56 protein-coding genes and 1 tRNA gene (1 of these 57 running past the window's edge) are annotated in these 57671 nt (G+C 68.2%); 13 read left to right on the top strand and 44 right to left on the bottom strand.

The window, feature by feature from the left end; genetic code table 11:
- From K3888_RS13500 to K3888_RS13490, 3 genes are all read right to left on the bottom strand, one after another.
- A protein-coding gene (locus K3888_RS13500; protein WP_230930800.1) for a YhgE/Pip domain-containing protein crosses the window boundary here: on the bottom strand, positions 1-237 show its 5' end (the start). It extends 2340 nt beyond the left edge of the window; 237 of the gene's 2577 nt are visible here — the first part of the coding sequence; it begins with the start codon at positions 235-237; its stop codon lies off the left edge, out of view.
- A gap of 278 nt (positions 238-515) precedes the next feature.
- Positions 516-1517 (bottom strand): DUF2804 domain-containing protein, encoded by a 1002-nt coding sequence (locus K3888_RS13495; RefSeq protein ID WP_230930799.1) that lies wholly within the window; start codon positions 1515-1517, stop codon positions 516-518.
- Positions 1518-1552: 35 nt separating this feature from the next.
- Positions 1553-2791, bottom strand: coding sequence for a L,D-transpeptidase (locus K3888_RS13490; protein ID WP_230930798.1), 1239 nt, complete (start codon positions 2789-2791; stop codon positions 1553-1555).
- A 213-nt stretch (positions 2792-3004) separates the two neighbouring features.
- On the opposite strand from K3888_RS13490, the gene K3888_RS13485 reads away from it, so the two are divergent.
- Positions 3005-3077: transfer RNA gene (locus tag K3888_RS13485), tRNA-Lys, on the top strand.
- 177 nt (positions 3078-3254) lie between these two features.
- Positions 3255-5195 (top strand): FUSC family protein, encoded by a 1941-nt coding sequence (locus K3888_RS13480; protein WP_230930797.1) that lies wholly within the window; start codon positions 3255-3257, stop codon positions 5193-5195.
- A gap of 6 nt (positions 5196-5201) precedes the next feature.
- On the opposite strand, the gene K3888_RS17905 is transcribed toward K3888_RS13480, so the two are convergent.
- The gene (locus tag K3888_RS17905; RefSeq protein ID WP_230930796.1) at positions 5202-5474 is read right to left on the bottom strand and encodes a DUF3618 domain-containing protein; all 273 of its coding nucleotides are present in this window, start codon (positions 5472-5474) and stop codon (positions 5202-5204) included.
- A 150-nt stretch (positions 5475-5624) separates the two neighbouring features.
- Between K3888_RS17905 and K3888_RS13470 the strand changes: the two genes are divergently transcribed.
- Together K3888_RS13470 and K3888_RS13465 are read left to right on the top strand one after the other, a co-directional pair.
- Positions 5625-6131 carry a peroxiredoxin gene (locus K3888_RS13470; RefSeq protein ID WP_230930795.1) on the top strand — a complete coding sequence of 169 codons (507 nt, stop codon included), beginning with the start codon at positions 5625-5627 and terminating at the stop codon, positions 6129-6131.
- An 8-nt stretch (positions 6132-6139) separates the two neighbouring features.
- Complete coding sequence (locus K3888_RS13465) at positions 6140-6868, top strand: TetR/AcrR family transcriptional regulator (RefSeq protein ID WP_230930794.1); 729 nt, start codon at positions 6140-6142, stop codon at positions 6866-6868.
- Between the two features lie 139 nt (positions 6869-7007).
- On the opposite strand, the gene K3888_RS13460 is transcribed toward K3888_RS13465, so the two are convergent.
- The 4 genes from K3888_RS13460 to K3888_RS13445 all read right to left on the bottom strand — a co-directional run bounded on the left by K3888_RS13460 (position 7008) and on the right by K3888_RS13445 (position 18273).
- Complete coding sequence (locus K3888_RS13460; RefSeq protein WP_230930793.1) at positions 7008-7199, bottom strand: hypothetical protein; 192 nt, start codon at positions 7197-7199, stop codon at positions 7008-7010.
- 286 nt (positions 7200-7485) lie between these two features.
- Complete coding sequence (acpS, locus tag K3888_RS13455) at positions 7486-7950, bottom strand: holo-ACP synthase AcpS (RefSeq protein ID WP_230930792.1); 465 nt, start codon at positions 7948-7950, stop codon at positions 7486-7488.
- Positions 7951-8024: 74 nt separating this feature from the next.
- Positions 8025-17483: a type I polyketide synthase gene (locus K3888_RS13450; RefSeq protein WP_230930791.1), complete on the bottom strand. Its 9459-nt coding sequence runs from the start codon at positions 17481-17483 to the stop codon at positions 8025-8027.
- Between the two features lie 316 nt (positions 17484-17799).
- Complete coding sequence (locus K3888_RS13445; protein ID WP_230930790.1) at positions 17800-18273, bottom strand: hypothetical protein; 474 nt, start codon at positions 18271-18273, stop codon at positions 17800-17802.
- Between the two features lie 197 nt (positions 18274-18470).
- Between K3888_RS13445 and K3888_RS13440 the strand changes: the two genes are divergently transcribed.
- From K3888_RS13440 to K3888_RS13410, 7 genes are all read left to right on the top strand, one after another.
- Positions 18471-20138 (top strand): sodium-dependent transporter, encoded by a 1668-nt coding sequence (locus tag K3888_RS13440; RefSeq protein WP_230930789.1) that lies wholly within the window; start codon positions 18471-18473, stop codon positions 20136-20138.
- Between the two features lie 3 nt (positions 20139-20141).
- A complete protein-coding gene (locus K3888_RS13435; RefSeq protein ID WP_230930788.1) occupies positions 20142-20279 on the top strand; it encodes a methionine/alanine import family NSS transporter small subunit in 138 nt (45 codons plus the stop codon).
- 144 nt (positions 20280-20423) lie between these two features.
- Positions 20424-20813 carry a hypothetical protein gene (locus tag K3888_RS13430; protein ID WP_230930787.1) on the top strand — a complete coding sequence of 130 codons (390 nt, stop codon included), beginning with the start codon at positions 20424-20426 and terminating at the stop codon, positions 20811-20813.
- A gap of 644 nt (positions 20814-21457) precedes the next feature.
- Positions 21458-21817, top strand: coding sequence for a hypothetical protein (locus K3888_RS13425; RefSeq protein WP_230930786.1), 360 nt, complete (start codon positions 21458-21460; stop codon positions 21815-21817).
- A 136-nt stretch (positions 21818-21953) separates the two neighbouring features.
- Positions 21954-22076, top strand: coding sequence for a hypothetical protein (locus K3888_RS17720; protein ID WP_269075181.1), 123 nt, complete (start codon positions 21954-21956; stop codon positions 22074-22076).
- 73 nt (positions 22077-22149) lie between these two features.
- On the top strand, positions 22150-22293 hold the full coding sequence (locus K3888_RS13420; protein ID WP_230930785.1) for a hypothetical protein: 144 nt from the start codon (positions 22150-22152) through the stop codon (positions 22291-22293).
- Positions 22294-22604: 311 nt separating this feature from the next.
- The gene (locus K3888_RS13410; RefSeq protein WP_230930783.1) at positions 22605-22973 is read left to right on the top strand and encodes a hypothetical protein; all 369 of its coding nucleotides are present in this window, start codon (positions 22605-22607) and stop codon (positions 22971-22973) included.
- A gap of 128 nt (positions 22974-23101) precedes the next feature.
- Here the strand turns inward: K3888_RS13410 and K3888_RS13405 are convergent, their stop codons facing one another.
- The 16 genes from K3888_RS13405 to K3888_RS13335 all read right to left on the bottom strand — a co-directional run bounded on the left by K3888_RS13405 (position 23102) and on the right by K3888_RS13335 (position 40339).
- A complete protein-coding gene (locus tag K3888_RS13405) occupies positions 23102-23659 on the bottom strand; it encodes a hypothetical protein (protein WP_230930782.1) in 558 nt (185 codons plus the stop codon).
- Complete coding sequence (locus K3888_RS13400; RefSeq protein WP_230930781.1) at positions 23656-24174, bottom strand: ImmA/IrrE family metallo-endopeptidase; 519 nt, start codon at positions 24172-24174, stop codon at positions 23656-23658. Before K3888_RS13400 ends, K3888_RS13405 begins: the two co-directional genes overlap by 4 nt.
- Positions 24175-24313: 139 nt before the next feature.
- Positions 24314-24718 (bottom strand): putative phage holin, encoded by a 405-nt coding sequence (locus tag K3888_RS13395; RefSeq protein ID WP_230930780.1) that lies wholly within the window; start codon positions 24716-24718, stop codon positions 24314-24316.
- The gene (locus K3888_RS18025; protein WP_443652049.1) at positions 24711-24932 is read right to left on the bottom strand and encodes a DUF7620 family protein; all 222 of its coding nucleotides are present in this window, start codon (positions 24930-24932) and stop codon (positions 24711-24713) included. Before K3888_RS18025 ends, K3888_RS13395 begins: the two co-directional genes overlap by 8 nt.
- Positions 24929-25225, bottom strand: coding sequence for a hypothetical protein (locus tag K3888_RS13390; protein WP_230930779.1), 297 nt, complete (start codon positions 25223-25225; stop codon positions 24929-24931). Before K3888_RS13390 ends, K3888_RS18025 begins: the two co-directional genes overlap by 4 nt.
- Positions 25226-25258: 33 nt before the next feature.
- Positions 25259-25657, bottom strand: a complete 399-nt coding sequence (locus K3888_RS13385; RefSeq protein ID WP_230930778.1) for a hypothetical protein — start codon at positions 25655-25657, stop codon at positions 25259-25261.
- A gap of 5 nt (positions 25658-25662) precedes the next feature.
- Positions 25663-27084, bottom strand: a complete 1422-nt coding sequence (locus K3888_RS13380) for a peptidoglycan DD-metalloendopeptidase family protein (protein WP_230930777.1) — start codon at positions 27082-27084, stop codon at positions 25663-25665.
- Positions 27085-27086: 2 nt separating this feature from the next.
- Positions 27087-27890: a hypothetical protein gene (locus K3888_RS13375; RefSeq protein WP_230930776.1), complete on the bottom strand. Its 804-nt coding sequence runs from the start codon at positions 27888-27890 to the stop codon at positions 27087-27089.
- A gap of 569 nt (positions 27891-28459) precedes the next feature.
- A complete protein-coding gene (locus tag K3888_RS13370; protein ID WP_230930775.1) occupies positions 28460-28816 on the bottom strand; it encodes a hypothetical protein in 357 nt (118 codons plus the stop codon).
- A 3-nt stretch (positions 28817-28819) separates the two neighbouring features.
- The gene (locus K3888_RS17900; protein ID WP_230930774.1) at positions 28820-30445 is read right to left on the bottom strand and encodes a phage tail fiber repeat family protein; all 1626 of its coding nucleotides are present in this window, start codon (positions 30443-30445) and stop codon (positions 28820-28822) included.
- Positions 30446-30592: 147 nt separating this feature from the next.
- Entirely contained in the window at positions 30593-31354 is a 762-nt protein-coding gene (locus tag K3888_RS13360; RefSeq protein ID WP_230930773.1) for a hypothetical protein, read from the bottom strand.
- A 47-nt stretch (positions 31355-31401) separates the two neighbouring features.
- Complete coding sequence (locus K3888_RS13355; protein ID WP_230930772.1) at positions 31402-31902, bottom strand: phage gene 29 protein family protein; 501 nt, start codon at positions 31900-31902, stop codon at positions 31402-31404.
- A gap of 12 nt (positions 31903-31914) precedes the next feature.
- Complete coding sequence (locus K3888_RS13350) at positions 31915-33558, bottom strand: Gp37-like protein (protein WP_230930771.1); 1644 nt, start codon at positions 33556-33558, stop codon at positions 31915-31917.
- On the bottom strand, positions 33555-34511 hold the full coding sequence (locus tag K3888_RS13345) for a hypothetical protein (RefSeq protein ID WP_230930770.1): 957 nt from the start codon (positions 34509-34511) through the stop codon (positions 33555-33557). The genes K3888_RS13350 and K3888_RS13345 overlap by 4 nt, the downstream gene beginning before the upstream one ends.
- The gene (locus K3888_RS13340) at positions 34508-39907 is read right to left on the bottom strand and encodes a tape measure protein (protein ID WP_230930769.1); all 5400 of its coding nucleotides are present in this window, start codon (positions 39905-39907) and stop codon (positions 34508-34510) included. Before K3888_RS13340 ends, K3888_RS13345 begins: the two co-directional genes overlap by 4 nt.
- A 33-nt stretch (positions 39908-39940) precedes the next feature.
- The gene (locus K3888_RS13335; RefSeq protein ID WP_230930768.1) at positions 39941-40339 is read right to left on the bottom strand and encodes a hypothetical protein; all 399 of its coding nucleotides are present in this window, start codon (positions 40337-40339) and stop codon (positions 39941-39943) included.
- 44 nt (positions 40340-40383) lie between these two features.
- Here K3888_RS13335 and K3888_RS13330 point away from each other — a divergent pair, with 44 nt between their 5' ends.
- Entirely contained in the window at positions 40384-40755 is a 372-nt protein-coding gene (locus K3888_RS13330) for a hypothetical protein (RefSeq protein ID WP_230930767.1), read from the top strand.
- Here K3888_RS13330 and K3888_RS13325 read toward each other — a convergent pair.
- The 13 genes from K3888_RS13325 to K3888_RS13265 all read right to left on the bottom strand — a co-directional run bounded on the left by K3888_RS13325 (position 40752) and on the right by K3888_RS13265 (position 52137).
- Entirely contained in the window at positions 40752-41231 is a 480-nt protein-coding gene (locus K3888_RS13325) for a DUF7240 domain-containing protein (RefSeq protein WP_230930766.1), read from the bottom strand. The genes K3888_RS13330 and K3888_RS13325 overlap by 4 nt on opposite strands.
- A gap of 38 nt (positions 41232-41269) precedes the next feature.
- Positions 41270-41719 carry a hypothetical protein gene (locus tag K3888_RS13320; RefSeq protein ID WP_230930765.1) on the bottom strand — a complete coding sequence of 150 codons (450 nt, stop codon included), beginning with the start codon at positions 41717-41719 and terminating at the stop codon, positions 41270-41272.
- A gap of 34 nt (positions 41720-41753) precedes the next feature.
- Entirely contained in the window at positions 41754-42188 is a 435-nt protein-coding gene (locus K3888_RS13315) for a hypothetical protein (protein WP_230930764.1), read from the bottom strand.
- A complete protein-coding gene (locus K3888_RS13310; RefSeq protein ID WP_230930763.1) occupies positions 42185-42475 on the bottom strand; it encodes a hypothetical protein in 291 nt (96 codons plus the stop codon). Before K3888_RS13310 ends, K3888_RS13315 begins: the two co-directional genes overlap by 4 nt.
- Before the next feature lie 10 nt (positions 42476-42485).
- Positions 42486-42998, bottom strand: coding sequence for a hypothetical protein (locus K3888_RS13305; protein ID WP_230930762.1), 513 nt, complete (start codon positions 42996-42998; stop codon positions 42486-42488).
- Positions 42998-43735 (bottom strand): hypothetical protein, encoded by a 738-nt coding sequence (locus tag K3888_RS13300; protein ID WP_230930761.1) that lies wholly within the window; start codon positions 43733-43735, stop codon positions 42998-43000. The genes K3888_RS13305 and K3888_RS13300 overlap by 1 nt, the downstream gene beginning before the upstream one ends.
- Before the next feature lie 217 nt (positions 43736-43952).
- On the bottom strand, positions 43953-44699 hold the full coding sequence (locus K3888_RS13295; protein ID WP_230930760.1) for a hypothetical protein: 747 nt from the start codon (positions 44697-44699) through the stop codon (positions 43953-43955).
- 90 nt (positions 44700-44789) lie between these two features.
- Complete coding sequence (locus tag K3888_RS13290) at positions 44790-45050, bottom strand: hypothetical protein (RefSeq protein ID WP_230930759.1); 261 nt, start codon at positions 45048-45050, stop codon at positions 44790-44792.
- Positions 45051-45061: 11 nt separating this feature from the next.
- Complete coding sequence (locus K3888_RS13285) at positions 45062-45859, bottom strand: hypothetical protein (protein WP_230930758.1); 798 nt, start codon at positions 45857-45859, stop codon at positions 45062-45064.
- Between the two features lie 80 nt (positions 45860-45939).
- Positions 45940-47670, bottom strand: a complete 1731-nt coding sequence (locus K3888_RS13280; protein ID WP_230930757.1) for a major capsid protein — start codon at positions 47668-47670, stop codon at positions 45940-45942.
- A 236-nt stretch (positions 47671-47906) separates the two neighbouring features.
- On the bottom strand, positions 47907-50288 hold the full coding sequence (locus tag K3888_RS13275; RefSeq protein WP_230930756.1) for a phage head morphogenesis protein: 2382 nt from the start codon (positions 50286-50288) through the stop codon (positions 47907-47909).
- Positions 50281-51816, bottom strand: coding sequence for a phage portal protein (locus K3888_RS13270; protein WP_230930755.1), 1536 nt, complete (start codon positions 51814-51816; stop codon positions 50281-50283). The genes K3888_RS13275 and K3888_RS13270 overlap by 8 nt, the downstream gene beginning before the upstream one ends.
- Before the next feature lie 3 nt (positions 51817-51819).
- Entirely contained in the window at positions 51820-52137 is a 318-nt protein-coding gene (locus K3888_RS13265) for a DUF1360 domain-containing protein (RefSeq protein ID WP_230930754.1), read from the bottom strand.
- 55 nt (positions 52138-52192) lie between these two features.
- On the opposite strand from K3888_RS13265, the gene K3888_RS13260 reads away from it, so the two are divergent.
- Positions 52193-52552, top strand: coding sequence for a hypothetical protein (locus K3888_RS13260; protein ID WP_230930753.1), 360 nt, complete (start codon positions 52193-52195; stop codon positions 52550-52552).
- Here K3888_RS13260 and K3888_RS13255 read toward each other — a convergent pair.
- The 7 genes from K3888_RS13255 to K3888_RS13225 all read right to left on the bottom strand — a co-directional run bounded on the left by K3888_RS13255 (position 52547) and on the right by K3888_RS13225 (position 57292).
- Positions 52547-54277 (bottom strand): terminase large subunit domain-containing protein, encoded by a 1731-nt coding sequence (locus tag K3888_RS13255; RefSeq protein ID WP_230930752.1) that lies wholly within the window; start codon positions 54275-54277, stop codon positions 52547-52549. The two genes, K3888_RS13260 and K3888_RS13255, sit on opposite strands and share 6 nt — an antisense overlap.
- Before the next feature lie 189 nt (positions 54278-54466).
- A complete protein-coding gene (locus K3888_RS13250) occupies positions 54467-54940 on the bottom strand; it encodes a 3'-5' exoribonuclease domain-containing protein (RefSeq protein WP_230930751.1) in 474 nt (157 codons plus the stop codon).
- Entirely contained in the window at positions 54937-55338 is a 402-nt protein-coding gene (locus K3888_RS13245) for a RusA family crossover junction endodeoxyribonuclease (protein WP_230930750.1), read from the bottom strand. Before K3888_RS13245 ends, K3888_RS13250 begins: the two co-directional genes overlap by 4 nt.
- Positions 55339-55345: 7 nt before the next feature.
- Positions 55346-55804 (bottom strand): single-stranded DNA-binding protein, encoded by a 459-nt coding sequence (locus K3888_RS13240; protein WP_230930749.1) that lies wholly within the window; start codon positions 55802-55804, stop codon positions 55346-55348.
- A 36-nt stretch (positions 55805-55840) separates the two neighbouring features.
- Positions 55841-56356, bottom strand: coding sequence for a helix-turn-helix domain-containing protein (locus K3888_RS13235; protein WP_230930748.1), 516 nt, complete (start codon positions 56354-56356; stop codon positions 55841-55843).
- Positions 56353-56844, bottom strand: coding sequence for a hypothetical protein (locus K3888_RS13230; RefSeq protein WP_230930747.1), 492 nt, complete (start codon positions 56842-56844; stop codon positions 56353-56355). Before K3888_RS13230 ends, K3888_RS13235 begins: the two co-directional genes overlap by 4 nt.
- Before the next feature lie 121 nt (positions 56845-56965).
- Positions 56966-57292 (bottom strand): hypothetical protein, encoded by a 327-nt coding sequence (locus tag K3888_RS13225; RefSeq protein WP_230930746.1) that lies wholly within the window; start codon positions 57290-57292, stop codon positions 56966-56968.
- Positions 57293-57671: the final 379 nt, after the last annotated feature.

Genomic DNA, 57671 nt, shown 5'->3' with positions numbered 1-57671 from the left:
GACCACCTGCTCGCCGACGTTCACCTCACCGGTGAGCTCTGTGCTCGCCCCCTCGTCCTGATTGACGATGGCGACCTTGATGTGATCAGCATTTCCATAGGGATCCCAGAACGCCACGATGTTGACCCAGGCGTACAGGGAGGGCAACACGAGCAGCCCGATGATGATGGCCCACGACTTCGGTGCCCGGCGGATCCTCGTGAGGTCACGACCCAGCACCCTGAAGGCGTTGCGCATACACATTCTCCCGCTTTGCTCGAGGGGCACCCACGCGGATCGCACCGTGGATAGACGGCCAGGCGACATGCCGATCCCCGGGACCGGAAAGCGATCCGCGCGGGCCTCGCCTCGCCCACAGGGATGAAACCTTGCTTAGCCTACTCGGTCGTTACGAGAACGTTTCCGCAATGGCGCGTCAACCCCCTGAAATCTCCGCGGCGGGACGTGGTGGGGCACGGTGTGGCGGCAGCGGGATGCCGTGGGCGATACGTCGACCCCGTGTACGGAGCGAGCGCTTACCACCTGTTGCGAGACTCCTCCGCCCAGCCCACGAGCCCGTTCAACGAAACAGTCGCGCCATCGTCCAGCACCGCGCTGCCGTTCCAGGTCCCGAAAGCCTGCCGCGTCTTGACCGCCAGGACGCCCAGCTCGGTGATGTCGCGGCGGAGATGGAACGGCGTCAGCGAAGCATCCAGGCGCTCACCCCGCACCCGCCAACGCGACGTAGGCGTATCCGCCTCGTACGTCCATTCGAGGTCGTCACCGAGCTTGTGCATCCGGCCGTCCACAAGGATCCCGTTCTCGGTCGACCCGGTACCGTCGGTCCACTTCCCGCCGACCTGGATCGCGCGGACCGAGTCGCCCACCACGCCGCTGCCCGCACCCCAGTTCCACACATTCGAGTACGGCCAGCGACCACGCCCCCGGTCGAGGACCGCCCAGCCCTCCCCCAGATCGTGGCGTCGGCCGTCGATCGTCACAGTGCCGCCGACCGGGTTGGCCAGATCCTTGAGCGTGTACTGGAAGCGCTTCTCGCCCCAGGGCACCACCACGCCGAGGCTGTCGTGGGGTGGACGACAGACCGCCAGATCCACCTCCATACCCTTCGCCCGCACGCGGATCGTGGTGGTGGCGCCGGCGGCGTTGTCGTCGTCATCGATCGTGATGGTCACTCGCGTCGACCCGAGACCCGCCGCGAAATGGAGGGTGCCGTCGCCCGGCTGGTCGCCGAAGGCCGGGGCCCCGAACGGCTGGATGCCACTGCGGACCGTCTCCACGCCTGTGCTGCGGTCCAGGACGTACACGGCGCAGTTCGCGAGGTAGTCCAACCCGGCGACGGTCAGTCCCACGACGAAGCGGTCGGTGACGATGCCCCAGTACTCCCACCGTTTTGTGCGGCCCCACCCGGAGATCGCGGTCCGGAACACCGGAGAACGGGACCAGCCCACGGCCGCCGGGTTGAGACGGCGGCCGTGGGCCAGGTCCGTGATGCTGGTGATCTCGCGCTCGACGGTCATGCGAGCACTCTCGCACGCCGGCTGACGTCCGTCCGTCAGGCGACACCCTGGTCTGCGTTGCCAGCCTTCCAGGTCTCCCACGGGACGTTCCAGTCGCCCAGGCCATCCCAACCGGGAAGCGTGCCACCGACGGTCCCGGACACCTCGAAGATGTCACCACGCTTGGCGTTGTCGTAGAACCACTTCGCATCGGCGGTGGTGACATTGAGGCAGCCGTGACTGGTGTTCTGGGAGCCCTGCGCCCATACCGACCACGGCGCGGCATGGATGAAGATGCCGCTGTAGGACATCCGCGTCGCGTACTGCACCGGGGTGCGGTAACCGTCCGCCGAATCGACGGACACGCCATAGGTCGAGGAGTCCATGATCATCGACGCGTGCTTCTCGCCGATCACATACGTGCCGTTGGGGGTCGGCGTCCCGGCCTTGCCCATCGAGGTGGGCATGGTCTTGATGACCTCGCCGTTACGCTCGATCACGATCTGCTTGGTCGAATCGTCGACCTTGGAGATCACGGCGTCCCCGATCTCGAAGGTCGCCTGGTTGTTCTGCTGGCCATACATGCCGCCGCCGAGGTCCTCGCCATAGATGTCGACATCCACCTCGACCTCGGTGCCGGGCGCCCAGTAGTTCTGCGGACGCCACCGCACCTCCTGGTTGGACACCCAGTAGAACGCGCCCTCCACCTCGGGGGTGGTGGTGATGTGGATGTTGTCCTGCGCGGCCTGCCGGTCACTGATCGGCTCGTCGAACATCACCGCGACCGGCTGACCGATCCCCACGACCGAGCCCTCGCCCACCGTGAGGTACGCCGCCGTCATGATGCTCGGCGTCAGCGTGCTGAACGTGACGTTGTTCCGGGTGACCAGACCTTCCTCGTCCAACGCGGTGGACTCGACCGTGTACTGCCGCCCGTACCCCAGGTCCTCCGTGGACCGCCATTCGGTCAGCTCGGCGTTGAACTCGCCCTGGACCTGGACGCCCTCCGGATTGCGGACGACGACCGAATCCAGCCGACCGTTCTCGGCCGTCAGGACGAGTGGCTCGGCCGGGTTGGCGTCGCGCGCGCCGTCCGCGACCGAGAGGTCGATCACCGCAGCCGGCCCCGCGGGGGCCTCGGCGGCCTGCTCTCCTCCTGGGCCCGACCCACCGTCCCCGATGGTGCAGCCGGTGAGCACGAGCGCCCCGGTGAACACAGCGGCCAGCGCGAGACGAGCCCGGGACCGGTTTCCGGTCGATCGTCGACCCGTCCGATCCGATGTGCGCAGGTTCACTGATGGCCCCTTCCGAATATCGCCTCCCCTCGACCGCGGCCACGGTCGAGCAGATGTCCTCCGCCATTATGCCTGGGAGAATGCTTGTATTCCATATCGAAACGGTAAAGGGTGGCCTGTCAACTACCTGTAGGACCCTCGCACTGAGCAGGCGATTTCGTGATTCGACGGACGCCCTGTTACTGTTTCTCTCGCACCAAGCAAGCAAGGCGAGCGCCATTAGCTCAATTGGCAGAGCAGCTGACTCTTAATCAGCGGGTTCGGGGTTCGAGTCCCTGATGGCGCACAATCAAGACCCCCGGTCTGCAGGAATGCGGGCCGGGGGTCTTCTCGTTCGGTCGGGACAGCTCGTCCGCGCTGTCCCCTCCGCGAGTGCCGGCGGCGGCAATCACCGGTGTCGGCGATCCGGCCCCCTCGCTGGCCTGCCCTCATAAGGTGGAGCAAACATCCAGAAGGGCCCCTCGTGACCGCTCCCACCATCCCCGCGAATCGCGCTCCCGCGGACTGGATCCGCGCCGTCCTCCGCGTCGCGCCAACGCAGTTCCCGGTCGGACACAGTCTCCGTGCCGGACTGTCCGTGGGGTTGCCGTTCGTGGTTGGCGCGTTACTCGGCCAGACGCTCAACGGAATGTGGGTGGGACTGGCCACGCTTCTCCTCGCGGCGGGCGAGCGCGAGGGCAGCTACCGGCTCAACTTCTCGATCATCGCGGTCTCCACACCCATCGCGGCCTGCGGTTATCTCTTGGGATTCGCACAGAACCTCCCCCTACCCGCACTCGTCCTGATCGCCGCTGTCGTCGCCTTCGCCGCCGGGGCGATCGCCGGCCTCGGGCCCGCGTTCTCGGTTGCCGGCATGCAGTTTCTCCTCGTCGCCGCCATCGCCCTCGGTGTCCCCCACGTGGACTGGTGGACAGCGATGGGGCTGTACTTCGTCGGAGGTGGGTTCTACGCGCTACTGCTGGCGATCGAGATGCTCATCGTCCCGCGTCGTCCACAGCGGATCGTCCTGGTCTCGTTACTCGGCGCACTCTCCGACCTCGCGGCCGCTCGCGCGGCAGACCTGGCCGACGGCGGCGCCCGCACCGTCGCGGCGCGCCGACAGGCGACGTCGGCGTATCAGAACGCGGTCGGCCGGGCCTCGGAGCTCGCCGCCCGGCCGTCGTGGTCTACGCGGGTGTGGGTGATGGACGGTGAGGTACTGTCCGCCGCCGACCGCGTCCAGGCCTTCCTCGTGGCAGCTTCCGATGCGGTAGCGGTAGCGGCTGCCCGAGCCCGGTTGGCCGCCCTGGCCTCCGAAGTGGCGGCCACGGCGCGTTCACGCCGTCGCGACACCCGACCGACAACGCCTCCCGCCGACGGCGGTTCGACGGTGGACCTACTCGGCCGGCACATCGATGAGCTGGACAGACTGCTGCATTCCGGCGGGCCGGCGAAGACCCCCCACGAGCCGCTGCTGACGATGACGCTCAGTCACGAGGTGATGATGGCCGCGTGCCGACTATCGCTGTGTTACGCGATCGCGGTGGCCGCCAAGATGTACTTCCCGTTCAGCCACTGGTTCTGGGTTCCGCTGACCGTCTGCCTGGTGATGAAACCCGACTTCGGCTCGGTGTTCTCCCGAGCCGTGCTGCGCGTGCTGGGCACGGCCGTCGGCGCGGCCATCGCGACTGTGGTGCTCCTGGCGGTACCGAAGGGCTGGGCGATCGGACTCGTGATCGGGCTGCTGTCGGCGTGCGTTCCGTATCTCATGATGCGGTCCTACGCCCTACAGGCCGTCGCGATAGCCCCGGCGGTCATCCTGCTGGTCGACGTCATCCAGCCCGGGGACGCCTCGGCCAACTTCAGCATCCAGCGCATCGGCGCCACCATCGTGGGTGGCGCGATAGTCCTGGTCTTCGGCTACCTCATCTGGCCACACAGCCGACGGGTCTGGATCTCCGAGACCTTCGCAACGGCCATGAACCGGATCGCCGACCATCTCCAGCTGGCGGCGAGCCCGATCCCTGACACCCCCGCCGACGCGGCACGACGACACAACGATCTGGTGGAGGCACGTCGAGCCGCCTACAGCGCCTTGTCCGACCTGCAGTTCCGGCTCCGGCGGGCACTCGCCGAGCCGGGAGTGGGTGGACGTACCGCGGCGGCCTGGATTCCGGCGGTCTCAGCCGCCGATCGACTCGCCGACCTCGTGACCGCCTATGCCGGTCAACGCCGTGAGGACGCGATCCCGGCCGATCCGATCTCGGGCACCGAGATGGCCTGGGAGATCTCCGAGGCCGGCGGTGCCCCCGACCGGCCCCCGGCGGAGATCAACTCCTCCGAGCCCGATGGTCCCCTCACGGGAATCTCCGGGGAACTGGCCCACCTGACATCACTCGTGGAGCCGGTGGAAGCCGACCGTTGAGGCAGGTCAGCCCCGGCGGGCCGCCAGATACGCCTCGATACGCTGACGCTCCTTGCGCTTGTTGGCCATGGAGAAGGCGATCCCGCCGATAACCAGCGCTGCGACGCCCCCGATGGCCGCGAGCACGCGCGGGTCCTTGAGGACTGCGGTGGCGCGATCCTTGCCTTCGGCTGCGAGATTCTTGGGGTTTACCCGGTCGGCGAGCTCGTCCAAGGTCGTGGCGAGATCGTCCCGGGCCTTGGCGATATCGCCCTCGATGCTGTCGTAACTCCTGGACACGAGACCTCCGTCGATCGCACGACCGCGGGCCACCCCGCGGGTTTCTGACCCCGCCCACGCTACTGCACCCGGGAAGGATCCGCGCCGGTGCGCCGACGCATCGGATAGGTTGGTGGGGTCCGAAGTCCAGACTCGACACCAGGAGCACCGGTGAGTACACCACGGCTCGAGGTGGGCCAGACGGCCCCCGCTTTCACCCTCCCGGACGCCGACGGGGCGCCCATCGCGCTCGCCGATCTGATCGCGGAGCACGGCAAGGTACTGGTGTACGTGTACCCGGCGGCGATGACGCCCGGATGCACCACGGAGACCGTGGACTTCGAGAACGCCCTCCAGCAACTCAAGGACGCCGGCATCGGCGTGGTGGGCATCTCTCCCGACAAGCCGGAGAAGCTGGCGCGCTTCCGCGACAAGCACGGGATCACGTTCCCGCTGCTGTCGGACCCGGACAAGACGGTGCTTACCGAATGGGGCGCGTTCGGTGAGAAGAAGAACTACGGCACGGTCGTGATGGGCGTGATCCGCTCGACATTCGTCGTGGATGCGGACGGCACACTGTCGATGGCCCGGTACAACGTCCGCGCCAAGGGCCATGTCGCCATGGTCGCCAAGCTGCTGGGCGTGGAGCTGCCCGAGCCCGCGTCCGCCGGGGGCTGAGACCGCGGATGACATTCGAGCCGACCGAGGACTCTCTGAGCTCGACGACAGGTTCAGAGGACGAGTCCGCCCAGAGCGAACCCAACATCCTGGTCCCCCGCCGCCGCCCCATCCAGGAGCGGAGCAGGCGGAAGTTCCAGGCGCTGCTGTCCTCTGCCCGCGAGGTCCTCGTCGAAGTGGGTTTCGACTCGTTTACCTGTGAGGAGGTCGCCTCTCGCGCCGGTGTCCCGATCGGCACGCTCTACCAGTTCTTCGCCAACAAGTACGTGCTGGTGTGCGAGTTGGACCGTCAGGATGCGCACGGGGTGATCGAGGAGATCGAGCGGTTCGCGCAGAAGATCCCCGCCCTGGACTGGCCCGAGCTGCTCAATGATTTCCTGGATCACCTGGCCGACATGTGGCTGCGTGACCCGTCCCGCCGCGCCGTGTGGCTGGCGACTCAGGCCACTCCGGCGACCCGGGCCACCGCTGCGGTCAACGAGCGCGAGATCGCCCGCATGATTGCCAGCGTCCTGGCCCCGCTCATGCCGGCGACCGACCGGGAGCGCCGCGCATTCATGGCCGAGGTCCTGGTCCACGCCTCCTATTCGATGCTCAACTTCTCCGTCAGCGCCGGCCACGGCACCAGCGCGGGCGCGGACGACGGCGAGGCCCTCCATGACGCCACAGTCAGGGAGCTCAAGCGGATGCTCACTGCCTACCTGTGGCTGGCGGAAAAAGAAGCCCAGTCGGGCTGAGCAAGTCTGGTCGGATCGCCACACTCACGCGGCGGCCGCGGTCAGCCCACCCCGGATCCGCTGGATCAACGTCCACGGCCGCTCGAGATCAGCCCACCGCCAATGGTTAAGCCGGTATCCGAGAGCCATCAGACGGGCGTCACGATCCTTGTTCGGCACCACGCCTGCGACGCGCCTCCGCGGCGTCGGCGCCGTCGAGATACTTGCCGGACCCATCGCATTCACCGATGACGCCGAACTCCCGCCGCAGGAAGTCGACCCGGCCGATGAAGCTGCCCTCCCCGTCGAGAACGTCAACCTTGGTCTCGGGTTCCGGAACTCCGTGGATCATGGCGGCGGACCAATGGCTGATGGACGAGCAACGTACGGCCCGGCCGCGCCGGAAACCGATCTGCCCTTCAGTCAGACGACCTTCTGCTCAGATCGGCCCCGCTCCTCGTTACTCCCTCCAATTCGAGGGGCCGATTCCGATCCGCCCTCCGAACCGAGGGGCACGAGGCGATCCGCCCCTCCGATTGGCTCGCACCACCCGATCAGCACTTCACATTGCGTCGCGCTCCCGGCGGCCGGGGGGTACAGGGCCATCTGAAGCGCCGATCGATCGCGCGCGTACACCGTTACCGCGCGGCGGGAGCCTCGAGCACGACGAACGCCACGGCCGCATCGCCGTCGTGGCTGAGGGAGACGTTCCAGCGCGCGTCCTCCCCCAGCGTCGCGGCGACCTGACGGGCCACCTCCCCGCTGAGCCGGACGGCGGGCCGGCCCCAGGCGTCACACACCGTCTCGATCTCCGACCATCGCAGCAGATCCGGTGCGATGGGCGGAGGCGAACCGTACAACGCCGCCGACCATGCCTTGACGACCGCCTCTTTGACGGCCCACCGGCCCGCGAGATGACGAGCCAGCGGGTTCTCCCCCGCCGCGCCCGTATCGGCCCCGCGGGCAGCGGCCCGCTCGCGGCACTGCCGGTGCTCGGTGGCCGAGAACGCATCGGCGAACCGCGTGCCGGGTTCGGCCAGAGACGCGGCGAAGGCGCCGAGGTCGACAGTGTCGACCCCGACGCCCCGAACGCCCCCGCTCACTCCTCAGCGCTCCCGAGTACGTTCATCCGCTCGATCCTTCTAACCCACACGGCCTGCTCATCCACACGGCCCGCTCACGCGTCAGCAGCGGTGTCGCCCGCTGACGCGGACAGCACACCGTCGTCGTCGATCCGGGCGGCCGGGTCAAGGAGCACCGCTGCCTCGCGCTCCTTCACCTCGTCGGTCAAGCCCTCACCGAGTCGACGAGCCTCGGGGCGGGCGTAGAGCGGGTCTCCGCCGTAGAGGGCGTCCACGAGGCGGCGGGCGCCGGAGCGCTCGCGCTCGATGCCGGCCACGCGGATCCGCTCGGCCTCCTCGGTGCCGTAGGCGGCGGCCACGGCCCGGTGGAAGGCCTCCGGGTGCGTCACGGCGATGAGGCCGGAGACGTGCCCGAAGCCCAGCGAGGTGAGCAGACCGGCCTTCAGTGCCATGTCACCGCCCAGCTGCAGGGTCTCGCGCAGCCACACCAGGTGCGGGTGCTTGTCCAGCACGTCGTCGACGCAGTCCAGCGCGCGGTTGGGCGGGATGGTGCCCGACCGCAGCATCTGGGTGAGCCCGATGAGCTGGAACGCGGCGGCGCCGCCCTTGGCGTGCCCGGTGAGGGTCTTCTGCGAGACCACGAACAGCGGGTTCCCGGCCGACCGGCCGATCGACGCCGCGAGCCGCTCGTGCAGATCCGACTCGTTGGGGTCATTGGCCTTGGTCGAGGTGTCGTGCTTGCTCACCACGGCCAGGTCGTCGGCGGTCAGACCCAGCTGGGCCAGGCCACGGGCCAGCGGCGAGCGCTTACCGCCACGGCCGGCGCCCAGGGCGCCGAGGCCGGGCGCCGGGATGGAGGTGTGCGCACCGTCGGCGTACGAGCCAGCCCACGCGACCACGCCCAGCACCGGCAGCCCAATGCGGGCCGCGACATCACCGCGGGACAGCAGGATGGTGCCGCCGCCGGCCGACTCGACGAACCCGCCGCGCCGCCGGTCGTTGGCCCGGCTGTAGTGGCGCTCGTCGATCCCCTTGGCCGCCATGGCCGCGGAATCGGCGGTGGCGGACATGTCGGCGAAGCCCTGGATGCCCTCGATGGACAGGTCGTCGAATCCGCCGGCCACCACGAAGTCGGACTTACCCGCGCGGATCTTGTCGAAGCCCTCCTCGACGGACACCGCGGTGGTGGCACAGGCCGCGACCGGGTGGACCATCGGGCCGTAGCCGCCGACGTAGGACTGCATGACGTGCGCGGCCACCACATTGGGCAGCGCCTCCTGCAGCGTGTCGTTGGCGCGGCTGCGGCCGAGGATGCCGTCGATGTACAGCGAGCGCATGCTGGTCATGCCGCCCATGCCGGTGCCCTGCGTGTTGGCGACGTCGGCCGGGTGGACGTGCGCCAGCAGCTCGGCCGGGGTGAAGCCCGACGAGATGAAGGCGTCCACGGTGGCCACCAGGTTCCAGGCCGCCACCCGGTCGATGCCGGAGACCATGTCGGCCGGGATGCCCCAGGTGGTCGGGTCGAAGCCGGTCGGGATCTGGCCGCCGACCACGCGGGTCAGCATGGTGCGGCGCGGCACGCGGATCTCGGTCCCGGCCTTGCGGGTGACCGTCCACTCGCCGCCCTCACCACGGGTGACGACCGTGTTCTCCGGGTCGTCCTCCTGGTAGGCACGGGCCTGGGCCTCGTCGTCCACCACGAAGGACAGGTCCTCCGGGAGGAATACCGAGGTCAGCTGCGGAGCCGCATTGTCGAACATCTCGGCGCGGGTGTCGTCTGCGTAGCGGCGCACGCCGACACGGCCCAGTACCTCGTCTCCGAAGCGCTCGGCGATCTCGGCCTCGTCGATCGGGTCGCCGGAGGAGGTGACGGTCCAGCCGGCGCGCGGCGAGTCCTCCCAGGTGATGAGCCCGGTCGACCTGGCCAGCTCGACGATGCCCGCGGCGGTGAGTTCGCCGGTGGTCTCCACCTCGAAGCGGGTACGGGCGCTGCCGTAGGGGCCGACCTCGCCGGCGCCCACGATCACGACCATGTCCTCGAGTTGCTGGGTGACCTCGCCCCAGTCGGGGCGCTCGTCGGCGGCCACCGTGGGCAGCGACGGCAGCGCGGCGATCGTGCCGGTGGCCTCGTCGGCCACGGCCTCGGTCGGCGTCCCCGGCCGGTCCGCGGCGAGCGCGGACATGTCGAGGTCGGCGGTGCCGAGTCCGCCGGTGAGGTCGACGGTGACGGGGGCGTTGTCGGCGGCCTCGCGGAACTCGGGGGTGCACCAGCGCAGCAGCTCACCGGCGATCCCGGTGGTGGACCAGGTGGACACGCCGGCGGCCTCGACGGCCTCGACGAGCGGGTCGTTGTGGCCCATGAGGCCGGTGCCGCGGACCCAGCCGATGATCGCGTGGACGAAGGTCACGCGCTCGGACCAGGACTTCTCGGAGGACCACTTGGCGATCATGGCATCCAGCGCTGCCTTGGCCTCGCCGTAGGCACCGTCACCGCCGAAGATGCCGCGGTTGGGCGATCCCGGCAGGACAACGTGCAGGCGGGAGTCGACGTCCGTGTCGGCGCCGATCTCGCCGAGGCCGGCGACGAGCTTCTCCACGCCCCACAGCAGGACGCGCATCTCGGTCTCGGCCCGCGGGCCCGCATCGGCCATCGAGCCCTGGACGCGGGGTGCCGCGAACGGGAACAGCAGGGTCGGGGTGAGCGGCGCCTTGAGCACGGTGGTCTGGCCACCGGCCGACTCGGAGTGCTCGGAGCCGACCCACTCGACCAACGCGTCCACGTCCGAGTAGGACGTGAGGTTGGCGGGCAGTACCCACAGTGCCGCGCCGCCACGGGCGTGGGTGCGGTAGAGGTCCTTGAAGAAGGCCAGCTTGGTCTGGTCCAGGTTGGAGGTGGTGGCCACCACGGTGGCCCCGCCCGCGAGGAGGCGTCCGGTGACCGCCGCGGCGATGGAACCCTTGCCGGCGCCGGTGACGACGGCGACGTCGCCGGCGTACTCCCCGACGAATTCCTCGACCGCGGTCTCGGCGATCTCCCGGTAGGCGGACGCGAGGGCATCGCGTCGGGCGTCGACCGCCCGGGCCGCCCACCAGCGGGCCTGCTCGGCGACGATCTCGCCGGCGCCGCGGAAGGCCTCCGCGGCATCGGCCGGCACTTCGGTGCGGGTCCAGAGGCGGGCCAGGTCCTCGCGGGCCGAGGCCCAGCGGTCGTCGAGCAGGAGCGCGCGGCCCGAGTCGAAGGCCGGGGCGACCACGCGGCGCCAGTCGGTGCCGAGTTCGGCGGCGACCAGGTCAGCCAGTTCGAAGTCCGGGTCGGCCTCGGCGAGCAGGTCGACGGCTTCGGGCTCGAGGTGCCCGAGCCTGGTGAGCAGGCCGCGGGCGGCCTGCGCCAGGACGCCGTCGGCGCCGGTGATCTCGTCGGCGAACTCGGTCATCGCCGCGGAGTCCACGACGCCACCGCCACCGGAGGCGGACGCCGGCATGGCCACGGCGATGCCGTTCGCGGCACCGACGGCCTGGACGGCGGCGTCGATGAGGGCGTCGAGCCCTGCCAAGTCCTTGACACCGGAGGCGTCGAGGCTGGCGAGGTCGCCGCCACGGATCGAGGCACCGTCACGGGTGCCCAGGGCGATCTGGGCGGTGACGTGCTGCGCCCAGCCGGCGCCGAGCTCCCACGGGCCGGTCACTCGCTCGGCGATATACGCCGGGCGCTTGCCGGTGCGACCGAGCACGGCACGGAGTCCCTCGCCGACCGCGTCCGACAGGACAGGCCCGAACGGGGCGTAGCCGCGGGCCAGGCGCGAGACCTGGTCGGACAGCGTCGGGAAATCGGCCTCGGCGGCGCCGTCGATGGCGCCCAGGCTCAGCTCGGTACCCAGATCCAGCAGCAGCTGGTTGCGGCGCGAGGAGACGCCGTCGCACAGGGTCTCGATGGAGTCGCCGGGGGCGATCTGCTCGGGACGGACCTTCGTACGCAGCGCCACCAGCATGCGGGTGGCCGCGGGGGCGCCGAATTCCAGGTCGTCCGGGCGGGGCGCACCGGGGGCGGCTGCGGCCGGGGCCGCGCTGCTCGCACCGGGTGCGGTGGATCGGTCCGCACCGGCCGTGCCGGGGGTGTTGACGGCCGGTGCGGGGTCTGTGGGGGCCGCCTGGTCGGCGGCCGGGGTGGACGACTCAGTGGCGCCGGACGCGTCTGCGGCGCTCACTGTGTCGTTGTCGTCGTCGCTGTCCTCCACGCTGGGCGGCAGGGTGCCGTACAGCGTCGCCGAGTCGCGCTCGACGTTGAGCACCCGGGCGCGGGGGCCGCGGTGGGTGGGGAGATCGAGGGTCTTGGAGGCCAGGTTCGCCACGGTCGGGGCATTCGACACGCCCACCTCGACGAACTGCTCGATGCCCAGCCCGCCACGCTCCACGGGAGTGAAGAGCAGCTCCTGGGTCTCGATCCAGCGGACCGGGCTCGCGAACTGCCAGGCCAGCAACTCGACCAGCAGCAGGCGGCCGAGGCGGGTCGGGGTGGCCGACCAGGCATCCCAGTCGGCCAGCACCTCGGTCAGGGACTCGGCCGGCACGAGGTCGGCGATCTCCTGGACGAAGGAGCGGTCGAGGCTGAACAGGCGCGGGACCAGGTTCGGGATGTAACGGCCCACGAGCACCGAGATGTCGATATCGTGCGGGATCAGCGCGTCGAGGGTGGCCCGGAAGTCCGGGACGCCGCCGCGCAGGACGGTGGAGTGGAACGGCACGTCGATGCCGGGGACCAGGATGAAGGCATTCTTGCCGCCTGAGGTCTCCAGCTCGCGGTTGACGGCGTTCTCCAGCGCCTCGCAGCCCGCGACGGTGCCGGCCAGGGCGTACTGCGAGCCCGCGAGGTTGTAGTTGACGATCTCGATGAACTCACCGGACTGCGCGGCGACGTCGGCGACCCACTGCTGGATCTCGTCGTCGGAGACCCCCATCTGGGACGGGCGGATCGCGGCCATCCGGTAGTCCGAGCGGCCCTGCTCGTCGCGCGGGACCAGCTGATGCATGGTCGAACCACGCTGGAACACGATCTCCAGCAGCGGCTCGAGCTCGAGTACGCCCGAGATGGCGGCAAGGGCGTCGTACTCGCCGATCGAGTGGCCGGCGAAGTAGGCGTCGTCGATGAACAGCCCGTCGGCCTCGAGCTCGGCGCGCTGCGCCACCGCGAGGCACGCCATGGCGACCTGGGTGAACTGGGTCAGGTAGAGGACGCCGTCCGGGTGGCGGTGCACCTGACCTCGCACGGTGACCTCGGTCGGGTTCTCGCGCACGATCGCCAGGATCGAGAAGCCGAGCGCGGCACGGGTGTGCTTGTCGGCGCGGTCCCAGATCTCGCGGGCACGCGGGCAGCGGTTGCGGCCCTCCATGCCCATGCCCTTGGCCTGGATGCCCTGGCCGGGGAAGGCGTAGACGGTGCGCGGCGCCTCGGTGAGCGCGGTCGCCGCCATGACGGTCGCGCCGTCGACGGTGCAGGTGACCTCGAGGACCTGGCCGCCGGCATGGCGCCCGGTCTGCACGGCGCGCACGCGGATGCGGTCACCCGGGCGGACCGGGGCGAGCATGCGGGCGGTCCAGCCGGCGATCCGCAGGGCGGGGTCACGGCCGTCGGAGGACTGCACCGCGTGCTGCGCGGCGGCGGACAGCCACATGCCGTGGACGATCACGCCGCCCAGCCCGGCCAGATCGGCCGCGGTGTCGGAGACGTGAATCGGGTTGTGGTCGCCCGAGACCAGCGCGAACGCGGTCATGTCGTGCGGGGCGGTGAGGGAGGTCGACACGCGCAGCTGGCGGCTGGTCTCCGCCGGCTCCACGACGCCACCGGACGTACTGACGAGGGCACCACCGGCCGGACGGGGGTCGCCCACCTCGGCGCGGCCGGTGCGGCCGCGGATCGCGAACCGCTCGGACAGGGTGCACAGCGGGGTGCGGGTGCCGTCGGAGGACTCGGTGGCGATCTCGACGGTCACCTCGACGACGCGGCCCAGGTCGGTGTCACGAACCCCGCCGGAGCGGGCGACGACGACGAGCTCGGCCCCGGTCTGCGGGAGCGGGGCGTGCATGCGGACACCGTGGTCCAGGTGCACGAGGTCGAGCAGTCCCTCGACGACGGTGCCCTGACCGCTCGGGCGACGGGTCTCGCCGAGCACGGCGAACACGGTGGGCCAGGCGGCACCGACGAGTGCGTCGGGGACGCCGGCGGACGCCACCAGCGTGGTGGGCAGGCTGCCGGCGGTGACGCCGGTGTGGTCGGAGGCCAGGGTCGGCTCGAAGAGGAAGCGGGCGGTGGCGACGCCGTCCTTCACCTCGGGCAGCTCGGCGATCTCGACGCCACCCGCTCCCCCGCGGCCGACGCCGGCGGCGGTGGCGAGCAGGGTGCGCATGGCGGCCTCGGCGGCCTCGTCGGTGACGACCGGGGCGGCGCCGGTGGCGACAGAGGCGTCGACGGTGATCTCGATGGTCATCTCGGCGGCGCCGATGGGCAGTGTGAGGTCCACGGTGCGGCCGTCGGCGGCCGGGGTGAGCGCGGCACCGGAGACTGGGTGGCGGCCGACGCCCTCGGCGTCGATCTCCCATGCGTGCAGCACGCCCAGGCGGTGGACGGGGTTGATGACGAGGCGTCCGGCCCAGGTCACGTCCGGGCTGTTGAGCACGTCCGCGACGGGCCCGCTGGCGGCGGTGACCGTACCGCGGCGACGGCTGGAGACGGCCTCGGTGGTCGGCAGGTAACCGCGGACGCGCTCGGCGGTGGCGGACTCGAAGCGGTCGAGCAGGTCGCCCACCGGCTCGTCGACGCGGGTGATGCCCGCGACCGAGGTGGTGCCGGGGATGACACACACGGCGTCCGCGTCGTAGCGGGCGTCGTGGGCCTGCCACAGCGAGTCCGAGCGCCACCAGCGGCGCACGTCGGCGTCGATCACCGGGACGAACGGGACGGGCTTGCCGGGCATGCGACAGATGTCGAGGAACTCGGCGGCGTCGGCCGGGTGCAGCACCGCGTCACCGAGGTCTGCGTAGCGGGCCGCGAGGGCGTCGATCACGTCGGCGGGACGCTCCATCGACTCCACGCGCGGGTAGGCGGAGACGATCGCGCCGCTGTCGATCTCGTCGAGCCGGGCCTCGGTGCGCTGCACCATGCGGTGGAAGCGGTCGCGGATGGTGGGGTCGAGCCACACCGAGCGGGTGCCGTCGGCCACGTCTCCGGCGAAATCGCCGCCCAGGTCGAATCCGTTGCCGTCGCGCGAGACACAGCCGTCGGCGGAGGCACCGCGGGCGAGCGAGAGCTCGACGAAGCGGCGCAGCCACTGCTCGTAGGTCATGGAGTCGAGGTCGCCGAAGTACGGCTTTGCGGTGCCGTCGACCGCGGTGATGATCTCGGCGCGACGCGCCGCCACGGCCTCGGCATCGCCGGCGACCTCATCGAGCAGGCGGCCGGTGCGGGCCGCGGTGTTGTCGATCTCGTGGATGTCCGCGCCGAGCTGGCTGCGGCCGGAGGCCATGCCGCCCTCGGCCTGACCGGCTCCGACCCAGGCGTCCACGCCGACGGTGTCCACCAGGAGCTGCTTGACCTGGGGGCTGGTGGTGGCCTCGAGGGTCGCCATGGCGGCGGTCCCGACGAGGATGCCGTCGACCGGCATGGCCGGGTAGCCGTGGGCGTTGGCCCACGAGCCGGTGAGGTAGTCGGCGGCCCGCTCGGGGGTGCCGATGCCGCCGCCCACGCACAGGACGACGTTGGGACGCTCACGCAGCATCGCGTAGGAGTCCAGCAGGAGGTCGTCGAGGTCCTCCCACGAGTGGTGGCCGCCGGCGCGGCCGCCCTCGACCTGCACGATCACCGGCATGTGCGGGACCTCGGCGGCGATCCGCACGACCTGGCGGATCTGGGCGACGGTGCCCGGCTTGAAGCTGACGTGACGCAGCCCGGCCTCGGTCAACTCCTCGATGAGGGCGACCGACTCGTCGAGCTCGGGGATTCCGGCGGTGACGATCACGCCGTCGAAGGGGATGCCCGCCGCACGGGCCTTCTGGACGAGGCGCTTTCCCCCGACCTGCATCTTCCACAGGTACGGGTCGAGGAACAGCGAGTTGAACTGGGCGCTGCGGCCGGGTTCGAGCAGCTCCGCCATGCGCTGGGTGTTCTCGGCGAAGATCGACTCGGAGACCTGTCCGCCGCCGGCGAGCTCGGCCCAGTGGCCGGCGTTGGCGGCGGCCGCGACGATTTCCGGGTCGACGGTGGTCGGGGTCATGCCGGCCAACAGGATCGGCGAGCAGCCTGTGAGGCGGGTGAACGAGGTCTCGACGTGGACGCTGCCGTCGGGAAGCGTGATCAGCTGCGGCTGGAACGCGGTCCAGGGGCGCTCGATCTCCGGGGTGGCGCCCGGGGTGAACAGGTTGCGCAGACCGCCTCGGGTGGCGGCGGCGACCACGCCGACGCCCTGGCCGCGGACGATCGAGCGGTTGAGGCGGGTCAGCGCCTCGCCGGGGCCCATGTCGAGGACCCACTCGGCGCCGGCGTGCAGCGTCTCGGCCAGATCCTCGACCCAGTCGACGGGCTCGGTGAAGATCTGACGGGCCAGCTCGGTGGCGCGGTCCACGTCCAGGCCGCAGCGGGCGGCCCAGCGGGAGACGACGTCGACGGCCGGGGCCATCGCGGGGTGGTGGAATCCCACCTCGACGTCGAGCGGATCGAAGACCGGGGCGAACACCTCGCCGCCTGTGAGCTTGGCCTCGCGACGACGACGGGACCCGGCCTCGAGGTCGGCGCAGTGACGGCGCAGGTCGTCGAGGTCGTCCGGGCGGCCGACCACGACGTGGCGGCGCTGGGCGTTACGGATGGAGACGCGGGGACGGATCGAGGCATCGACCTCGGAGAACAGCTCGTCGACGAGAGTGCGCAGCTCGTCGCCGTCGATGCCGGACACGCCCGTCATCGGGCTAGCCTCACCCTTGCGGAACAATCCCACGCGGCGGCCCACCAGGGTCGCGGCGGCACCGATGAGCTCGGCAACGGCCAACAGCCGGTCGTCGACGGACCCGAAGGTCTCCACCGACTCGACCGCGAGGATGCCCTGCGAGTGGCCCACCGCGGCCGCGGGCGGGGTGTCATTGGTGTCGAAGCCCTCGGCGGCGAGCGCGCGCAGGGCACCGATCTGGGTGAGCAGGACCGCCGGCAGCGAGACCGCCGCGGAGGAGAGAGAGGCGTCGTCGGGCAGGCTGCCGTGGTCCTCGTCCTCGCCGGTGGTGGTGTTGGCCCACTCGATGGGCCGGAAGCCGTGGGTACGCACGACGGCGATCTCGTCGTGGACGGGTTCGGTCAGCGCGACGGAGGCGTCGACGAGCTCCTGCAGGTCCGGGCCGATGCCGGTGCCGTCGATGAGGTCGCTGAGTGCGTCACGCCACGCGATCCCCTGCCCGCCGAAGGCGAGAGCATAGGCCGTGCCGTCACGCAGCTCGTCCGCCAGAGCGCGGGAGGCACGGCGAGCCGCGAGTCCGGTCTCGAGCGGTCGGGGGGTGAGGTCGCGGTCATCGATCGTCACGTGGGGAACTCCTTGGCACTCTCGTCAGTGGCAGCGCCGTAGAACGGTGTCCCGGAACGGCGCAGCGCACAGATTGCCACAGAAAGTTGAGGCACCCCTCAGATTGACAGCCTCCACCCGACCATTTGACGGGTTCGAACCCCCCTCGGAGCGGTGACGCTCACCACAGTGAGACGTGACGGTTACCTCATATCCACAGGTGAGGGCCCCCTCAGGTTTCCACTTGACGTCGTTATCGAATCGTTACGTCTCTCTCAGGCGTGCAACCCACCCTCACGGCGTGTTGCCGAGGGCGACGCTTCACGTTGAATCGACGTCAGGCGCCGCAGCGCAGTGTTTCCATAGTCGCCGCGTCGAGCCCCTCCGCGGGGCAGAGATCGACCGAGAGGCGCTCGGGGCCGGACGTCCACTCGACGTGGGCGGTTCGGACGCCCTCTCCGAACGAGATCGTGACGAGCCCGCCGATCCCCGGCCGGGCACCGGGCGCGAGCGCGCCCTCCCCGACGGTCTCGATCCCGATGATCTCCGCGACGGTCGGCTCTCCCGGCGCCGGGATGAGACGCAGGGCGATCCTGTCACCGTCGAATGCCCCGACCCACCTGGCGAACGTGCCCGAGCCGTCAGGCAGAAGCTCGAGAGTCGTGCCGTGCGCGAACCACGAACCGGTCTCCCGGACCGCCTCCGCTGGCGGCGGGACAATGTCGATCCCCGACTGCGCGGAGACCTCGATCGGCACCCCGGGAAGAGCCGGGCCCGGTGCGGCGACAGCCGCAGCGCCGGCCGTGGTCACGACGAGCGCCGCGGCGAGAACCGCGCGTCTTGCCGTCTGTCCACCACGAGGAGGCCTAATGGGCCTACTCTAATCCCACCAGTCACGTGGCCTCGATACCCGACTTGCGTCGAAATGGTCACCAATCAGCAACTACCGGACTAGAAGTAGGGGATCTACGGCACCGAAATGCCGCCATCCCCGCCGAGGAGGAACTCATGTCCACACCCGCCACCACAGGCGGTACGAGAAAACGGGAGGCGTTCTCCGGGCGCTCCGTATTCGTGTTCGCCGCGATCGGCTCGGCCGTCGGCCTGGGCAACATCTGGCGATTCCCCTTTGTCGCGTACGACAACGGGGGCGGCGCCTTTCTCATCCCGTATCTGGTCGCCCTGCTCTCCGCGGGCATCCCGCTACTGTTCTTCGACTACGCGATCGGCCACCGCTTCCGCGGCTCCGCGCCGTTGAGTTTCCGTCGAATGAACAGGTTCGCCGAGCCTGTCGGCTGGATCCAGGTCCTCGTCGCCCTTGTGATCGCCATCTACTACGGCGTGATCCTCGCGTGGGCGGCGTGCTACGCCTGGTTCTCGGTCGACATGCGCTGGGGTGAAACCTACGAAGAGACGTCCTCGTTCTTCGCCGAGGAGTTCCTGCAGGCGGGATCCGGTTTCGGCCTGGACTTCGTCCCGCTGATCACGATCGTGCTGGTCGTGGTCTGGGTCGTCACACTGGGGATCCTCATCGCCGGCGTCCAGAAGGGCATCGGCCGGACCGCGTTGTTCTTCATCCCGCTTCTGGTGGTCCTGTTCGCCGCCCTGGTGATCCGCTCGCTGTTCCTCGAGGGCGCGCTGGACGGCCTCAACACCTTCTTCACGCCCAACTGGGGCGTGCTGTCCGACCCCGGGGTATGGATCGCCGCGTACGGCCAGATCTTCTTCTCGCTCTCGGTCGGCTTCGGCATCATGATCACCTACTCCTCGTACGTCAAGCGCAAGTCCAACCTCACCAGCTCCGGCCTCGTGGTGGGCTTCTCCAACTCGGCGTTCGAGGTCCTGGCCGGCATCGGCGTGTTCGCCACCCTCGGCTTCCTGGTCTCGTCTGCCGCCGGGGCCGGCTGGGACGACGTCAGCGGCGGGCCGGGGCTGGCATTCATCGCCTTCCCCGCACTCGTCTCCCAGATGCCGGGCGGCCCGATCTGGGGCATCGTCTTCTTCATCTGCCTCATTCTGGCCGGACTGACCTCGATGATCTCGATCGTCGAAGTGGTGATCTCGTCGTTCCAGGACAAGGTGGGCGTCTCACGCACCACCGCCGTCCTCGCCGTGGGCGTCCCCATGGCCGTCATCTCGGTCCTGCTCATGCCCACCGAGACCGGCCTGCAGAACCTCGACATCATGGACAAGTTCGCCAACAGCATCGGGATCGTCGGCATCGCGCTGATCGCACTGATCGTGGTGATGTTCGCCCTGCGCCTGGGTCCGACGCTGCGCGACCACCTGAACTCGGTCTCCTCGTTCAAGGTCGGCCCGATCTGGATCATCTGCATGGCAGTCGTCACCCCGATCGTCTTGGCCTACGCGCTCTTCGGCGAGATCCGGAGCCTCGTCTCCGAGCCGTACGAGGGCTACGACGCCGCCGTTCTGGGAGTGTGGGGTTGGGGCATGATCGCCGCGATCCTCGTGCTGTCGGTCATCCTGTCGCTACTGCCCTGGCGCGGGGCACGTCATCTCGACGGCCCGCCGGCGACCGACGACGACCCCAGCGACTTCAGCTACCAGGACGAACTCGACCCGGGTGTCGCCGCTTCGGCCGACACCTCAGCGGGCACCGCCAACGGCGGCGCCACCCGCGTCACGCCCCCGACCGACCGCCCGAAGGAGGATTGAGCCATGGACACCACGGCGATCATCATGATGGTGCTGTTCCTGCTCGTTATCTGGGGAGGACTCGCGCTCAGCATCTGGCACTTCGTCACGCACCCGGACGTGATCGACGAGCCGCGCGCCGTGACCGCGCGCGACACCTGACCCGACCCACGACGACAGAGAACCCGGCCCCGACACCCCACCGCTAGGGGTGCCGGGGCCGCGTCATCTCGCGGAGCCGCCTCCGCCCGGGTCCGCTAACTGTGGCAGGACGGCAGTCGGATCGAATCACGCGTCACTCCCCCAGTGTGGCTGCGCTCGCTGATCCCGGTGATCGGGCCGCACGTGTACGGCAGCATCGAGGACACTACGCCCGGTCTGACCCAGCAGGTGTACGACTCTGAGATCGCACGGCAGATCTACCCGGAGGGTGCCGCCGGGGTGCCGGGTGTCGAGATGTACTCCGTGATCAGCGAATACGACGAGGTCGTCACCCCGTTCGTGCGGCAGTACTACGCCGGGCCGGGCGTCACCAACATCCTCCTCCAGGACGGCTGCGAGGCCGACCACTCGGAGCCCGTCTCGAACCTCTACAGCGAGCGCGCGCTGCGGTACGCCCTGAACGCTCTCGAACCCGGTGAGACGGCGCCGGTCGAGTGCTTCCCGGTCGCGCCGTTCGCGCCCTGGGTGACCTAGACCCGGGGGCTCAGTGGGTGGTGCGCCCGGGGAGACTTGAAGTCTAGGGTTCGAACACAGCCGACCTGCTCGATTGGTAGATGTACTGGTCGAAGGCCGCTCCGAGACTTCACTGTCGATAACAAGTGTTCGAAGATTCGGCCCATAACCATGCTGAACGTGGCCAAAATGTGGCCACCCGATGTCGCACCCCGCCGCTACCCTCCTCGCATGCTCTGGACCGAAGACGCCCCCACCCACTGCCCCAACGGACACAAACTTGGACCCAACCGAGTACTAGTCGGCTGGCTCGCTCCGCGCGCGGGCACGCTCGAGCAGGGATCCCGCACCCACGAATGCCGCGAGTGCGGAGCGGTCACGCTATGGGAACCGACGTGCAGCTGGAAGTGAACGCCCTTCACGGATGTCGCACACCGCTGCTATAAGTATGTCCACACCTGACGGAAGGCCCCTCGATGCGTCCCCTCCTCGCACTATCTGCTGCTCTTGTTCTCGGCCTCGCCGGCTGCTCAGCTGCCGAGCCCGCCCCCTCCGAGACGGAGACATCGACAACCGCTGCCGCTACAACCACGTCGCCGAGCACGAGCGCCTCGCCCACCACGTCCGAAACGACAACCTCCGAGTCGGCTCCTGAGCCTGCTGTCGTGCCGGACAACGCCGCGACAACGGCGAAGCGATCGATTTGGGCCCCTGCGGGACAAGGCATCCAGTGCCCCGGCACGGACGCGTTCGTCTGGGACTACGCCGACTGCAACCCGTCGAACGGCGTGATCGACCCCAACGAGTTCTACGGGATGGTTGAGCAGCAGAACCAGCAGCCTGCCCACGATGGCGTCGCCATCGCTGACGGGGGCACCTGCCCCGCGTATCTGTGTGGGTACGGTCACGACGAGCAAGGGAACCGGAACCCCACCTCGGGCGAGATTCAGACCCAGCACGGCTGCGAGCAGGGATACATCACCGACGTCGAGCTGTGTGCCGCAGTCAGATCCCCGATCCAGTAGCTCCCCCCCCCTCGAGATCGGGATGTCGCACCTGCCTCGTGCCGAGGTCTGGGTAGTTCTGTTGCCTTCAACCTACTTGCCCATGCAGCTCTAGCGTGTTATGATGTAGGTACAACAGCACAGAGGAGGTGAACGAATGGACTGGGAAAAAGTCCTCGCCATGATCGGAGCGGCACTCTACGCCGCAAGCCGAGAAGGGCGCGCCTGGTACGAACTGCTCCACAAGGAGCCGGACAAACCAGACGACACCGACGAGTGAAACCCCCGGCCTGCCCTTAACAGGCCGGGGGTTCCACCCCCACCATAGAACCTCCCCAAGGAACGGAGAAGCCATGAACAGGCCCGCCATCGACCTCGCGGTCTACGCCGGCATCGGAGCCGCCCTGCTCTGGTTCGGCGCCCCCACCTGGTCCCTACTCATCCCCGCGGCCGCCGCCGCGTCCGCGCTCGCGCGCACGGCCACCAAGCGGCCATGAGGGTAATCCTCACCGACGCCGACACCGGCGACGAACTGTGGCCCGCCGCCCGGTGCGCCGAACACTGCGGAATCACACCCGCCACATGGAGGGGCTACGTCTCCCACGGCCGCACCCCCGGACCCGTGGCAACCTTCGAACGCTCGCCACTCTGGCGCGCCACCGACATCCGCACCTGGCACGCCGCCCGGCCCGGATCCCCAGTACCGAACGCGCCGACCAGCAGGACCCGATAACGAAAGTCGTCACACCTGCATCTGAGGAGTGGCGCTTCGTTGTGCGTTCTGATCGGGCCGAGGAGTATTACTGCCATGACAGGTGAACTAGCGAATCTAAGAACTGCCGATCAAGAGCCGCCTCGTTGCGGCATTCCTGGTTGCGACAAGACGGCGACCCAACTCTCGAACGGTGCTGTGCTCGGCCACTTCGGAAAGCCGTTTGTCGGCACGAAGTTTCCGGCGATTGGCGGGGTCTTCGACCGGTGCGATGAACACGGTCCGTCAGATGATCCGCACGAGTATGGTTTCTCCATGGAGATCAGTAGAACGCAATGTTTGGATCAGGGCTGGGTGGCCTACGTGATAGATCCAGACACTGGAAATGAGCGTGTCACCCGTGACTTTTGGCCCACTGAAGAGGAGGCTGTCGCGGCAGCTAAGCGCGGAGAGCTTATCGAGTAAGAGACTGCGCGCCTCGCTGTCTTTTCGTTCGAACCCATTGGACGAGACCGTGTCGTGGCGGTGACAGTCTAGAACGGATCGCCGCCGCCCCCGTTTGACGGTGGGGGCGGCGGCGTTTGGGGTGCCCGCTACTCCGTCGGTAGTTGCCCGTTGTCGCCTGCCTCCGGAAATAGATTCTTGGCGATGATGACTGCCAACCCAACCACCTGTATCACCACGCTGCCGAAGTAGGCGGCGATCATGATTTCAGTCTCGCGTCCGTGCAGTACCAGCCAACCAATCACGAGCGAGCTGATAACTACCGGCGCCCCGGTGGCGCCGATCGCGAATCGAAAGAGGGTCGTTCGGCGCTTGTTGTCTGCGCGCATTCGTTCCAGCTTGACGTCTCGAGCGTCTGCAAGCTGTTGCTCCCGTTTCGTGGCGCTCGGCTCGACAACAACGTCTGCGGCTGCCTTTGCGGCACTCTGCCTGCCGGGATTGGACTTGTCTCCAGCCGGTAGCGGGGTGACGGTCGACTGGAGCCACGCGATCTCGTCGTCATCTAACTCCCAGTCGTCCGGCGCGTGTCGCTGGTACTCGAGTTCGGCCAACGTGTCTTCGTCCGGCTCCCAGTAGTCCGGCGGCTCACCAGGCTCGGCCCCGGAGGCGTGCCAGTATTCCTCTGGTTCCGATGGCTCCTCGCTCACCTGTGAGCCACCGGGGGAGGATTCTTCTGCAGTCGACGCAGGCGCTTCTGGACAGCAGGGACGGATACTCCGAACCTCTTTGCCGCGGTGAACTCGCCGTGGTCTCGAACCGTCCTAATGAACGGGCCAGCTGGCATCAACAGCTCGCCAGCGAACTCGTCAGCGAAGAACTCGTGCAGGTTGTACTCGTTCTTGGCGTTCCGGTAATCCATGAACGAATACTCGTTGTCCTTGGCCAGGCTGTCGCGTTCGACGAGGTGGCCGATTTCATGGGCGAGAGTGAACCTCTGGCGCTCGGCGCTGTCGTTGCCGTTGACGTAGATTCGCGCGGCGGGATCACCAGCGTTCTTGATGATGAACCCGGACAGTCCCGGCTCCATGGCATCCACCGAGACGGATGCGCCCCACGTTTCAGCGATGTCAATCAGGTCGCGGAGTCCACTGGTGCCAACTCTGGCAGAGCGCCTAATCTGCTGCGCCTCTCGACGCGCCCGCTGGTAAAGTAACTCGGCCATGTCCACACCTCCTTGTGTTCAGGATAATGCCCCAACGGTGCGACATATTCCGGAGGCTTGCGGTATCGCCTGCCTGAAACGCCGGACAGGCACCGCTCACCGGGTGTGGTGAGTGGGTGCGGGGCGAGGCCGGTACGGCTCACACGGTGGGGTCCGGTGGCGGGGATGCGCGGGTGAGTGCCCGCAGCTTGTACAGGGCGGCAATCGCGAGACCGAGGTAGATCACCTCGACCACGTTCTCCCAGCCCGGGTAGCCGTACTCTTCGCCGGGCCACCACAGGATCAGGGCGGCGTTGCCGCTGTAGGCGGTGGTGACGCACATGGCGAGCATCGTCGCCCGCCCGGCATAGGTGGAGCGCCAGCGCCGACGCGAGTACACAACAACGAACACGCCCGAAGTGAGAAACGCGGCGAGCGCGAACCAGCCCCGGTAGATCGCCCCAGGGGTCACGAACGTCAACACAAGACCGACCACCACAAGGAGCGTGAACGCGGCCCGGTCCCACCGGTGTTCGTCGTATCGGGGCGCGAGGGGGTTACGCATGTCGCCTCCTGTAGATCGTGTCGATGGTCTCGCCGAAGTGGTTGCGGTGATGCTCGTTGTCCAGCCGTGCCGCGAGGGCCTCGACGGCTGGCCATCGCCGGTATGCCTCGCCGCGGCGTTGCTCGGCTTCGGCCAGACGCTGCCGGGGGCAGCCGCCGGCGGGAGGCGGTGGCGGTAGCTTTCCGCGCCGTCGTAGCCACTGTGGAAGCCTCATCCGGATCCCTCCGCTTCACGTCGCATCTCTTCGAGGGCGTGTGCGCTGGTCTGGCTCGACCTCGACAGCAAGGTCACTTGGTGGCGGGTTTCGTTGTGGCCGTCCCGCTCGGAGTCGAGCGCTTTGGTCAGGTAGGCGATGCGGTCGTCACGGACATCGAGGTGGTCCCGGACGACGCTGCGCGGGACGAGCCGCCCGGTGAGGATCCCCCAGGCTGACCAGCCGACCATGGCGACCAGGAGCCCGTTGATTCCGAGCTGGCCGATTGGGACCGCGGCGACAAGATCGGCCATGCGGTGCCCCTTCCTAGATCGTCGGGGTGGGACTCACTCGGCGCGGTGCTCGCCGACGTACGCCTCCGGAGCGGGGAGCCACGGCGCCCGGTCAGGCACGTACTCCACCAGCTGCGGCGCGGGCAGCGCAGCGTCCGCCGCGTTGCGCGCGGCCACATCGCCGCGCAGGCGAGCCAGCTCGTCGAGGATCTGCGGCAGCGCCTGCCGCGCGATCAGCATCCACTCCATCAGCTCGGGGCTCTCGGCACGAACCTCGGGAGTGATGTTCCGCAGGGAGGTCGCGCCGCCGCCCACGGCGAGCAGTCCGCCGACGACGGGCAGGATTGCATCAACAACGTCCTGGGTCAGGATTCCCCAGGTCACCAGTGCGCCGCCCGCGGCCACGACCACGAAGTAGAGGGAGATACGCAACCTTACGTCAACATGCTTCATCGGTCTCAACCCTTCAGCTTGGGATTGCGGGGGTTGCTCGGCGGGTCGACGAGGGTGTCGAACGTCCGGGTCTTGACGCTCAGGCCGATCTTGTTCGCGATCGCCTCCAGGATCGACACCGCGGTCGCCAGCAGGTCGTAGAACGAGCGGTGGCCGCCCTGTACCCACCCGGGCACGTTCGCGAACCCGTCGTCGTCGGCGTCCATGCCCATCTGCACGCACAGCCGCTTCGTGTCGTGCGTGACCGGCCACACCTCCTCGCGGATGATGCGCCGCACGTCCTCTTCTGATGCCATTGCCAACCAGTCCTCTCCCAGTGTCCGGCCCGTGAACAGGGCCTCGAGTTGCGCCCGCGAGCCGCGGAACGCGTTGATGTCGACGAGCCGCCCGGCCACTTCGGCGTTCGACCCGTACTGCCAGATGACGGGCTTCTGGTTGCCCAGCGGGTAGTCCCAGCGGGCGTGCCCGTTGCCGGGGTACAGAGCGCGTGGGGTGCCGCGGAGGTCCCGTCCGTAGTCAGCCACCCAGAACGCCCCGAACTCGTGGCTGTCCGGCTCCGAGGGGGCGACCCGGCCTTCCCAGTAGGGGACGTACGAGTACACGCCGATGACCCGCACACCAGCGGCCTCGTAGAGGCGCTTGCACTCGCGGATGTGGTCGACGTGCAGCCCGGCCGGGGACTCGACGTCGATCCATACCGGCCGGCGCGCGTCGCCCATCACCGCGAGGGAGGCGTCGACCTGCTGTGCCACGGTCGTCCCCTCGCTCGGATTGCGGAGGTAGTGGTAGGCGGCGGTGAGCATCCCCGCGGACTCGGCATCGTCGAGGTGCGACCGGTACGTCCGGTCCCGGTAGGTGCCGTCGGTGGTGCGGATGATCGCGTACGCCATGCCCTCGGCCTTGGCCTGCCGGAGGGACATGCCGTCCTGGTGCTCGGAGACGTCCACTCCGAACAGCGGACCGTCCGACGGTGCGGGCGCGGGAGCTGCCTCGCCCGGGTAGCCGGCGCCCGCCAGCCACGTCTCCGGGTCGATCCGGCGGCCGCCGTGCCCGTACTCCCACACCGTCAGGTGCAGGTGCGGCCCGGTGGACTGGCCGTTGGAGCCGACGTAGCCGATGAGCTGGCCCGCGTTCACCCAGTCCCCGGTCTTGAGGCCGGTCGCGTAGGCGTCCCACATGTGCCCGTACTCGGTGCAACCGCCGCCCTCGCTGGTCGGGTGGTCGATCACGAGCCACTGCCCGTACCCGGTGGCGGCGCCGATGTACTGGACGGTGCCGCCGGCGCACGCGTAGAACGGGGTGCCGTCCGGGACGGCGAAGTCGGTGCCCGAGTGGCTCTCGGGCCGCCCGGTGACCGGGTTGATGCGGCCGGCGAACCGCGAGGTGATCGTGAACGTGCCGCGGGGTAGCGGCCACTGTCTGGCCATGGTCACCGCTCCTTCGGGTGGTTAATCTTCCAGGCGATCGAGTCGGCCAGGCGGTCGGCGTAGCTGCCGGTCTTGCCGTCGGGGGTGTGAACGGGCTCGAGGTAGGCGCGGGTGTGGTCGCCGCTCATGTAGGCGCGCACGTCGGCGGCGAGCTGCCCGACGCGCCCGCCGAAGCCGAGGATCCATCCGATCGGATCGCGTTGGACAATGCCGAGCTGCCACGCCAACTGGAAGTTGCCGAGGCGTCCCTTCTCGATGGCCTTGACGATGATCTCGTCCATGCGGCCGTCGCTGGTATCGCCGACCCACCGGATCAGCGCGTCTGGCCAGGCGGCTGGGATCGGGTCTGTCGGCACCGCCGTCCAGAACGCACGGTCAGGGATCGGGGTGTAGCGCTCTCCCATCACCCCGTAGCGCGGCGCGGGGTCCGGGAGGCCGTGCTGCCACCGGTCGTGCGGCCGCCACGGGTCCGAGAGGAACCCCGCCGCGAGTACCCGGCCGTGGAACCGCGGGTGTTTGAGCAGGAAGTCGTGCGCCGGCTTGGACCCACCGGAGAACGACATGAGCACGATGTGCTGGTCGGGATGGGCGTCCATCCACTCAACCAAATCCCGCACGCCGGCGCGGGAGTTGTCGGCCCACGTACCGCCACCACCCATGCCGAGCATCGTCGACCCACCCCAAGGGAACCAGCGCGAGTCGGCGCCGATCTTCGCCGCGAGCCGGTCCACACACGGCGCCAGGACCGACCCGTCGACCCTGCCGTCCGTGCCGACACCGTCGAACGCGACCACGGTCCGTTTCATGCTTTTGCCTCCTGAAATGGCGAAACCCCCACTGGCGGGTGGGGGTGAGTGTGGTAGCCGGTAGTGACCCGATGACGAAACCCCCGCAGCTGAGGCAGGGGTTCCGGTGAAACGGTCGAGTTAGGGCATGAGTCCCATTCGGTACTTGCTCGTGATTCCGTCGTGAGCTCTCTGCCGAAGATGAGGCTCGTCGAGGTGACTGTCTGGGACGAGGTGTCGGACCATCGCAGTGTCGGGGAGCGTTGGCTCCGAGACGTGGACGATCCATCCTGGACTGTTGTCGTCTTCGACACGTTCGTATCCGATGACTGAGCCGCCTTCGAGCTTGACGCCCTCGACGATCCATTCAAGTCTGAGGTCTGGACAGGTTTCCTGCATTGGCTTCTTCCCTTCGAGTCGGTCTGACTCAGACGGTAGAGGACTCCTGGGGGGTGGAGGTCACAGAAGCACGGCGGCAACGACCCGACGACTGTCGGGTTAACGTGCGGGGGCCAGAAGCCGAGAGTGATTGTTCTGCGCGGGCGCGGACCCGAGTCGCACTAGGCGGGGGAGAGTGTGAACGGGCGGGGCTACAAGCGGGCCACGTAGACGGTGCCGGTGAAGGTTACGACCGTACTGTTCCGGGCTACGATCGCGATCTGGGCCGTGCCAGTGGCGTTTGTGATGATTGCTGTTGTAGGCCCGGCCAGTGTGCTGCGCGCGTTGTCGTGCTCGACAGTGCCGACTCTCAAGTGGGGCCGTGAGGCGGTAGTCGTGGGCCCGTCCAGTGCCCCCGCGACCACAATCAGCGACCCGCTGCCCGCATCGACGGTGGTGAGCGGGTATGTGACCGGGTTGACCCCGCCGGCACCCGACATGGAGACGGGGATCTCCTCCACTTCGCCGCCGCCCACCTGGCCGATGACCGGCCCGAGGGTGAGTGTCATCGCTTATACCTCCGTGATCGAGTGGATCTCGCCCGAGTCGAGATTGAGGACACTGTCGCCGTTGTTCGCCGCGGCGGGAGGCGACCAGGTCCCGGTGCCGGACCACAACCACATCGCCGGACGGGACTCCACGAGCGTCCTATCCGCCTTCGCGCCGATCGCTGCGGACTGCGCCGTCGACACCGGCTTGTCCACGTCGCTGGTGTCGTCGACGTTCCCGAGTCCGACCTCTGCCTTGGTGTGGTCGTGCGCCGTGGGCGGATAAGTCGGCGGTTTCTTGCTGATCTGCGACCACTCGTGACCATGGCCCACGTCCGATTTGCCGTCCAGTGCATCGTCCAGGCCCGTCACCTGCGACATTGAGTGGTCGTGGGTGGACGGGGTGCGGGCATCCGACAGGCGAGGGTCGTCGTTCTTGACCCGCTCACCGATCGCCGTCATCACCGTCGTGAAGAAATTCGGATCATTGCCCAGCGCGGCTGCGACCTCTGCGATGGTGTCCATCGTCTCCGGCGCCTGTCCCACCAGATCGGCGATCGCCGCAGCGATATCCCCCTGCCAGTTCGACGACATGTCGCCGATCGCGGTCAGCACATCCTGGTAGGCCTGCGTGTTGGACAGCTCGACGAGGACCTGGGCGAGAGCCGCAGCAGCATCCGTAGCAGACCCCGCGGCCTCACCGGCCTTTGTGCTCGCGGTGACCGCCGACCCCGACGCCGCAGACGCCGAACCAGCTGCCGCGTCAGCGTGCCCGGAAGCCTCGAACGCAGCAGTTTGCGCCTGACCCCGAGCGTTCTGCGCCGTGGTACTCGCAGACTGCGCAACCTGCCGACTGTCTAGCGCAACGTCCCGTGCCGCCTCAGCGCTCGTGCGGGCCGCTTGCGCCTGAACTTTCGATTCGTCCGCATTCGACGCCGACCCTGCAGCAGCCGAGGCGCTACCTGCCGCGTCGCTGGCAGACCCGGCCGCCGCATCCCGGGCGTCCTCGGCACCCGTGCGGGCTGTCTGGGCGGCCTGAGCATGGCCAGGGGCGGCCTCGATAGCGGGCAGGTTGTCGGTGATGACCTGCGCACCAGCGGATGCAGTAGCGGCACTATCGGCGGCAGCTGACGCGCTACCAGCCGCCGCTGTGGCGGACCCGGCAGCGTCCCCAGCCGACCCGGACGCCACGCCAGCCGACGCCTCCGCAGCCGACGCACTACCCGCGGCATCCGAGGCACTCGACGAAGCCGCCGACGCAGACCCCGCAGCAGCGGACGCCGACGACCCCGCAGCCGAAGCAGCGGTCTCAGCCGCCACACGGTCACCCTCGACCCGCGCCACCACCTGATCGGCCGCGCCCTCGATTGCTGCGTCGACGCCCTCGGCCGCGGTCTCGGCCCGCTCGGCGGCGGCGATCGCGTCGGCACGGAGCTGGGCAAACGTCGACAGTTCCTCCGGCGTCCACTGGTAGACCGTCGCGAAAAGCTCCCGAAGAGTCACATCCCCTTCGGGGATCACCACCGGCCACTCGCCGCGGGCATCCACCCCAACATCAATCTCGAGCACCGCCGGCCCCGGCTCCACCACAACATTCGCCGGTAGCTGGCCATTGATGATCGAGTACGGCACCCTCCGCGGGGCGATCACGCCTGACGTTCCGGTCCGGAACCCCGCCGAGATCCACAAGGTGCCCTTCGACCCAGTCAACCCGACGTCATACACACTGCCCGTAATCTGCGGCACCCCAGAACCTCCCCGCTCGTCAACATCTGCAGTGTCGCCGTGCGCGGTGACTTATCCGTCGTTGCCGGACGAGCCGCCCGTTGTCGGCACAGATTCATCGACTGTCGACTCAGTCGCGTCCAGATTGATGCGATCCACCATGAGGTGCGTGAGCGCGGTCCCGCCCCGGTACAGCAGCCGGTTGTAGATTCCGACAGCGGTCCCCACGTTGTAGAACGCCCACACGTGCACCCGATAGCCGGGACCCGGAACAGCGACAGAATGGCGCACCGACAGCGTTGTGTACTTGTTCGTCAACACCTCGCCGTACGCCTCTTTGATCGAAAACACCGACCCGTCCGGTCGGGACACCACGATCCGGACTCGTGACGTCAGACGGTCCACGTGATGATCGTGCGTGATCTGCGCGTCAATGAACCAAGTGCCCTCAGCGAGCTGGATTCCGTGGTCCACGTACGACGCATTCTTCGGGTTGGTGATGACCGCGCCGTCAAACTCCATTCGCACCCACCGGTTCCGGTCCTTGTACCGGTTGTAGGTCATGTACGCGACCCCATACCCCGACACATCATCGAGTCGGGCGACGAGGTCGAGCTGGCCATCGCGGATCTTGTCCAGCGCCGGGTGGTCGTTGGCGATCAGCCCACCAAACAGGGCAGACGCAATGTCTTCCAGCGCTTGCCCGACGGCCGCGCCGATAGACAGGAACCCGGAGAGGATGTTCCCGAAGAACCCGTTGCGGGCCATCTCCGCGATGTTCCACATGTCCGGGTTCGCCTGCGCTGGCGGGGTGACCGTCGCCAGTTCGAACATCTCCCCTGGGCCGCGACCGCCCGGGACGCTCCCACCATTCGGTGTAGTCACCGCTCGCCCCCCTCATCTGCGAGTCGGGCCTTCCACACCTCGCGGCGCCGAAGTGCTTCCCGGATCGCTTCTGCTTCCACCCGTACCGCTTCCGCCTCCTCATCCGACAGTGCCGATAGGTCCACCTCCCCGTGCTGCATGGCCGGTGCAGGAGCCGACACCGGCACCCACTGTCCGGGGTTCAACCAGCTGCGGGGCCCGGTCTGAGGCGGATCGTGACGGATCCTCGCCGCCGGCACCGCTTTGACGTCGACCATCCCGTCCTCGCCTGCCAACTCGTCGAGCTCGGCACGGGTGATGAACCCGAGCGCCTCCAAATGCCTCCCGAGGTCGTCGGACCACTCCTCCGGCATCTGCATCGGCACATGACCGCCCGGCCCCGTTACCGGCGGCGCATGGAACACCCACTTGTACTTGTGCGGACCCGACGGATCCGCCTGCTGCTGATCCACCTCGATCGGCGGCGGCGCCCCCTGCGCCCGATACTCCTCAACCATCGCTCTCTCCTCTTAGCTCTGGACGGACAGGTTCTGCACGATCTGCTTCGTCGACTCGAGTAGCCGGCCCAGGCGGGCGATCGGGGTGCGTTCCTCCGAGTCGACACCGATCGCCAAGTCCCAGCCGATCCCACGGGGACCGAACGACAGCTTCTTGCGGCGCAGCTCGTCGGTGTAAAGGCGCCCAGACCGTCCCACCTCCGCTGAGATGGGCGAGGCGATGTCGAAGTGGCGGCCAATCATGTACGGCATCGCGTTGACGACCTCGACCTGGAATGACGTGTACGGCTGGGTGGCCTGCTTCCCGGTCCGGATAGCCCCCACCGTCGACAGCGAGAAGCCGGTACCGCCGGAGGGCTCCCACACGTCGCCGTAAGCATCCCGGCCCATCAACGCCTCCCGGGCGTCGAAGTCCCAACGGGCGAACGCGAGCACGACGTCTTCGACCTGGTCGTCCAGCAAACCGAGGGTGAGCCCGGGGTTGAGGAAGATCATGCCGATCCACCCCAACGCGGCGTTCACCAGCATCTTGATGCCGGAGTTGACCCAGCCCGGAGACCGGCCACCGGTGATGATTGCGTGGCCAAGCGCCTTGTGGACGCGACGCTTGATCGACCGCACCCCCACCTGCCCGGACCCCTCGGCCCCAGTCCAGCGTTGCTGCCGGTAGAACACGACCGCCGGTTTGCGGGTGACGGTCCCCCAGAAGTCGGGCTGCGAGTACTCCACGGGCTCTTCCCAAGGGATCGCCTGAGTGGTCTCGGTGATCCCGTCAGAGGCGATCGACCGCACCAGACCGATGAACCCGTCCACCAACGTGCCCGTCGGGCCGCGCACACCCGAGGTGTCCACGACATCCCAGATCAGGGTCGGCATCCTCAAAATGGCGTGGTCGGGGAACGGCTGCGGATCCCCTGGCAGCCACCGCTCGGCGGTCAGCATCAGCCCGGCATCCTCGAGGATCGGCTTCACAATCTCGTGGAACTGGCCCATGCGCGTGACGATGACCGTGTGCATGGAGGTGTCGTGCAGCAAGCCGGCACCGAGTGGGTTAACGATCTGCGCCCACCGATCGGGCTGCAGGTTCCGGTACGAGAACGTCGAGAACATGTCCGGCGCTGGCGCCCAACCATGCTGGTAGCGGCGCATCAGGTTCACCAGCAGCAGCTGCTTGATTCCGGTGATCGCCGGGCCGTAGTAGATGTAGATCTTCGGCCACTGCAGGGTGATCGGCGCCCACGGGTTCGGGTAGCAGTACACCTTCTTGGCGTGCTGGTAGTCGTGCAGCCCCTCGAAGGTGACGGTCTCGACGCCCGACTCGAGCATCGCGTCTTCAATGACCTGACCTTTGCCGGTCCAGACGTTGCCGTCCTGGACGATGCGCAGGTGCACGTCTTCGGCTTCGGCTACCTCGTCGGCCATCCACCGCCCGACAGGATGGTCCCCGAGCCACGCCACGTTGGCTTCACCGGCGTCGTTCTTGATCCACTCAGCGTCACCGTCGAGTGCGGCGTCAGCGTAGGAGACGAACTGCCAGTCCTTGTCGTACACCTCGACCACCGGCGGGGCCTGCGCTGAGGTCTCCCACTCGAGCCACTCGGCGTCCAGTAAGGCCCGCGCCTGGTCGAACCGGTCGATGAGGGCGGGGGCGGTCATGAGTGCGGCCTATCGAACGCTGGCCGCAGGGACACCTTGATCCCCGCATCCAGCCCGCCTACGACAGACACCGGTAGAGATACCGGGCCACTGTCAGGGCCGTTGCCGGGAGGGATCGGGTGGGTCCACCGGGTCTGTCGCATCCGGCCGAAGCTCATCGGCTGGCCAAGGATCCGGAACGGGAGCCGGTACGGTCTCGTGTCGGCCTCCCCCACATCCCCCGCCCCGACCGCCGGCAAGGTGTGCATGATCCGCTGCCCGGCCTTCTCGTGACCCACTGGGTACACGCCTTGCCCGTCCGGCACGGTCCATGTCTGCGCGGTCGCCGCAGCGGGGATGGTCCAGATCAGGTAACCGGGCTGGTCGCCATGGTTCTCGACCTCCAGCACCGCCGAGCCCGCGCCATCGGTGTTCTCCCACTCGTCCTCCGAGGGGTCGCCGTACCACCACGGGTCATACGCGGTGACCTCGAACGTCCACGTCTCCCAGCCCCGCTGCCCCGCATAGGTCTTGTTCTCCGGCTCCGGGGTGCCGGTACGACGGATCTGGATCTCTCGTGCTTCACCGTTGCGTTCCTGGAACCGGATGAAGAACTGGCCCGTGCGGCCGGAGTGCTGGTCCGGCGTCGTGAGTGTCCACAAGCGGCGCTCGACCTGAGACCAAGACCGTATGTCGGTGGCCTTCGTGGTGAGCTTCATCGTCCAGCGGCGCACGCCGACATGCCCGTACCCGGGGACAGAGCCCGGCATCCCGACCACTTCGTTGTCCTCAAAGCTGCGGGCGGCGTGCCACATCTCTTTGAGCTCTCCGTCGCCCATCTCGACGCCGGACTGTGTGCCGTCGGTGCCGGCGTTGGGGCCGGTCACCTCGATCGAGTCGACCTCCCGGCCGTGGACGTCGCGGGCAATCAGCCATACCCGGCGCCGCCCTGTCTGCTGCGGTGGGCAGGTCACGTGGATCTCACCTGCCCGCCGATCGCCGACTCCAAGCCGCGAGAGATCTCCGAGACGACCCGATTGGACACGGCCATCGGGTCAGTGGCTCCGTTGACGTTGATCGTCATGTCCACCTGGATCACCTTCTCTCCATCGGTGTTGCTGCCGCCGCCGGTGGTGGTGTCGGTGTCGGTGGCGATTCGGGTGACCTTGGTCAGGTCTTCACCACCGGCCAGTCCCTCGGGTGTGGACACTGCGGCGTCGAGCTTGTCGGCAGTCTCCTTCGGGAGGGTGACCAGACCCGTCTCCCCCACGATGTCCGGCGCCGGCAGCAGACCCTTAAGCCCGATCAGGCCACCGAACTCGTCGGCGAGCTCAGACAGGAAGTTGCCCTCGACCTGGCGGCGCATCTCGTCCGGAGTCGCGAGCCGCTTGTCGTCGGCGACGCGAACCCAATCGCCATTGGCCCACGCCTCGGCAGACCGGGCCATGCCCTGGGTTACGCGCTCCCACTCGACGCCGGACTGCAGGGCCGCGGCCAACGCCCTGAGGCTGCCGTCGGCGGGCTCGTCGCCGATCCACTGGGCGACACGACGCCCGATGTCGTCGGCCATGACCTCCGGCGAGTCGAGCTGCATCGCCTGCACCGACGTGACGAGGTCGTTGATCTCGTCGAATCGCTGCCCGGCCGCCATCCACGCCTCGAACGCCTTCGTCTGGGCAGGGTTCAGCACCCGCTCGGGGTCGACGATCTTCTTAGCGAGGAACCCCTCACCGAACGCGACGCCGCCGTTGTCGTAACCCGCCGTGGTCGGCCAGCGCCCAGCCGGTCCGCCCCAATCCATCCGCACTGCGCCCACACCCGCGACGAGGTTGGTGGCTGGAATCATGTGGTTGTCCGGCAGTCCGACGAACGCCTCGGGATAGGCGTTGCGCACTCGCCGGTAGGTGGGCTCAATGACCTGCAGAAGACCACCCGATGGTGTGCCCTTCGCCGCGTTCGAGTCCCAGTTGTTTATCGCGTTCGGGACACCACCAGACTCGATCTGGATCTGCTTCAGCATCGCGTCGATGTGCTGCGCCGGGTTGTACCCATGGCGGGCCAAGGCCTGCATCGCCAGCCCACGCCACTGCTCTGCGCCGCCGCCACCTCCCGTGCTGCCGCCGGATTCCTCCATCTTCTTGGTGATGGTCGCCTGCATGGGCTTGAGCATCGACTCGAACGTCTTGCCTGGCACGTCGCCGACGATGCCGGGGAACTGAGAGCCGCCGATCCGGCCCCGTATCTCATCTGCCTGGGGCTTGATCATTTCGCCGACCATGGCGGCCCAGTCGATGGGGGCTGCCCCTGCCCCGGACGGGACGGGGATGACGAGCCCGCCGGGTTCCGGCAGGGGTCGGGCGGCAGCGACGTGCACATGGTTGCGGTGCTGAGCGTTCGTGGTGGCGCCGTAGTCCAGGGGGGCACCGTTCTTGATGTTCTGCCAGCCGTTCAGCGGCCAGTGGATTAGCTCGAGCAGCCCGGCCGCGTAGTTCTGGTGGAAGAACCGGGCAGCGGCCTGCATCTGGGGGGTGGTGTCGGTGCCGTTGGAGAAGTCCACGGCCAAGCCCTGGCCGTGGTAGTCGTTCGAGTTCCGCCTCGTCGACGTGATCGTCATTCCGGGGAAGTACTTGTTGACGAGCCCCGTGATCGAGCCGATGACTCCGCCGTCGGCGAACTGGCCGAGGTGCTTTCTGACAGCGTTGACTCCGCCCATACGGGCTGCAGCGTTGAGTCCATCGAACCGGTCTGGTCCGAGAGCCCGCACGACCTCAGGTCGAGCGATACCTTCGCCGCCCCCAAGACCGATCGTCATGCCCGTCCGTGGCTCGACGAATGTGTACGGGTCCACACCCGGTGTGTACCCGGGCAGCACCGAGCCGATATGCGAGGTTCCCGAAGCGAACCGGACCGGGTAGGGGTTCATCTTCTTGGCGCCGATCATGTCGGCGACCCCGTTCCACATACCGACGAGACCGTCGTTGAACACCGATCCGATGGTGAAGCGGACCGGTGCGGCGGTTCCCTCGCGGACCTTGTTCCACTCCGCGTTGATGTTCGCTGCGCCAACGGCCGTCGCGGTGGCGGTGTTGCCGATGGCTCCACGCATTCCAGCCAGGGCCGGGTCGACGGTGCCGGTCTGCACCGCCGCGATCCCCGACCCGGCGTTTTGCATCGCTGGGAGGGCCAGCCCGACCATTTGCTGCTGCGTGGTCAGGGCAGTCTGGGCGAGTCCGGCCTGCATTCCGGCCAGCGCGGGGTCGACCAGGGTGGTCTTTGCGTTCGCCACTCCGGCACCGGCCGTGTTCAAGGCCGTAGTGATCGCGGTCCCCTGGACTGCCGCTGCAGCCCCGAGGCTCGCCAGGTTGCCACTCATGCCCGCGAGAGCGGGATCGATGATTCCCGTCTTTGCTGCATCGATCCCGGCACCAGCCGCTGCGAACGCGTCACCGATCTGGGCGGACACATCCAGTGCCTGCATTGCCGCGTCGTCACCGATCAAGGCGCCTGTCGCGGCGTATCCCATGTCACGGCCCTGGAACGCGGCGCCCACTTCGTCACCAGCTGCCACGACGGGCGCGGCCACCTGTCCCGCCCCGGCCGTCACATCCATAGCCTGCTGGGCCAGCTGGTCGCCGATTACCGACCCGAGCGCCGCATACCCGGAATCCCCGCCATGGAACGCGTCTCTGAGTTCTTCGCCAGCCGCGGCCGCAGTCGAGGTGAGTCCGCCCATGGATGCGGCGACCTGACCCTGCATTCCCTTGATTCCGGAGATGAGCCCCTCTCCGATGTTGCGGCCATAGTCGGCGAACAGTTTCGACGGGGACGCGATCCCGAGGGCCCGCTTGAAGGGGTCCTTGATCCACCCGGGGATGGTGTTGAGGAACGCGTTTCCGATGGTGCCCGCGAGGCTCTTGATGCCGTCGATCAGACCTTGCACGATGTTCTTGCCCGCGTCCCACAGCCAGCTACCGGCGCCGGAGAAGATCCCGATGATCCGGTCCTTCCAGCCGGTGAGGGTGTCTCGGATGCGGTCGAAGCCGCGGATGACGCGGTCGACCATCGGCTGCACGTAGGTGCCGTAGAACTCTGCGACCCGGTCCGCGACGGACTGGACGGCCGACTTCACGAGGTCGAGGGCTGCCCCGACGCCGGCCTTGAGGTCGTTGAACCGGTCGACCACCCAGCGGACGACGGGGGCGATGACGGTGTCGTAGACGGCCTTCACCCCGGCCCAGAGGAGATCCCAGCCGGCCTGGAGCCAGCTGAAGATGACTTTGATGCCGTCCCACCACATCTGGAACGCGGCGACGATGAAGTCCACCACCGGCTGGCCGACCGCGTCCCACGCCATGCCTAGGCCGGTCCACAGGACCTCCCACGCGGCACCGAGCAGACGGAAGTAGAGCTGGACTCCCTCCCACCACAGGTTGAAGGCGGCGACGATGAAGTTGATGATGGGCTGCCCTACGGTGTCCCACGCCGACTGGAGGAACGACCACATGGTGTTCCAGGCGTCGGAGATCCACTCGAACGCGGCGACGGCGGCGTCGGAGATCGTGGACCACACGCCGGCGAACGCGCCCTGTAGCCACTCCCACGCGGCGCCGAGGGCGTCCATGAGCCCCTGCCAGATCTTTTTTCCGGTCTCGGTCTGGGTGAAGAACCAGATCAGCCCGCCGGTGATCGCCGCGATCGCCGCGATGATGGGGTGGGCCATCAGCAGTCCGAAGGCCTTGGATATGCCGCCGGTGGCTAGAGCGACGAGCTTCTGAGCACCAGCAAGAGCGAGCGATGCGACTTTCATGGCCACGAACGCGGTGGTTACCCCGCCGGCGATCCATGCGATGGGCTCGAGGACCTGCAAGACGGTTTGGAGCCATCCGGGGAGGTCGGCTTCGCCGTTGATGAGGTCGATGATCACGTACGCGAAATCGGTCAGACCGTCGGCGATCATTGTGATGATGGGCACCAGCGGTTCGATGCCTGCGGCGGCGAGGTTGTTGAAGGCCGCGAGCAGGCTTGTCATGGAGCCGGAGGTGGTCTCGGACATTTCCTGCATGACGCCGGACATGGCGTTCGTGGAACCCGCGATGCCGTCGGAGCCCTCGAGGATCCCCTGGGTGAGGATGTCCATGGCCTCCTGGGCGGGCACCATGCCGGCGGAGATCATTTTCTGCATCTCGTCGGTGGGGACGTCGAAGTGATTCGCCAGGATCTGTAGGCCTTGGACGCCGCCAACCGCGAGCTGGTTGATCGTGTCGAGGGACATTTTTCCGGTAGCCATGGCCTGCCCGGAGGCGCGAGCCATCTGGTCGAACACTTCCTGTCCGCCCCCCGAGGCGGCGGCGGCCTCACCAAGAGCCGAAACTTGCTGCGGGATGCCCTCCAGGTCGGCGCCGAACGCTGCGAGGGTCTTACCCGCTGCGGCGTAAGCGTCGAACATGTACGGGGTCGCCTGGTTGTCGGCCTGGAGCTGGGCCATGAGGTCCTGCGCCGCGACGGCGTCATCGAGAATGATCCCCAGGGAGGCGGTGGTGTCCTCGATGCTGGTGAGCTTCCCGAACCCGGCCTGCAGGGTGGCGCCGGCGCCGGCGACCCCGGCGAGCCCGGCAGCTACGGGGATGGCTTTCTTGCTGAGCCCGCCGAGTGCTCCGCCGATCCCACCGACGGCGCCTTCCGCTCCGGCGCTGGTTGAACTGATGTCCGACATGGCGGAGGTCATCGAGGACGACATGTTCGCCGCCGACGTTGCGACCCCTGCTGCAGCATCAGCAGCGGATGCCGACACTGACGAGAACGCGCCCGCGGCGGAAGCCGAGATCTCGGACATCGATCCTGCAACTGCTGATGAGGCCGCGGCACCTGATTGCGATGCAGCACCGCCCAAGTCGGACAGTGAGTCCGTGGCCGCGGCGCCAGCGGATGCGGCGGCCTGCGTGATGTCGGCCATGCTGCTAGCCATGGCCGAGGATGCCGCAGCGCCGGACTGTGAGGCGGCGCCGGCGACATCAGTCAGGGAATCGGACGCGGCCGCCCCTGCATCGGCGGCGGCCTTCGACACATCCGACATAGAGTCGGACATCTCCGAGGATGCGGCGCGCCCGGCCTTCGACGCCGCGGAGCCGACATCATCGAACGAGGCGGCAGCCCTGCTCGTTGCGGACTCGACGTCGCTGGCGGTCTTCTGGGCGGCGACGCCGACCCCGTCCACCGCGGCTTCGGCCTTCGACGCGCCCTGCGCGAACCCCTTTTCGAGGATGCCGACAATCTTGTCGAGGGCAGCGGTCATCTTGGAGACGAGCTCGTCCGACACCTTTGAGGCGTCGGCCTCGAACTCTATGCGTGCCCGCCCCTGACCCGTCGACATGCCGCGCACCGTATGCGCAGGCGGTGACCAGGTTTAGTCGCGGCGAAGGCGTCCGAGCATGTCGCGGATGCTCGACATTTCTTGCCCGATCACGGCGCGGGCAGCGCGGCCTTCCACGCCCATACGGGCATGGGTCACGGCCATTGAGATGAGCACGCAGAACGTCTTGAGTTGCTCGCCGCCGTTGCGGAACGCGTACGGATCCAGAGCGGGTTCGTCCGGGTGCTGGCCGGTGACGGTGCGGAGTTGCCCCCACCCCTCATGCTCCACGCTGCGTTCGCGGTAGAGGACATCCTCGATCTCGAGCAGCGGCACTACCCACCGACCCGTGTGCTCCGAGGGCGGGCCATGTTCGATCGTCACCGTCCCGTCCGCCAGGTCGAGGCTCACCACAGAGCCGAGACCCCGGTAGGTGACGACGCTGGAAGACACACAGGCAGCATAACCGGTGTCACCTAACGCTTAGGGTGGTCGGCATGGACGATGAGCTGGATCTGGTCACGGCTGCCGAGGACGCTGAGAAGGTTCGGGGCGAGCACTTCACCGTGTGGTGGCCCGAGGTCGATCGGCTCGCGAATGCCGGCCGTTGGGGCGACTACGAGGCACTGCTGTGTGAGATGCGGGACGCAACCGAGCGCGGCTCCGAGTTGGCAGGGTGGACCCTCGCGCCGCGCCCCACACTCTCACTGGCGGACTTGTACGAGCAGCGCGGTGACACCGAGCGGGCGATCGCAGAACTGGAACGGTTCCTGAACGCCATAGTCAGGTACCGGCAGGTTGAGCCCGAAGGCGGCGACACCGGGCAGCAGCGCGCCACAGAGAGGCTGCAGCGGCTGCGAGAGGGCTAGCTGAACGCGTCCATGAATGCGTCAGCGGAAGCGGTTTCGTCGTCGTCGGACCAGCCTCGCTCCGGACCGTAGACGGACCGCCAATAGGCGTCTGTCTCCTTCTCGTCCTTCTTCGACTCGAGGATCATCCACTCGACCGCGTCCAACAGCGCCCATAGGGTCGGGAGCTCTCGGAGCGGATCCGCGATGCCGTCTCGGACTAGACGCCCGCGGATGATTGACCACTGCGACACCGCCGACCCGGAAAGCGCGACGACGGCCCGCAGAGGACGCCCTGACAGGTGCTCCACCCCTGCCGACAGGAGCTCCGAGAACGCGTCCGGCGGGTATCGACCATCAGCGACACCGTCCTCCAGGGCTTCGAGCTGAGCCTGGCCCAGCATCAGGTGAAGGGTGGACAGCATCGGGGCGGTGGCCTCCATGCCTCGCCGCGTGGAGAGTGCGGCGAGGTGACGGGCTGCGGTCGGGCCGGGCACGGACAAATCCCAGGTTCGACCGTGCCAGACCAGTCCGGTCACTGCAGGGTCGGACCGTTCTTCGGTGCCTTCGCTGCCGGGGTGTCGTTGGCGGCTTCGATGATGCCAGTGATGACGGCCATCATCTCCTCCACTCCGAACTTGGCGTCTGGGTCGTTGATGCAGTCCTCGAGCTGCGAGTACGACTCGTCCGTGAGGGTGGCGTCGAGGAAGTTGTAGATGGCGTTGATTCGCCGCTGGCCGCTTGCGCGCCGTGCGGAGGACATGCCGAACAGCATCATCTGCCCTTCGGTGGGCAGGTGGTAGCGCCAGTCACGCCCGGCCGCATTGAGGGTCCACGCCTCGGCGGGGCCGTTGTCGGCGACCTCGATCGTTCCCTCGAGGGGCTTCCCTTCTTCGAGCTGGGCCTTGAGGCGTGCGATCTCGGCGTCCTTGTCGACGGCGGAGGCCTCGGAGTTGAAAGCGGCGGTGGTGTCAGGTGCAGGCACGATAGGTGTCCTTTCGTCTCGGGTGGCTTGTGTTCTAACTGCTGGGGGTGACTATGAAGCCGTTGCGGCCCGCCGCTTCGCGGGTGGCGTTCAGTAGCCACGGGCGGGGCTTGGCTCCGGGGTGCTTGACCTGCTGAGCGAACACCGTCTTGCCGCCGACCTTGAATGCGAGAGACTTCTTGTTCTTGGGTCGGATCAGGTGCGGTCGGGATCCGTCGTGGACGGCGGCTGCGTAATTCTTGTCCGCCACCACCGCGGTCCGGGCTGTCATGCCGACGACACGGACGTCCTCGGCCCGGTGTGCGTTGCGGAGCTGCCCCGTGTCGACGGGGGCTCGGAGTTTCGCCGTGTTGACGGTCTGTCGGGTGGTGTCGCGCAACAGCCGCACCATCTGGGACTGGGGTCCGGTGAGCTCACGCTGCATCCCGGCCTTGTCGACCGCGAACGTGGGCTTTGCAGTGAACTTCACGAGGTCTTCTTCCGTGTGCTGCGCTTCGGTGCAGGCGAGGTTTCGTCTACCACCGTGGTGGTTTCCTCGGCGGCGGCCGCGGACTCTTCCGCCGTCCCGGTGGCGCTGGCCGCGGACTCGGCGGCGGTCTGCGGCGCGGGGATGACGCGGTGGGGCTTGCGGACGATGCGCTCGACGAGCCCGCCGGCAATCAGCCGGTCGATCCGCTCTGTGTGCTCGACGGTGACGGTCTCCCCGCGTGCGAGGAGAGTGGTGGCGATGCGGCCACGGATAGTGATCTGGGACATGGGGCGCTCCTTAGCGTGCGAGGTGAAATACGGCTTGGGCGATCACAGCAACGGTGCCGCCCTCCGGGCCGAGGACGTCGGTTCCAGTAGGTAGCCAGTCGTGGATGAGGTCAGCGTCTTCGGCGGCATTGCCCAGGCGGCACAGGACCGCGTCGAGGCGGTCGGCGTCGTCTTCCTGGGTGGCGAACTCTGCGGCCATAACCTCGGCTGAGGGCAGGCCGCCTGTGTGGGTGAGTGCTTGGGAACAGCGTGCGACACCGATCTGAAGCTCGACGGCCATCGCGGCCCCGCACCGAGCCGTGGACACCGTCGCCTCCGGGAACGATGTGGTGCGGTAACGGCGGGTGACGTTGACGAACAGCAGCGCACAATCCTTGCCGAAGTTGTCCAGCGCGGGGATCCCGTCGCCGGCCCGGAGCTGCGGCGGGCCAGTGACCCCTCCCCGCGGCGGTTTAGCCTCGTTGTTGAACGCCTCCCGGAGCTGCTCCAGAAGGGCGACGATCAGGCGGTCAGTGCGGGCCATCACTGCACCTCCATGTCCGGAGACCACACCTGCGATGGTTCAGCGAGCCGATGCGGATTGTGTGCGCGTACCCACAGGTCGACCTCCGGCAAGCCGGTCGAACCCTGCTCGATGATGGTCTGGGGGTCAGCCATCTGCATCGTCACGCCCTGCCGGGTGATCTGTGTGACGTTGCGCGGGAGCACACACTTTTCGGGGTCAGTGCACGAGTTGTAGAACTCGCCGGCGAGCGCTGCGACCGCTGTGTCGGCGCCGGCGGGCGGTGGTGTGCCGCGCATGTAGGTGACGGACCATGTGCCCGGCGTGCCGAGCGGCCGGGTGAGGTCCTGGTCGGGCCATGCGGTGCCGTCGGCGCGGTACAGCCAGTCCCCCTCCACCGAGTACGAGGCGGGGTCGAGTTTCACGCCGTCGACGGCCACCCCGGTTATTTCGTGGACGGGGCCGGGGAGCAGGACCGTGGATGGGGATTCGCGTCGGCATGCCCGGTCGCCGCAGGAGATGTTGCGCCATACGCCGGAGTCGATGATCGGCACCATCCACGGTCCGTGCGGGGCCACGACCGTGCTGGCGGCGGTGTTGGTGCAGGGCCGGGCCACGGTGGGGCACACCCCGAAGCGGCGTCCGGTCAAGGCCCAGAGGACGCCGACAGCGGCGTCTATGGACCCGGCGAGCAGCGACTCCTCGGAAGTGGTGGGGAGGCAGTGGCGTGCGACGGGCCAGGTGCACGGGTTTGTCATGCCCGCACGGTAGGTGGGGTGGGTGACGGCCCCCAGCGGTCTTCCTGGGTCGACTACCGGAGAGTGGCAGGACGCCGGAACCGGCTGGGGGCCGAAGGTGTGCCGCCACCACCCGAGACGAGCGGCACAGCACGAGACCGTAGAGCGGGGCGGTGACACAACGGTGCCCCCACCCTCTTCCCCAAGGGTGGGGGCACAGTCAGGCTTGCCGGGCGGGTCAGGGCGTCGGGACCGCCGCGAAGTACGGCTCCGGCAGCTCGAGGGCGACGGCGCCGTCGGTCACAGCGGGCGGCGCGATGGTGGTCCGCTGCACATGCATGTGCTCGTGCCCCATCGGGGTGAGCAGGCGTGACGGGGTGTTGTCGGCGTCTGCCGAGACTACGTCGTAGGGGCCCTTGCCCCAGCGGGTCGGGGGTCCGGTGATGCCGGTCAGCGTCAGGTTCATCACCGACGCCCCGATCTCGATGTCACCGATCGTGGCTTCGCGGATCCACGGTGTCAGGAAGTAGCCGTACGACTCCACCGCGCCGGCGCCGGTCAGGGCCGAATCGTCGGTCGGGATGTCGCAGTCCGCTCCCCCGATGCCGGTCCAGATCTCCAGGCCAGCCCCGCCGGTGACCTTGACGCCCTTCGCCGACCGGAAACCGACCGGGCGGTCCAGGTAGTCCAGCACGACCGGGTCGTCGGTGAAGAACGACAGGATGTCGGGGTCGACGTCGCACATGGTGATCGCGACCTCGAACCACTTGAGCTCGGGCGGGGTGCGGTCGGCGACGCACACCTCTCCCTCGGCGTTTGTGGCTTCGAGGTCTTCGGCGTCCTTGGTGACCTTGGTGTAGTTCGCGGTGATGAATCCCTTCGTCACCAGGGACGATGCCTCGCCTGCTTCCGGCAGGCCGCAGTGCCCGACACGGGTCACGCGCATCCGCTTGCCCTTCACGACGGGGAATGCCTGAGTGGCCATTGTGTGCCTCCTCCAGAGGTTGTGGCGGCCCCGCCCTTCGGGGGCTTCGACACGGGACGGTAAGGGCCGGGGGTGACCAGCCCGTATCGGTTACTTCTTGCGGGACCTGCGCCCGGCAGTCGCGGGCTTGGTCGGCGCCGGGTCGGGGGTCGGTTTGGCGAGCATCCCTGCGGTCTCGGCGACCGCGACGGGCACCTGCCAGCCCATACCGGTGACTGTGGTGACCGTCCGCACCTGGGCCGGATCCTTCGCCGCGGCCAGGAGTGCTCCGGCGATCTCTCCGGGTGTTGATCCGGCTGACACGATCTCGACGGCATCTCCGCGAACGGTGGCCGTGACCTTCATTGACATGGCGGTCCTTCCTAGGCGATTGCGGCGGCCACGGTCGGGCCGGTCCACGTGACGGCGATGTGCCGCTCCGACACGGCCAGCCGGGTGTTCTTTCGTGCATTGAGGGCCATCGACGTCGTGACCGGGGAGCGGGTCACCAGTACCGGCCCGGTCGCCACGAGCAGCCCGGCGAGATCGGTCCGGTAGCCGACACCGAACGCCCACCGGTTTCCCAGTGGGGTGTAGAGCTTCCCCGATCGTTCGGTGATGAGCCCCTTGGAAGCGGCAAGCGCCGCGGCGGAGCGGGGGGCGTGCACCACCCCGACCTGCTCCAGTCCGGCCTCCACAGCACCAAGTGCGGCGACGAGAGCGTCCCCGCCCGTGCCGACAGCGGTGGCCGGGGTGCCGGCGCGATCGGCCAGCAGCGCCGCGGTGTGGGTCTCGGTATCGACCTGTTCGGTCACGTAGAGGGTGCGGGCCGCCGCCAGCCGGGCCTCCTCCTCCGACACTCCCACGAGCATTCGGTGATCGGACGCCCACACCACCGTGGCGGGGAACGGGGTCAAGGGCGGGCACTCCTCGAGCCCGCCCTTGACGTTCTCCGGCTCGGCGGGCGCGTCCGGGTCTTCAGGCTCATCGGTTTCTGCGGGGAGGCATCCGGCGGGCCACATGCCGTGCGCACCGTCGTCGACGTCTTCCAGCAGGACGCCGCCAGCGACGCGGTCATCGCCTCGGTCATCCATGGTGGCCGCCGAGTAGAGGCCGCCCGTGTGGGGGACGCCGGCGGCCTCACTGATCGTGATCGGCGGCAGTCCAACAGCTGCAGTCATTGTCCACACTCCTCTATGTGGTCAGGGGGCGCCAGGAGTGCTTCTCCTGACGCCCCCTGAGCATTTGGTGACCCCTAGGGTCAGGGCTCGGTCGGTGCCTCGACCGGCCCACCGAGGGGGGCCCGCAGGCCGACCTGGCCGTTCACGGCGACCGGGATCGTGTAGACGCGGGAGTCGTTCTTCCGCTTGCCGACCGCGATGCCGTCCTCGGTGAACATCTGGGTCTGCTTGTTCACCTTCAGCAGGCTCATGTCGTGGATGATGCCGAGGTTGATGACCGGCTCCAGGGCCGAGTACCAGGTACCCGCCGGGTAGAAGGCCATCTTCACCTCGCTGGGGAACGCAGTCGCGGGCGTAGTGCCGCCGATGACGTCGTCCTGCCAGTCCACAACGAACTGCAGCCGCACACCACGCAGCGCGAAGTGCTGGTCGATCATCTGGTTGGTGACCTGCTCGGGCAGCACACCGTCGCGGTAGGCCAGGTCCGATCGCAGGATCGCCCGGGCCCACACCGGGGCCATGCCCTCGATGGTGGTGCCGTCCGGGATGCGGTGCTTGACGCGGATGTCCTGCACCGCGAGCTCCGCGGAGTTGAGTAGCGCCCCGGCGCCGCCGAGCATAGTCGTGGAGGGGATCGCCACGCTGGTGGATCCGGCGGCGACCTTGTCGATGCGGAACTTCGAGATCCGGTGCTGGTGGGCCTTCATGATCTCGCCGACGTACTTGCGGGTCAGCTCGGGCCACGCTTTGTCCGCGAGGATGCCGTTGGTGATGCACAGGCCGATCACATCCAGCCGCAGATCAGTGAAGTCGCCGCAGGGGATCTCCTGGCACGCCTTCTCCGTACCGGCCTGTGCCTGGGCCTCCGTCTGATGAAACCCCGGGAAGTCGGTGTAGATCGTGGAGAAGTCGGGCTCGACGGGGAACTTGACGCCCCCTCGCTTCACCGAGATCTCCGGCAGGGACAGCAGATCTCCAGCGGCCTCGGTGCCGAGGAAGTCGTATACGGTCTCCGAGGGGGCACACCAGCCGCCGGCCGCGACGAGGGAGCCGCCTTCGAGGTTCTTCTCGTTGGTGGCGAACTCGAGCGCGTCGATCGCGGTGGCCTCGTCAGTGACCTCACGCCGCTCGTCGGTCGGGCGAACGAACGAGGCGAAGGTGGTCTCCGAGCGGCCGTTGGCACCGGTGATGCGGTTACCGCGGCCCTTAGCGAGGTCGCCGAACGCCTTCGCCAGCTCGAGGTCGTCGACAAAGCCGGGCTTGTAGTCCCGCACGTTGGCGTCGAGCACGTACCCGAAGGTGGGCTTGGCGGCGGGCGGGGTCTCGGGCTTGCGGCCGCGGGCGGCGCCGGCGAAGCGGGTCTTGCGGCGGGCCCCTGCGGCAACGACCGCGTCGGGCTGGTCTTCGTCCACCGGGGGCTCCTCTGCCTCGTCCTGGCTGGTGTCGTCGGAGGTGTTGGAGAACTCCTCCTCGTCTGGGGTGTCCTCGTCGGCGTTGTCGTCCTCGTCGGACTCGCCCGGGTCGGTGTCGTCGTCGGAGTTGGTGCCGAACACGCGCTCGCGGATGTTGGCGGCCTCTCCGGCACGCTCATCTAGATCGGCTCGGACCTGCTCGATCTGGCCGTCGATCTTGGTGATCGCCTCGTCCAGGCGCCGCATCTGGTCGAGGACCTCCTGGGAGGGGGCCTCGCCGTCGGCGGGGGCGATCTTCTCGAGCTCGGCGACGGCGGCGTTGCGCAGCTCTTCGAGCTCGGTCAGATCCTCGGGGAGGGTGTCCGGCAGCTCGAACGCCATCTCAGCGGTGGTGTCCATGGTTGCTCCTCACAGGTGTGTGGGCTGCCGCCGGAGCGTGTCCCCGGCCGGTCTCGCAGCAGTGTGGTTGTGGGGGGTGACTTAGGTGATGGGGCGGATGGTGCCGCCGCCGGATGAGGTCGCCGCGACGCGCGCTTCGACCTCAGTGAGGAACACACGCGTGGTCCCGTCGGCGGTGGTGAGTTCCCACTTCGTTGACTGCCCCGCGGCCCCGCCGCACGCTCCACAGGCCATGGTCAAGCTCCTTTCTTGACGTAGGCGAGTGCGTCGAGTTGATTTCCCCTGTGTCGGGCGGTCAGGCGGGCGGCCTCGGAGCGGGCGAGACGCTGCCGGATCTGGGCGGCCTCCGCGGCCCGCTGCTGCCGCACCACGTATGCGTCGACCGCGGCCTCCGCAACGGACTGCACCTCCCACTGGCTGAGTCGGGCGCGAGGTGCACGGGGCTGCACGGCGCCGGCGGCGACGAGGCTCATGGACCGTCCGGTGTCGGCGGCATAGGTGCGCGGCACCGGGAAGCCGGGCGTGTTCACACTCAGGGCTGCGACGAGCTCGAGACGGCCACCGATGGAGCGCCAATCCCCCGACAGTGGGGCGGATGCCCCGGCACGGACGCTTGCCTCCGTGGCGTCGGGGTTCACGACACCCGACACCCAGATCCCGAACTGGTCCTCCCCCGCCTTGACGAGGGCCCAGCAGGTGCCGGTGTTGTCGTAGTGGGATGCGGCGGCGTTGGCGCCGGCACGGGCGTCGGCGTGCCCAGTGGAGACGGTGAGCCTGCCGACGGAGACAGGCCCGGTTGGGGTGTCGATGGTGGAGGTGTGGAAGTGCGCGTAGTTAGAGCCGGTGCGGGGCGGGGTGACGCACCGGTCGGTCATACCGACGTGGCACGAGTCGAACAGGGCGAGGTGGCCGCGCACACGGCCGTCGTCGTCGACGGTGATCGCGGAAGGCCCGGACAGGCCGGGGTCGGTGAACAGTCCAGAGTCGACCAGCGGTGCCGGGGTTGAGACCGACGCGGTGAGGGCCTCAGCATCAACCCCGTCGTCGGCGGCAGGGTCAGCGAGGGTGAGCTTCGCTTCGGCGAACGCCGGCTTGGCTACGAGGGTGGCGGCCATGACGGTGGCCTCACGCACGACGGTCATTTCGGACAGTCCGTCGACCATGTCTTCGGTGATCTCGTCCGGATCAATCGGCTGACCATCCGAGTCGAGGATGAGGAAGTCGGCGACCATGTCGCATAGGTCCACGCTGGGGCGGATCACCTCGTCGACGAGAAGCTGGCCAGCCTCGGCGGCTTCGTCGGACTCGAACAGCACACCGGTGGCGACAATCTCGCCACTTTCGACGGTGGCGGTGTCGATGCGGCCGACGATGACGGACTGATCGTGCCCCTCGCTGGTCGACTTCTGCCACATCAGCGGGAGGGGGAAGTCGCGGAACCGGAACGCGCCGTCCTCGTCGAGGATGCGGCCGTCCCCGGTCGGCTTTCCGATGGGGGCCAACACCCCGCTGAACGGTCGTCTCACGATCGTGTCCTCCTCGTTTGCGGCGGCGGCGATGTACCCGACGCCTGCCGGATCTTCACGTGCTCTGGTGACCCCGTCGGCTGACCGGGCGGCGACCTCGGCGGCCGGGTCGCGTCGGGTGCCGTCGGAGCGGGCTCGTTCGGTCTGCCTGTCCGTCTCCCCCGGTAGCGGCTCGTCTGCGGCGAGGATGATGGTGGTGCAGCGGCAGTTGACGATCTCGGAGGCGGGGCCTTGAGGGTCGCCGGGGTAGCGGAGGCGATGGGCGCCGATGAGGAACGTCTCGTCGAGGCCGATGCGCTGGCCGTCTGCGGCGAAGTGGGAGTCGCGGGTGCGGCCGTCGGTGGTGCACACCCACGCTTTCTGCATCACCTGGTCGGTCTCGTCTGCCTCGATGCGTGCAGCTTCCAACGAGGCGGCGTTGTACGCGCCGGTCGTCTCGGTGCGAGCGACCCGGTTGGCGCGCACGTTCCAGGCTTCGCGGCCGCCTTCGGTGGCCATGTCGAGGTGTTCACGGACCCGCACTGCGAGCGCGGCGGCGTCTTCGCCGGCGTCGACTCCTTCCGTGATCGCTCGCCGCACCTGGTCGAACACGGTGTCGGGCATGTCCTTGCATCGGTTCGATACCTGCGACAGATACGACTCGGTGTGGTCGCGCCATGACGGGATCCGCACGATCAGTTCGGCGTCGTTGGGCAGGAGCTCTCCAACGAGTTCGCGTAGCTCCGAGAACGACGACACGAGAGCGGTCCGGTCCTGCGCGGTGAGGGCGCCGAGCACGTCGGTGGGCCATGGGACCGCGTCCGACGCGGCCTCGAGTGCTGGTGGTTCGGGCGGGGTGACACCGCGGGCTCGCAGGGTCCGCGAGGTGCGGGCGGCCATCAGCCCAGTCAGGACCGGCAGGACGTTGGCGACGAACAGGCGCCACCACGACCCCTGCTCGTCGCCCATGCGGTCCGGGTCCGGCGGTAGAGCATCCGCGGTGAGCGAGGGTAGGGCGGCGTCGAGGACGAGGGGCGACCACTCACGTGCTGTCGCGAGGATCGCCTTCTCGATCACCGCATCCCAGGCGTCCAGATCATCTGGATCAACCACGGCGGGCCTCCTCGATGGTGTCTGGCACTGGCTGCCTGGACTGCGCCGCGGGCTGCTGGCCCGGGGCTTGGCCGGGCATCTGGGCGCCGGCCGGGATGTCGAACCCGAGCACGTCAGCCAACAGCGGGAACAGGGACGGGGCGCGGGACACCATCTGCACCGCGAGCTCACGTTTCCCTTCGTCTGAGTTGGGGTCCGGTGCATCCTTGGCGTCGAACCCGAGTTCCCGCAGGTAGGCCTCACGTGAGATTGCCCCGGCCTCGTAGGCGGCCTGGGCATCGGCGCCGCGGTCGGGCCTCTTGGCCAGGTCGGTCAGGTCGAACCACACCACCACCGACTCGGGGTCAGGGTGGCCCTTCGATTCGAGCAGCGGCCGCAACACCGACTCCGTGAGCGCGTCGCAGATTGTGGTCATCATCGGGGCGATGTGCTGGTTGATCGCCTGGTCCTGGGAGGCCCACGCGGACCAGTGATTGGCGTCGGCGACACCGAGCAGCACCTCGGGCGGCACGTCCAGCGACAGCGCCAACCGTCGGATGGACGTCTCGCGGGTTCTGACCGCGGTCTCGGTCACCTCCGATGAAAGGGTGATGTGCCGGATCTTGTCCAGATGCTCTCCTGGGGCTTTGAGGACGATCGGCACCATCGCCGCCGCCGACGACTGGTCTTGGATCGCGGCGGTCATGGCGGTCTGTAGAGACGCCATGAGGTCGGTGGCGGAGACGGGGACGTCGGCCGGCACCGGGGGCGCTGGCAGTTCGGGGGCGTCCGGATCGGTTGCGGGTGCGGCAACCGGTGCCGCGGCCGACGGGATGGAAATCTCGGACGGGACCGCGAGGATGCCGTTGCCAGCGACTCGGGAGCGGGAGGCGGCCTCGATGGTCTGCTCGCAGCGGCGGATCTCCCGCAGGATCGACAGCGCTGCCCGCACCGGGGAGTCGGACTGTTTCGTGTGCCGCGGGTGCGGGTTCCAGATCCGGAACAGTGAGTCGCGATCCGGGTCGAGGTGGTGCTTCGCCCCGTCGGGGAGCTCGATGACGACGTCTTGAGCCTGGGTGGTGATTTCGTCGTCGGCGAGGATGTGCCACTCCTCGACCTCGGCTTCTTCCGGGTTGGGCCGGCGGGTGACGATGGCGACCCAGCCCTCTCCGGGGACGGTGAGGAATGTGGCGAGGCGGGACAGCATGGCTGCCTGTCCTGCTGGTCCGCCAGCGATGTCGGCGACCATGGTGGAGGCTTCGTGGTCGTTGGTGGCGCCGGTGGGCCGGCCTGTTTTGGGGTTGATGTCGGACGCCACGAGCCGGACCCGCGAGAGGCTGCCGGCGAACCATTGGCAGACGGCGCGGAGTTCACCGATCTCGTCGAACCGTTGCCACGCTTCGGTTTTCCAGCCTTCATCGCCGCCGGTCTGCCGGGCCTGGGTGGTCGACGCTTTGAGGTTGATGCGGTGCGCGGCGGCGGTGAGCGTTTCGGGTGAAGCGATGGAGAGGGTGCCGGTAGTGACGGTTCGGCGGGATACGCGGGCCATGTCCTATCGCTCCCCTCGGGTCAGGATGAGGCCAACGAGGTGGGCGACGGCCAGGATGGTGAGTGGGAGTGTGAGCCAGGTGGTGACGCCGATCCGGTCGGCAATTGCGGCGGGCCACCACACCGCGGCAACGAGGGCGGCGGACACCCACAAGCCGGTGCACCACGAGCAGTGAACGAGGTACGTCAGCATCGAGGTTTCGCCGCGCCACCTGACGATCCGGGCCCGCAAGGGTTCGCCGATCTTGTCCGACACGATCACACGCGTCACCCGCGCTGAAGCCAGCGTGACGAGGGCGAAGACGACGATAAGCTCGACCATGCGCCGCACCGTACGGACCTGCGGTGACCACCCGAGCCCACCCAGGAGCACCCCAATGGCCACCGAAGATTCGCAGTTCGTCATCGAAGAGACATGGAACTGGATAGAAGATCGAGCCAACAGTGACGCTTTGATTTTTCGAGCAATCAGCGATGTGCAGTTCGCCGACAGGGTGCTGACATTGGTGTTCGACCCAGCTGGAAAGACCGAATCGACCGCGGAAGCGTTCTATGACCTGGGGCAATTCAGAACAGCCGCCGAGCATTTCGGGACGTGGATCGGCAGTTCGAACAGCCTTGGAGATTGGATGCGCAGTCGGGTTGATCTGTTTCGAACCGTCAAGGTAACCGGCGAGGAGATCGATTGTGCTTCTGTCGAGTCACTTCACCGAAAGGCAAACGGGGAGCGGTCATAGCCCGTTGGGCATGGGTGCGTTGAACGAGAAAGGGGCCGGGCTGGTAGCCGCGGGGGTCTGGCCTCCGGTCGGGATCCCGGGGACGGCGATGGTGGCTTGCCCGCCTACGAGTTGGATTACGCGTTCGTAGCCGTTAACCATCGTGTCCAGACGGTCCGGGGAGTCTTGGCCTTGCTGCCAGTGCACGGCCTGCGCTTCGAGCGTCGGATGGGTGCCGACCATCCGCAGGCGTCCGGTGGAGGCGGCCTGACGTGTCCCGGCGGCTCTCGCGGTCTTGTCACCCTTCGCTCGCCACGGCTTGATGTGGAACGGCGGTGCGTCCTGGTCAGGGACCGCAAGGCCGTCAACGTCGAGGATCGCCTGACGCGGATCAGTCGGGGGGTCAGTGCGACCGGCGACCGTGGCGATCGCGGTGTCAATGTTCCCGCCAGCGGCGCGGAGGACACGGGCGTCGTCTCGGACGTCGCGCCACGCCTGCTGGATGACTCGTTCGTAGGTCGGGCCTGTGGTGAACGCCTCGAACAGGATCTCGGTCGCCCCGGTCGTCAGCGCGAGCAGCACAGCCTTACGCGCCCACACGTCTGACTGCATCCGCGCTGACCAGTCGTCGGTGACGCACACCCTGCCGTCGGTGGTCGCGGCCATCGCCACGAGCCCGGCTTCGTCACGACGCCCGGTTTCGGCGGGGTCGATCGACACGATCCGAACCGCGGTGGCGGGGAGTTCGGGCAGTCTGTGGCGGTCGAACCAGTCTTGCGAGAACAGGCCACCCTCGCCGGGGGTCGGGGTGCCGAGGTACAGGGCCGACCAGGCGCGGGGTCCGACTTCGTCGCGGATTCGTTCCCAATCCTGCAGGGTGTGACCGCGGGTGGACTCGAGCGGCTCCCCTGGTTCACGACCGAGAGCGTCCGGCACGCCCGGCGTGGCGATCGCGGGGATGTTCACCACTCGCCATCGCCGCTCCCCCTGTGGGCGGGCTGCATCTTGGGTCAAGACGTGGCCAGCGAGGTCTTTTTCGTGCCACCTGGTGAGGATCAGGACCACTGGCGCTCCGGGGGCGAGGCGGGTCTGTGCGACGGTCTCCCACCAGGTGACGACCTTGTCCCGCTCTACAGTGCTGTCGGCTTCGGCCATGCCTTTGAGTGGGTCGTCGATGAACAGCACGTCGGCCGGGGAGCCGGTCAGTGAGCCGCCGACGCCGACGGCATAGCAGCCGCCGCGGTGCCCGGCCAGACGCCACGATCCGGATGCGGCATGGTCTGCTGCCAGTGCGATGCCGAGGCGGTCGGGGAGGTCGGCGCCGGTGAGTGGGTCTTGGGCTGTGGAGCCGTTGCTGCGGACGAGGTCGCGGGCGGCGCGGGCGTGGTTGCGGGCGAGGGCGTCGGAGTAGGACGCGACGACGATGCGGCGGGCGGGGTCTTGAACCAGGGCGCGGATGACGCCCCACACCGACAGGCGGGTCGATTTCCCTTGCTGAGGTGGCACGGACACGACGAGGCGGGCGTCTGGGGTGGTGAGTGCCCATTCGAGGGCTTCGTCGATTGCTTCCATCGCCGGTGTCTGGACCGTCGTCTTGTCGATGGATTGGGCGAGACTACCGGCTGACGGGTGGTCGCGGTCGACGGTCATGCGGGTGGCTTCGCGGTTCAGCCGCTCGGCGAGGGCGGCCTTCTGGGCTGGGGACCAGCCGTCGGTGACCGCCGCGAACTCGGACGCGAGACTCACGGTGCCTCAAGACCGTCGAGGAGGAACGTGGCGAGCTCACGCCGTTGTGACGGGTCGAGTCCGGCGCGTACAGCGGTTTCACCTGGAAGCCCGATCTGCAGTCGCACTTCATTCGCGCCGCTCTTCCTAGCGTGGACCCGGTTACCGCGGCGGGTGTAGAACGACATCGCCATCAGCTCATCCACCACGTCAGCGGCCCCCGTGCTGTAGTAGCCAGTGGAATGCGTCGCGGGTCCATCGGGCGTCAGCGAGGGCGTCGTGGGCGGCGTCGTTCGGGACGGGGATGCGCCCGACGCGGCCCATCTGCGCCAGCTGGGCGATGCAGTTCGTGCGCATCGGGATATGCCGAGGCAGGTCCATCATCGTTCCGTACAGCTGGGCGAGGGCGACGTGGTCGTAGGACGGGAAGTAGCCCCACAGATCGGCACCCGGTTGGATGAATTCGGCGATCTGCCGGGCCGTCTCGTCCCGCGGGGTGGTCGGCTTGCCGTCGAGGTAGGGCATGACGTGCTGGCCAACGAACTCGTGCCGGTATGCCTTGTCGCGGTCGTAGCCGTCGACGTGTAGGTACAGCTCTCGGCCGTCCTCGGCCACGAATGCGATCGAGATGAGGTCGATGGTGGTGCCGTCCTCGACGAACTCGGTGTCGTAGAAGTACCTCATTGCGGCTCTCCGTTCCAGGTGATGTCGAGCCAGAGTTGGCCGGCCCGGCCTTTCTCGGCGGGGTGGATTATTGGCTCTGGCTTGGCCATGTAGGTCGGGGTGTCGTCGGGGACGAGTCCATAGCCGGGGTGTTTTTTCGTCCCGGCGGCGAGGGCATCGCAGGCCGGTTTCAGGGTGGCGGTGAGGTTGTCGGTGTCACGCCTCCGGTTGTCGCGGGGCCGGTAGTGCAGTTGGACGGTCACGTGCTCGAGCCCGGTCGGCAGGTTGTGGGATCTGGCGATGAGGAACACCGACCGGCGTACGTCCGCCACCACCCTGGCGCGGTCCATGTGGTGCCCGCGGTCGTTCAGCGACAGGGGCGGCTTCGTGTACGGCAACAGCATCGACACAGTTCGCATGGCGGCCTCAGAACGGGGGTTCGTCGTTGTCGGCCGGGCCGCCCCACTCGCCGGAGCCGGCAGGCTGCTGGGTCGGTGCCCCTCCCCCGCCGCCCTGGGACGGAATGCGGGTCACCTGGGCGGTGGCGTACTTCAGGGAAGGTCCGACCTCGTCGACTTCAACTTCGTAGACGGTGCGTTTCTCGCCCTCCCGGTTCTCGTACGAGCGTTGCCGCAGCCGGCCATTGACGATCACCCGCATCCCCTTGGACAGGGTCTCGGCGACGTTCTCCGCCGCTTGCCGCCACACATTGCAGGCCAGGAACAGGGGGTCACCGTCCTCCCACTGCTGTGTTTGGGAGTTGTAGCGGCGCGGATTGGACGCGACACGGAAATTCGCAACTGAGGCGCCGGATGGGGTGTACCGCAGTTCGGGGTCGGCGACGAGGGTGCCGACGATCGTGATCGGGGTGTCTCCAGATGCCATGGGTGGTGGCCTTCCTTGCTCGGGTGGCCTTGAGGTTTACCCGCGGCTGGTGACCTGCCCGTCGACGTCGAATAGGGGCGGCATCTGTTGTTCGGCTTGGCGGGGGCCGGGTTTGCGGCGGTACACCCACATCGTCACCGGGCGTTGGGCGCTGCGGGCGGTGGCGAGCTCTTGCCGGAGCTTGCGGGTGGACTCCACGAGTGCGTCGACTTGGGCGGCGAGCTGCTGGGCGCGGCGGGCGTGGGCGGCCTGCTCCGTTGCGCCGACGGTTTGGGCGTGGTGGGTGATGTTCTCGGCGGCCTGCCTCTCGGCTTCGGCGCGCATTGCCCGCACCAGTGTCCGGGTCAGTGGTTGGGCGCGGACCCGTTTCACGACGCGGGTGCAGCATCCCAGTCGGTCTGCGATCTGCTCGACGCTTTCGCCGCGTTCGGACAGTTCGGCGACGACGACGGCCCGGTCCGCGTCGTCGAGGGTTGTGAGGCTGGCCCGCCCGTCGAGGACGGCGTCGACGATTTGGGGGTCTGGTTCCCACCCGGTTTCGAATGCTGTCATGGCTCCTCCTGTTCGATCGCGGGTTCCGGGTGGGGGTTGGTTGTGCCGCGGGCGACGGCGACCATGCGGGCGAATGCGCCTTCGAGGTCGACTTCGGTGGCGGCCATGACGTCGACGCGGCCGGCGAGGTCGAGTCCGAATAGAGCGGCGCGGCGTTGCATGAGTTTGAGCATGCGGTCGACCGCGGCGAGGTCACCGGTTTCGACGAGGGGCCAGAGGGTGGCGGCTATCGCGTCGAGGCGGTCGCCTTCGATGGTGCGCATTTCGTCGACGGCCTCGTGCTCGCGGCGGGCGATTACGGCCCGGACGGCGCCGTATGCGGCGGCACGGTCTGCGTAGCCGAGCTGGTTGGCGATGTCTTCATATTGCATGCCGGTCAACCTGAGCTCGAGGGCCCGTAGTTGGCGGTGGTTGACCTCGTTACCGCGTGACTTTCCGGACGGCAGGTTCTCGGCGATGGTGGTGGGTTCGCGGTCTACCTCGGGCATTTTGGGTCCTCTCCGAGTGCGAGTACGGCGTGGGTGAGGGCGCGTAGGAGTGTGTGGAGTGTGGTGTCGTCCCAGGCGTCGGTGAGGGCCTGCTCCGCCGCGGCCCGATGCTCAGCAGGTGTCACGGTGTCTCCCAGTCGGTCACGTACCGGTGGACGACCTGATCGCCATCGTTCACCGCCGAGCCACGCGCATCGGCCTCTGTTTCGCACTCCCAGTGCACGAGTTGGCCCGTGCTCCTGACGTACCGGAACGCCCATTCCTCCCGTAGCGGCGCGGGCGCGAGCAGCCCCTCATCGGCCAGGGCGCGGGCGCGACGGATGTAGTCGTCCCTGACCGCGTACCCCTCGTCCCACTGCCTTTCCGCGAACCCGACCGGAAGGGTGTCGCCTCGGTCGGAGAGGAACAGCACCCGTGCCACCTTGCGGATTGTCTCGTCACTGGTCACGACGGGCCTCCTGGCCGTTGCGATTGATGCGGAGAGTGAGTCCCGCTTGTTCGAGCATTCGCGTCACTTCTGGGCGGTCAGACAACGGCAGTAGCCTGCGCCGCTTAGATGCCTGGACAGCCTCCTGGCATTGGGCCCCCACTGGTGGCGGGCGAGCATCCGTTCCCCGCAGTCGGGGCATTGCCAGCACGTCTGGCACATCACGCCTCCCCGAGAGCGGTAGTCACAGCGCGAACCGTCGGGCACGGCCACACGACACGTGTCGCAGCGTCGCTCATTTCGGGATCGACATCGTCGAACTCTGAACCGCCCCAGGTTTCCCGCCGCCTCCTTTTCGAGTCGAGGAGGATGGCTGTATGCCGAAGAAGATCGATCCCGC

It is taken from the genome of Dietzia aurantiaca (genome assembly GCF_021033825.1).
In the GTDB taxonomy this organism is placed as follows: domain Bacteria; phylum Actinomycetota; class Actinomycetes; order Mycobacteriales; family Mycobacteriaceae; genus Dietzia; species Dietzia aurantiaca.
The sequence above is the reverse complement of the archived record's forward strand: the minus strand, read 5'-3'. Positions and strand labels throughout refer to the sequence as shown.

Bases quoted from the DNA above. Each gene is read 5' to 3' on its own strand.
- K3888_RS13380 (WP_230930777.1), bottom strand. From the start codon at position 27,084: ATGGCCAGACAGTGGCCGCTACCCCGCGGCACGTTCACGATCACCTCG.
- K3888_RS13395 (WP_230930780.1), bottom strand. From the start codon at position 24,718: ATGCGTAACCCCCTCGCGCCCCGATACGACGAACACCGGTGGGACCGG.
- K3888_RS13370 (WP_230930775.1), bottom strand. From the start codon at position 28,816: ATGACACTCACCCTCGGGCCGGTCATCGGCCAGGTGGGCGGCGGCGAA.
- K3888_RS13355 (WP_230930772.1), bottom strand. From the start codon at position 31,902: ATGGTTGAGGAGTATCGGGCGCAGGGGGCGCCGCCGCCGATCGAGGTG.
- K3888_RS13385 (WP_230930778.1), bottom strand. From the start codon at position 25,657: ATGAAGCATGTTGACGTAAGGTTGCGTATCTCCCTCTACTTCGTGGTC.
- K3888_RS13330 (WP_230930767.1), top strand. From the start codon at position 40,384: ATGGACGATGAGCTGGATCTGGTCACGGCTGCCGAGGACGCTGAGAAG.
- K3888_RS18025 (WP_443652049.1), bottom strand. From the start codon at position 24,932: ATGAGGCTTCCACAGTGGCTACGACGGCGCGGAAAGCTACCGCCACCG.
- K3888_RS13295 (WP_230930760.1), bottom strand. From the start codon at position 44,699: ATGGCCACTCAGGCATTCCCCGTCGTGAAGGGCAAGCGGATGCGCGTG.
- K3888_RS13465 (WP_230930794.1), top strand. From the start codon at position 6,140: ATGACATTCGAGCCGACCGAGGACTCTCTGAGCTCGACGACAGGTTCA.
- K3888_RS13245 (WP_230930750.1), bottom strand. From the start codon at position 55,338: ATGCGAACTGTGTCGATGCTGTTGCCGTACACGAAGCCGCCCCTGTCG.
- K3888_RS13260 (WP_230930753.1), top strand. From the start codon at position 52,193: ATGGCCACCGAAGATTCGCAGTTCGTCATCGAAGAGACATGGAACTGG.
- K3888_RS13240 (WP_230930749.1), bottom strand. From the start codon at position 55,804: ATGGCATCTGGAGACACCCCGATCACGATCGTCGGCACCCTCGTCGCC.
- K3888_RS13305 (WP_230930762.1), bottom strand. From the start codon at position 42,998: ATGGCCCGCACTGACCGCCTGATCGTCGCCCTTCTGGAGCAGCTCCGG.
- K3888_RS13250 (WP_230930751.1), bottom strand. From the start codon at position 54,940: ATGAGGTACTTCTACGACACCGAGTTCGTCGAGGACGGCACCACCATC.
- K3888_RS13230 (WP_230930747.1), bottom strand. From the start codon at position 56,844: ATGCCCGAGGTAGACCGCGAACCCACCACCATCGCCGAGAACCTGCCG.
- K3888_RS13265 (WP_230930754.1), bottom strand. From the start codon at position 52,137: ATGGTCGAGCTTATCGTCGTCTTCGCCCTCGTCACGCTGGCTTCAGCG.
- K3888_RS17720 (WP_269075181.1), top strand. From the start codon at position 21,954: ATGGACTGGGAAAAAGTCCTCGCCATGATCGGAGCGGCACTCTACGCC.
- K3888_RS13285 (WP_230930758.1), bottom strand. From the start codon at position 45,859: ATGACTGCAGCTGTTGGACTGCCGCCGATCACGATCAGTGAGGCCGCC.
- K3888_RS13310 (WP_230930763.1), bottom strand. From the start codon at position 42,475: ATGTCCCAGATCACTATCCGTGGCCGCATCGCCACCACTCTCCTCGCA.
- K3888_RS13360 (WP_230930773.1), bottom strand. From the start codon at position 31,354: ATGTTCGAACTGGCGACGGTCACCCCGCCAGCGCAGGCGAACCCGGAC.
- K3888_RS13375 (WP_230930776.1), bottom strand. From the start codon at position 27,890: ATGAAACGGACCGTGGTCGCGTTCGACGGTGTCGGCACGGACGGCAGG.
- K3888_RS13420 (WP_230930785.1), top strand. From the start codon at position 22,150: ATGAACAGGCCCGCCATCGACCTCGCGGTCTACGCCGGCATCGGAGCC.
- K3888_RS13235 (WP_230930748.1), bottom strand. From the start codon at position 56,356: ATGACAGCATTCGAAACCGGGTGGGAACCAGACCCCCAAATCGTCGAC.
- K3888_RS13435 (WP_230930788.1), top strand. From the start codon at position 20,142: ATGGACACCACGGCGATCATCATGATGGTGCTGTTCCTGCTCGTTATC.
- K3888_RS13340 (WP_230930769.1), bottom strand. From the start codon at position 39,907: ATGTCGACGGGTCAGGGGCGGGCACGCATAGAGTTCGAGGCCGACGCC.
- K3888_RS13300 (WP_230930761.1), bottom strand. From the start codon at position 43,735: ATGACAAACCCGTGCACCTGGCCCGTCGCACGCCACTGCCTCCCCACC.
- K3888_RS13495 (WP_230930799.1), bottom strand. From the start codon at position 1,517: ATGACCGTCGAGCGCGAGATCACCAGCATCACGGACCTGGCCCACGGC.
- K3888_RS13280 (WP_230930757.1), bottom strand. From the start codon at position 47,670: ATGGACACCACCGCTGAGATGGCGTTCGAGCTGCCGGACACCCTCCCC.
- K3888_RS13270 (WP_230930755.1), bottom strand. From the start codon at position 51,816: ATGGCCCGCGTATCCCGCCGAACCGTCACTACCGGCACCCTCTCCATC.
- K3888_RS13350 (WP_230930771.1), bottom strand. From the start codon at position 33,558: ATGACCGCCCCCGCCCTCATCGACCGGTTCGACCAGGCGCGGGCCTTA.
- K3888_RS13410 (WP_230930783.1), top strand. From the start codon at position 22,605: ATGACAGGTGAACTAGCGAATCTAAGAACTGCCGATCAAGAGCCGCCT.
- K3888_RS13400 (WP_230930781.1), bottom strand. From the start codon at position 24,174: ATGGCCGAGTTACTTTACCAGCGGGCGCGTCGAGAGGCGCAGCAGATT.
- K3888_RS13390 (WP_230930779.1), bottom strand. From the start codon at position 25,225: ATGGCCGATCTTGTCGCCGCGGTCCCAATCGGCCAGCTCGGAATCAAC.
- K3888_RS13440 (WP_230930789.1), top strand. From the start codon at position 18,471: ATGTCCACACCCGCCACCACAGGCGGTACGAGAAAACGGGAGGCGTTC.
- K3888_RS13460 (WP_230930793.1), bottom strand. From the start codon at position 7,199: ATGATCCACGGAGTTCCGGAACCCGAGACCAAGGTTGACGTTCTCGAC.
- K3888_RS13290 (WP_230930759.1), bottom strand. From the start codon at position 45,050: ATGTCAATGAAGGTCACGGCCACCGTTCGCGGAGATGCCGTCGAGATC.